The organism is Thermoanaerobacter kivui (genome assembly GCF_000763575.1).
GTDB classification, from domain to species: domain Bacteria; phylum Bacillota; class Thermoanaerobacteria; order Thermoanaerobacterales; family Thermoanaerobacteraceae; genus Thermoanaerobacter; species Thermoanaerobacter kivui.
On record NZ_CP009170.1, the window covers coordinates 1125367 to 1183037 of the forward strand.

Here is a 57671-nt window from a genome sequence, read left to right on the forward strand (position 1 = left end):
AAATAATACCATTGGGCGGTTTAAATGAGATCGGCAAAAACATGACTGTTTTTGAGTTCGGGAATGACATTATAGTGGTTGATTGCGGTCTCGCTTTTCCTGATGATGAGATGTTGGGAATAGACCTCGTCATTCCTGACATTACTTATTTGTTGAAAAATCGTGAAAAAGTGAGGGCTATTGTTCTCACTCATGGTCATGAAGACCACATTGGAGCTTTACCTTATGTTCTAAAACAGCTTAATGTTCCGGTGTACGGCACTCGCTTAACATTAGGTTTGGTAGAATATAAGTTGAAGGAGCACGGCATTTTAAAAGATAGTAAATTGATAACGGAAAGACCCAGGGAGATTGTGGAAATTGGCCAATTTAAAGTAGAGTTCATAAGGACTTCTCACAGCATAGCAGATTCGGCTGCTCTTGCAATCCACACTCCTGTCGGAACAGTGTTTCACTCAGGGGATTTTAAAATAGACTTTACTCCTATAGGAGGAGAAATTGCAGACTTACACCGTTTTGCACAGTTAGGGGAAAAAGGAGTACTTGTAATGCTGTGTGACAGCACGAACATTGAACGACCCGGTTATACCATGTCAGAAAGGACGGTTGGAGAAACTTTTGACAATCTTTTTAGAAAAGCAGAACAGCGCATTATAGTTGCGACCTTTGCTTCCAATATTCACAGAGTACAGCAAATTATAGACTCTGCCTACAAATATGGAAGAAGGGTTGCTATTTCTGGCAGAAGTATGTTAAATGTGGTCAATGTAGCAGTAGAATTAGGGTATTTGCTTATCCCTGATGGGCTTTTAGTAGATATTGATGAAGCTAATAAACTGCCCCATGACAGAGTTGTTATCATAACCACCGGAAGCCAAGGAGAACCTATGTCTGCTCTTACAAGAATGGCTTCTTCTGAGCATAAAAAAGTAGAGATTGTACCGGGAGATACAGTGATAATTTCTGCTTCTGCTATTCCGGGAAATGAAAAACTTATTTCTCGCGTCATCAACCAATTATTTAAAAAAGGTGCCAATGTAATTTATGAAGCATTGGCAGATATTCATGTATCGGGTCACGCTTGTCAAGAAGAGATTAAGCTACTTCATACATTAATAAAACCTAAATTTTTCATTCCTGTTCATGGAGAATACAGACATTTAGTTCAGCATGCTAAGCTTGCAGAGACTTTAGGAATGCCTCCCCAAAATATCTTTGTAGTAGATAATGGGACGGTATTAGAGTTTACGAAAAATTCTGGCAGAGTTGCAGGTACAGTCACAGCGGGTAAAGTATTAGTAGATGGTCTTGGGGTAGGAGATGTAGGAAATATCGTCTTAAGAGACAGAAAACATTTGGCACAAGATGGATTATTAGTAGTAGTAGTTACCATATCCAAAGAAACTGGCAGTCTCATTGCAGGCCCCGACATAATTTCAAGGGGATTTGTATATGTGAGAGAATCTGAAGATTTAATGGAGGAATCCAAAAATATCGTTAGAGAAGTGCTGGCAAAGTGCGAAAAAGAAGAGATTAATGAATGGTCTGCTATAAAATCAATGATAAAAGACAATTTAAGCAGTTTTCTGTATGAAAAGACCAAGCGGAATCCCATGATATTGCCAATTATAATGGAGATTTAAATGGGAGGAAGTGTTATATGAACGTTTATGACAAAGCATATGAACTTGCCAATGCCATAAAGCAATTGCCAGAGTACAAGGCTTTTAAAGAGGCGTATAAAAAGATAAATGAAAATGAGCAAAACAAAAAGATGTTAGAAGACTTCAGAAAGAAACAACTGGAGATACAGGCTAAAGAACTGACAGGAGAAAAAGTAGACCCTAAAGAAAAAGAGGTATTACAAAAGTTGTGGGATATATTAAACCTCAATCCAGAGATAAGTTCATACCTCTCTTTGGAGTACAATATTGCAAAGATAATGGATGATATAGTTAAAATAATCATGGAACCGATGGAGATGAAATAGAATGAAGAAATTGGATGCAAAATACATCGTAAAAGCTGGAGTGATTGCAGCAGTTTATTTTGTTGTCACTGTTGCTTTAGGTAGTGTCTCTTACGGACCTATTCAATTTCGATTATCTGAATCCTTAGTGGTATTACCTATGATAGAACCGGCAGCGGTGTGGGGAGTTTTTATAGGATGCTTGTTAGCGAATATAGGAAGTCCTTTTGGATTAATTGATATTTTAGGTGGAAGTTTAGTGACGTTATTAGCTGCGTACCTTACATCAAAGACCAAAACTTTTTATAAAGGTATATTGCCCCCTATAATATTAAATGCGCTCGTTGTATCTATATGGGTAAGCTACTTTACTAAGATGCCTTACTACCTTGTTGCTTTATATATAGCTTTGAGTGAGGCAATCGTCACAGGCATATTTGGCTATGTAGTGTTCATAGCTTACAAAAGGCTAAAAGATAAATATTCTCTGTAAAAACAGGTAAGCATTAGGCTTACTTGTTTTTATTTTTGTTTAATTATATAATTTATGTATAGCTATAAAGGGAGAGAAATCCATGAATAATGTCGAATACAAAAGAAAAAGTAAATTAGTACCTTTAACGATTGCTGTAATTTTTTTGATTTTCTCTGCTTTTGTCTATTATCAAAGCCTTTTTCAACCAGTGACAGCAAATACTGATGCACCTCAAAAGGTCATAAATATCCCAAAAGGATATTCGACTGTAAAGATAGGCAAAATTTTGAAGGAAAACAATTTGATAAAAAACGAATGGTTTTTTGTGTTAAGAGTTAAAGCGTTAAACGCTGATGGTAAATTACAGGCAGGTAAATACCTCTTAAGTTCTAACATGACTACAGACCAAATAATTAAAAAAATAGCTGCAGGTAAGGTACAAAACGATACAATAAAAGTGACGATTCCAGAGGGATTTACTGTTAAAGACATAGCTGAAAAGTTATCACAATTGGGCTTAGTAAATAAAAATAAGTTTCTAGAAGTTGCACAAAATGATACTTTTAACTACGATTTTTTAAAAGACATACCGAAAGACAGACCCAGTAGATTAGAAGGATACATTTTTCCTGATACTTATCAAATACCTGTAGATGCTAGTGAAAAAGAAATAATAAATAGCATGCTTAAAAGGTTTGAAGAAGTTTATAATACTACTATAAAGGATAATGCGAAAAATGTAGGAATGTCTCCTGACCAAATTGTCATAATAGCTTCTATGATAGAAAAAGAGGCTGTTGTTGACAAAGATAGACCTTTGATTGCAGGGGTAATATACAATCGTTTAAAGAAGCATATGAAACTTCAAATAGATGCTACTGTTCAGTATGCGTTGGGAAAACACAAAGACAAGCTTTTGTATAAGGATTTGGAGGTAGATTCGCCCTATAATACCTATCAACATTATGGCCTACCTATAGGTCCTATTTGCAATCCGGGGTTTAAATCTATTGAAGCGGCTCTTTTTCCCGCAAAACATGATTTTTATTATTATGTAGCAAAAGAAGGCGGGTCCCACATTTTTACAAAAACCTATGAAGAGCATTTAAAAGCGCAAAAGGCTATTTTAACAAATAGTAAATAATTTTGTGAAAGGGTTGAGTTATGGAAATAACCTCAAGAGATATTAAATTTATAAGAGAGATGACACCTAAGTTTGAATATCCATTAAATGAGATAGAAAAGTATGCTCGCAAGAATTATATTCCCATTGCGAAACCAGAAGTGGCTGCGTTTTTAAACTTTATAGTGAAAGTCAAAAAACCACAAAATATACTGGAAATAGGCACTGCTGTAGGTTATTCTACTATAATAATGGCGAAGGCTTATTCCAAAACTCATATAGTTACAATTGAAAGAGATATTAATTTAGCTGAAATGGCGAAAGAAAATTTTAAAAAAGCGGGTATAGAGGATAAAATTGAGATTATCTGTGGAGAAGCACAAGAGGTTTTACCTAATTTGAGCAAAAAGTACGATTTAATTTTTGTGGATGCTGCAAAAGGGCACTATAGAGAATTTTACGAGGAAAGTAAAAGGCTTTTAAGTAAAGGTGGTATATTCGTTTGGGATAATGTATTGTACAAAGGCTATGTAGTAGGAGAAAAGAATGTTAAACACAAAAGAAGAACCATTGTCTATAGGATGAGAGATTTTATAGATGTTTTGTACAAGGATAAAACGCTCTTTACTGTGATTTTGCCATTGGGGGATGGTTTGGCTGTAAGTGTTAAGGAGGAGGAAAGATGATAGAACTTTTGGCACCTGTTGGAGATTTGGAAAGGTTGAAAATTGCGATAAACTATGGAGCAGATGCTGTATACTTTGGAGGAAGACATTACAGTTTAAGGTCATCCGTCGGTTTAACTCTTGACGAAATAAAAGAAGCAGTAAAATATGTCAAAAAACACGGGAAAAAAGCTTATATCACCATAAATATATTCCCTCACAATGAGGATTTAGAGGGATTGCCTGAATATATAGAGGCTGTAAAAGATATTGGAATAGACGCTATTATTTTATCTGACCCGGGAATTTTTTCTATTGTAAAAGAAGTAGCGCCTAATATAGATATTCACATCAGCACTCAAGCAAATAATGTAAATTATAAGAGTGCTTTGTTTTGGCATAATTTAGGGGCAAAGAGAATTATATTGGCGAGAGAGCTTTCTTTGAAAGAAATAAAAGAAATAAGGGAAAAAACGCCAAAAACTTTGGAATTAGAAGCTTTTGTTCACGGTGCCATGTGCATTTCTTATTCGGGGAGGTGTCTTTTAAGCAATTATTTGACTGGCCGCGATTCTAATAAAGGAGAGTGTGCGCAACCCTGCCGATGGAAATATTATCTTGTAGAAGAAAAAAGGCCAGGAGAGTATATGCCCATTTTCGAAGATGAAAGGGGCACATATATTATGAATTCTAAAGACCTATGCATGATAGAGTACATTCCAGAACTTGTTGAGGCTGGAGTTACAAGTTTTAAAATTGAGGGAAGAAACAAAAGTGCCTACTATGTTGCTGTAGTGACACGGGCTTACAGAAAGGCGATTGACGATTACCTTGAAAAAGGAAAAGATTATGTTTTTGACAAAAAACTTCTTGAAGAGGTTTCTAAAGCAAGTCACAGAGGATTTACCACAGGGTTTTATTTTGGCAAACCAGGTCCTGATGCTCAAAATTATGAGTCTTCAAAATATATACGGACTCATGATTTTGTAGGAATTGTTAAAGATTATGACCCAAATACAGGAATTGCTGTTGTAGAGCAAAGAAATAGGATGTTTGTGGGAGATAAAATTGAGATTATGGGTCCTAAAGTAGAGTTTGAGCAGCAAATTGAAAAAATGTGGGATGAAGAAGGAAATGAGATTGAAGTAGCTCCCCATCCTCAAATGATAGTGAAAATTCCTGTAAAGTATCCTGTAGAAGAATTTTTTATACTGCGTCGAGAAATTAAAAATTAGGTTAAAACTTGCTCCTTTTGGGAATACTTTTTCCTGAAAGGAGCAAAGTTTTATGGAAAATAGAAATTATAGGATTGTTTTTTTGAGGGTAGTTTTGTCAATTTTAACGTTAACATTGATTTTTAGGCTTTTTTACATTCAGGTAATCAAAGGAGATTTTTATTCTCAAAAAGCAGTGGAACAAAAAATTAGAAGCTTTAAAATTTTGGAGAGAAGAGGAGAAATATACGACAGGAATATGACTCCTTTTACTGATAGAGAATATAAAGAATATATATTTGCGATACCTAAAATGTTAACTGACAAAGAAAAAGCCGCTAAGGTTATAAGTGAAATTGCCGCAGTAAACTGTGAGGATGTGTTAAAATCCTTAAAAAGTGCAAAAGATTATGTGAAATATGAAGTTAAATTTAACTCAAACAACAAATTACCTATAGGCATTTTTAAGTTAGCTTTGCCTCAAAGGTATTCGCAAAATTCTTTAGCAAGACATGTAATAGGGTATGTAGGAGAGAAAAAGATGGGTTTAGAAGATACTTTTAATGAAATTTTAAATAGCAAAAGGGAAGATAGCATTGCAGTGTTTACTGATGGGAATAATACTGATTATATAAAAGGGTTAGGAGTAAGGTTAAAAACTTCTGGAAAAGAAGTTTTGGGGGTAAAAACTACTCTTGATTATCACATACAAAAGGCAGTAGAAGATGCTCTTGACAAGAATATGGTAGATGGAGCAGCAGTGGTATTAGATATAAAAACAGGTGATATACTTGCAATGGCAAGTAGGCCTAATTTTGACCAAAATAATATTCAAGCTTATTTAAATAGCTCTAACGAAGAATTTATAAACAAAGCTGTCTCAATGTATCCACCTGGCTCTATTTTTAAAATTGTAATAGCTGCTGCAGCGTTAGAATATAATAAAGTGAATTTACAGGATACTTTTTATTGCAGTGGTAGTTATGATATAAATGGAATAGTATTTCACGATTACAAAGGAGAAAGTCATGGAGTAATAAACATGGTAAAAGGTTTTGCAGTTTCCTGCAATACTACTTTTATAAAGATTGGGCAAATAACAGGGGCCAAAAATATTTTGGAGATGGCGAGAAAATTTGGAATAGAAAGTGATGATGGTCTGCCAATACCTGAGCAAATAGGGAGATTGCCTAAATTGTCTGATACTTATGGAGCAGGTATTGGGAATTTGTCAATAGGGCAAGGAGATGTGCTGATGACGCCTCTTCAAGCAGCTGATATCGCAGCGACAATAGCTAATAACGGTGTTAGGAATGTTCCACGTTTAGTGACTGCAATAGTTGATGAAGAAGGGAAAGAAATTGAAAAATTGTCTCAGAAAAAGTCTTACAGGGTGATAAGCGAAAAAACAGCCAAAATTTTAAAAGGAATGATGAGAGAAGTGGTTATTGACCAAGAAGGAACAGGAAAAAGGGCTGAGACTACCTATGGCAGTGCTGGTAAAACAGGTTCTGCTGAAGTTAGCAAGGAGCTAAATATATATCATGCTTGGTTTACAGGTTTTGTTCCTTTTGATAAGCCTAAATATGCAATTTCGATTTTTGTAAAAAATGGAGATACTGGAGGAACTAAAGCTGCCCCTCTTTTTAAAGAAATAGCGGAGGAAATAATGAAATATTGATGTACGTGCACCATTTTGTATAAACCTCATATAATAGATGTGTAATGTTGAAAAAAGGGGTGGCGGCAATGTGGGAAGTTGTTGTTGCAATTTTGGCTTCAATTGTAAAGGAAATCTTAAATCTTGGTTACTTGACAAACACCAACTCTTTTCCCAATCCACTTACTCCAGAAGAAGAAAAGAAATATTTAGAAGCTTATAAAAACGGTGATGAGGAAGCGAGGAATATTTTAATAGAAAGAAACTTAAGGTTGGTAGCTCATGTTGTTAAAAAGTACAGTGGCACAGGTAAAGATATAGATGATTTAATATCTATTGGGACAATAGGGCTTATAAAAGCAATTTCCACCTTTGATTCTTCTAAAGGAACACATCTTGCCACATATGCAGCCAGATGTATAGAAAACGAAATACTTATGTCTATACGAACGGAAAAAAAGATGAAAGGAGAGGTTTTTTTACAGGATCCTATTGGAGTAGATAAAGAAGGCAATGAGATATCTTTGATGGATGTACTTGGCACAGAGGAAGATGAAATATCAGAGCAAGTGGAGAAAAAACTTCAAATTAAAAAGTTGTACAGTAAAATGAACAGCGTTTTAAAAAATAGAGAACGGTTAATTATAGAAATGAGGTATGGTCTGTACAATGGGAAAGTGAGGACTCAAAGAGAAATAGCAAAGATGCTTGGTATATCTCGTTCCTATGTCTCAAGGATTGAAAAGAAGGCTTTAAATAAGCTTTTTAAAGAGCTTTCCATGTAAAACTGTTTGTATTGACAGTTTATTTTTTTTTATTATATAATTTTAACAAAATGAGGTGAACATATGTATGAAAAGTTGATTCCTGATATGATAGTGGAAAGCGTATATGAAATAGATTTGAATATGCTAAAGAAAAGAGGCATAAATAATCTTGTTATTGATATAGACAATACTTTAGTGCCGTACAAATGCAAGCTTCCTGATAAAAAAACAATAGAATGGTTTGAAAGGCTTAAGCAAAATGGCTTTAAAATTTGTCTTATTTCAAACAACACTGAAAGGCGAGTAAACGAATTTAGAGAAAAAATTGGCGTACCGGGTATAGCCTGGGCTATCAAACCAAGAAAAGGAGCCTTTAAAAAAGCTCTTAAGATTTTAAACGCAAAACCCAATGAAACTGCTTTAATAGGAGATCAGATATTTACTGATATTTTGGGAGGGAAAAGAGCAGGTTTATACACCATTTTGGTAAAGCCTTTGTCTAAAGAGGAATTTGGCTGGACGAGGCTTATGAGAAGAGCAGAAAGACATTTTCTTAAAAGGATTGAGGAATATGGAGATCAATTCTAAGACAAAAATATATGGTCTTATAGGACATCCTGTAGAACATAGTTTGTCTCCTTTAATACATAATTTTGCTTTTAGGTCCTTGGATTTAAACTGCATTTACACGGTTTTTGATGTTTTGACAGATAATCTTGAAGATGCGGTAAAGGGTGTAAAAGTTCTTAATATAAAAGGATTTAATGTAACTGTTCCACACAAAGAGCGGATAATGAAATATTTAGATGTCATTTCAGAAGAAGCTTTAAAAATCGGGGCAGTCAACACTGTGGTTAATGAAGAAGGAATACTAAAAGGTTATAACACTGATGCAAAAGGTTTTATAGATTCTTTAATAGAGGCGAAAGAGACGATTAGTGGGCGAAAAGCCGTTATTTTAGGAGCAGGCGGGGCTTCTAAAGCGGTGTGTGTATCCCTTGCATTAAACGGCATAAATTCAATGGTAATTGCTAATAGAAATGTAGATAAGGCTAAAGATTTGGCAGAGTACATTAAAAAAGAATTTAAGATTGATTGTAATTATTGCAGTATCAATGAGGTGGAGGAAATGTCAGAAATAGATATGCTTGTTAATGCTACAAGTGTAGGCATGTATCCCAATGTTGAGGATTCACCAGTCAGTGAAAAGGTAGTTTCAAAGGCTAAATTTGTTTACGACCTTATATATAATCCCTTTGAAACTGCTTTTTTGAAATACGCCAAAAGAAATGGAATAAAATATTCGAATGGGTTTTCTATGTTAATAAATCAGGCTAATCATTCTTTTAAGCTGTGGACGGGAAATTTTTTTGAAAAAGATTTAGTATACATGCATTTAAAAGAAGGAATTACGCATAATTTGTAGAATATTTTATAAAGAAGTAGATGAAGTGGGGCTATATATGGGCACTTTACGCCTCATGGATACAGTGGTGCAACCGGCTTTATTGTTTTTGGGAGGTATATTTATGGCTAAAAAAAAGCTGGGTGAGCTTTTGGTTGAAGTGGGTCTCATCACTGAAGAACAGTTAAAACATGCCATGGAAATACAAAGCAAGACAGGAGAAAAGTTAGGAAAAGTTCTCATAAAACAAGGTTATGTTACAGAAGAGCAAATACTGGAAGCCCTTGAATTTCAGTTAGGTATCCCTCATGTGGATTTGCAAAAATATTACATTGACCCAGATGTGGCGAAATTAATTCCTGAAGCTGTCGCCAAAAGGTACATTATCATCCCGATTAAAAAAGATGAAGATGGTATATTAGTGGCAATGGCAGACCCTCTAAATATTTTTGCCATTGACGATGTGAAAATTATTACAAAGCAAAACGTAAAGCCTTTGATTGCTTCTGAAAGCAGCATTTTAAAAGCTATAGATAGGATTTATGGAAGAGAACAGGCAGAGAAAGCAGTTCAAGATTTTAAAAAGGAATTTCAAAGTGAAACGGCAAGTGAGCTGCCAAACGAAATTCTTGAAGAGGTGCAAAATGCTCCCGCTGTAAGGCTTGTGAATTCTATAATTGAGCAAGCTATAAAAAGCAGGGCTTCTGATATTCACATTGAACCTACAGAAAAGGACCTACGCATTCGATTTAGGATAGATGGGCAATTGACAGAAGCTATGAGGACTATAAAAAGTACCCACGGTCCGGTGGTAACAAGAGTAAAAATTATGGCAAACATGAATATTGCAGAGAGAAGACTTCCACAGGATGGAAGATTTGAATTTGTGTCAGGGGGAAGAAACATAGATGTAAGGGTTTCTTCTTTGCCTACAGTTTTCGGCGAAAAATTGGTGTTAAGGCTTTTGGATAAGGAAAATTTCATCATGACAAAAGAACAGCTGGGTTTTGAAGAAGAGGACTTGATGTTGTTTGATAAATTGATAAAAAGACCTAATGGCATTGTGCTTTTGACTGGTCCAACAGGTAGTGGGAAAACTACGACTTTGTATGCTATGTTAAAAGAGCTTAACAAGCCTAATATCAATATAATAACTGTTGAAGACCCTGTTGAGTATTCAATAGAAGGAATAAATCAAGTGCAAGTCAATGAAAAGGCGGGTCTTACTTTTGCCACTGCTTTGAGGTCTATTTTGAGGCAGGACCCCGATGTCATAATGATTGGAGAAATCAGGGACACAGAGACTGCAGAAATAGCCATTCGCTCTGCTATAACAGGGCACCTGGTTCTGTCAACTTTGCACACAAATGACGCGGCAGGAGCTATAACAAGGCTTATAGACATGGGGATAGAGCCGTATCTTGTGTCTTCGGCTGTGGTGGGAGTTATAGCTCAAAGATTAGCAAGAAGAATATGTGACAATTGTAAAACTTCCTATAAAGCTTCTGATAGAGAAAAACAACTTGTTGGCATTGAAGAAGACAAAGACTTTACCCTATATAAAGGAAGAGGTTGTGCTGTTTGCAATAAAACGGGATATAGGGGAAGAATTCCTATATATGAAATAATGACAGTTACTTCTGATATAAAGGAGCTCATAAACAAAAAGGCTTCTTCAGATGTGATTGGCATACAAGCAGTAAAAAATGGAATGAAAACTTTAAGGGAAAGTGCCAAAAGACTTGTCTTAGAAGGCAAAACTACAATTGATGAAATGCTAAGACTAACGTACGAGGACTGATGCCTATGAACACAAAAGAACTTTTAAAGCTTGTAGTAGAGAGAAAAGCTTCAGATTTGCACATAACTGTTGGAGTACCTCCAGTGCTTAGAATTAATGGTTATTTAGAAAAATTAGAGGGAGAACCTTTTACTTCTCAACAGACAGAAGAGATAGTAAAAGACTTGCTTACAAGTGAACAATTACATAGGTTAGAGCAAAATGGCGATATAGACTTATCCTACTCTGTGACAGGGCTTGGAAGATTTAGAATAAATGTTTACAAGCAAAGAGGAAGTTATAGCCTTGCGATAAGGTCGGTAGCGTTGAGAATTCCTTCTATAGAAGAGCTGGGACTTCCTCCAATAGTTAAAGACCTAGCCATGAAGGCGAGAGGGCTTATATTGGTAACAGGACCTACTGGCAGTGGTAAATCTACTACATTGGCTTCTATGGTAGACCTTATAAATTCTAAAAGGACTTGTCACATTTTGACTCTTGAAGACCCTATAGAATATTTACATAAACACAACAAAAGCATAGTAAATCAAAGAGAGATTGGGCATGATGCGGCATCTTACGCTTCAGCTTTGAGGGCTGCTTTGAGGGAAGACCCCGATGTGATATTAGTTGGAGAGATGAGAGACTTAGAGACGATTCAGATTGCTATAACTGCTGCTGAGACGGGTCATCTTGTTTTGTCGACTCTTCACACAATAGGAGCTGTAAAGACGATCGATAGGATTATTGATGTTTTTCCTCCCCATCAACAGCAGCAGATAAAAATACAACTTTCCAACGTGCTTGAGGGGATTATTTCTCAACAGCTCATACCAAAAAAAGACAATAGCGGTAGAGTAGTTGCAACAGAAATTATGATTGCCACTCCTGCGATAAGAAATCTCATAAGAGAAGGAAAAACTTTCCAGATACAATCTGCTGTACAAACAGGTAGCAAGTTTGGAATGATGACAATGGATATGTCTATTTTACATCTGTTAAAAAGAGGAGTTATTTCTTTGGAGGATGCATTGACCTATTGTGTGGACCAAGAGAATTTTTCTCGCATGATATAGAGGTGATTATATGCCGTTGTATGCATATAGGGCAAGGGATATGGGAGGAAATCTCGTTACAGGGACTTTGGAAGTTGATTCAAAGGCTCAGTGCATTGATGTTTTAAAGCAAAAAAATTATTATATAATTGACATCAAAGAAGAAGTTGTAAAACAGGACATATTGGATTTTGCTTCTTTTAAAAAGGTTAAAATAAAAGATATTGCTGTTTTTTGCAGGCAGTTTGCAACTTTAATAAATGCAGGTATACCTATTGTAACTTCTTTAGCCACTATGAAGGAACAGGTGGAAAACAAAAGGTTAAAAAAAGCTTTAAGTGAAGTGTATGAAGAAGTTCAAAAAGGAAGAACTTTGTCTGATGCGATGAAAAAACATGAGGATGTTTTCCCTATGCTTTTGTACAATATGATAGAAGTGGGGGAAGTAAGCGGTACTCTTGACAAAGTAATGAATGAAATGGCAGACCACTTTGAAAAGGAAAATGAATTAGATCAAAAAGTAAAGTCTGCTTTGACATATCCTGTCATCGTTTCTATAGTAGCTGTATTAGTTGTTATTTTTCTTTTGACAAATGTTCTTCCCGTTTTTGTAAGTATGTTTAAAAATGCTGGAGTTGAGTTACCTCTTCCTACACGCATACTTCTTGCTGTAAGCAGTTCTATATCTCAATATTGGTATTTGTACATAGGTGGGATTGTATTATTTTCCTTTTCTCTTTCGAGGTTTTTAAGGACAAAAGAGGGAGGGCGAATTTATGACACAATGCTTATAAACATGCCAATTTTTGGGCCATTAAACAGAAAAGTTTTGATATCAAGGTTTACAAGGACTTTAGGTACCTTAATAAGTGCAGGTATACCTCTTATTAAAGCGATGGAAGTGGTTGAAAGGGTTGTGGGGAATACTGTAGTTGCAGAAGGGTTAAGGGCAGCACAGGAAGATGTAAAAAAAGGCATACCTCTTTCTGAGCCACTAAAAAGAATTGGTATTTTTCCGCCGATGGTCATCCAGATGATCAGCGTTGGAGAAAGTTCGGGCTCTCTGGACAGCATATTAAATAAGACTGCGGATTTTTATGACGGAGAAGTGGACACAGCTGTATCACAGATGACAACTTTATTAGAACCGTTGATAATTGTAATGTTAGCGACAGTGGTGGGATTTATAGTTGTCTCAATTATTATGCCACTCTTTGAATTGTACAATTTCATAGGACAATGAGATGGGAAAGGGGGTGAAAAAGGATGGAATGGTTTGTAAAGGCACTCAATAAGGATGAAAGAGGTTTTACACTGATTGAATTGATTGTTGTTATTGCAATTTTAGGGATACTGGCAGCAATTGCTGTGCCAAGAGTGACAACTTCATTGTCAAAAGCGAAAGAGAATGCTGATATAGCAAATGCTCAAATTATAGGTCAAGCAGCTGAAAGGTATATGATAGAAAAGGGAGTTGACACAGTTTCTGGTGGTTTAGATGAATTAGTAAAGACAGGTTATTTAAATAAAATTCCTAAAACATCGTCTGGTGGAGAGTTTACACTTGAGACATCTAATGGAAAAGCCACTGTAAAAATTGGCGATAAAGAGTATTATCCTACTTATCCTACTCAATCTCAATAAATACTTATTTAATAAACTAAAAAACTTTGAGTCGGGCACATTTTTGTGCCCTCCTTAATATTTTTTTAGGAGGTCATTATGGAGATACTACTTTACATACTGATATTTTTATTCGGCACAATTATAGGAAGTTTTGTAAATGTGGTGATACATAGAATACCTAGAAAAGAATCAATAGTCTATCCTCCTTCTCACTGTCCTAAATGTGGGCATGAATTAAAAACTATTGATTTAATACCCATATTGAGTTATATTTTACTTAAAGGAAGATGTAGGTATTGTGGAGAAAAAATTTCAGTAAGGTATCCTATTGTAGAAGTATTGGCTGGAATTGTGTTTTTGATAATTTATTATAAATTTGGTTTAGATTTTAAGGCTTTTTCTTACATGTTTCTGTCTTCTATTTTGATAGCTGTAAGTTTTATTGATATAGAACACAAAATTATACCAAATAAAATTATTTTAGTCGGTTTTATAGGTGGAATATTTTTTAGAATTTTGATGTCCAATTATGGCTTTATGGATTACATAATAGGATTAATTTTAGGTGGAGGTATTCTCCTTCTCATCTCCTTAATTTCAGGAGGAGAGATGGGAGGAGGAGACATAAAACTTATGGCCTTAATTGGATTTTTTATAGGGTGGAAGCTTACAATTTTAGTACTTTTTCTTTCTGTAATCATTGGAGCATTGGGTGGCATTATATTAGTAGCTTTGAAAATTAAAGGAAGAAAAGATTACATACCTTTTGCACCCTACATTTCCATTGCATGGCTCATCTCGATTTTGTATGGCTATGAGATGTTAAATTATTATATAAAATTTATAAGAGGCTAAGCTTATGAAAAAGGAAGAAGGATTAACTTTAATAGAGCTTATAACAGTTTTGGCTATCTTGTCCATTATAGTTCTTATAGTTATTCCTTCGACTGACTTTTTTGATACGACAAGGTCAAATATAAGGCTTACTCTTATTGCTCATGAGGTTGTAAATGACTTAAGGTACATACAGCAAAAAAGTATTTTTGAGGGAGAAATATTGCTCTTTGAAAGCGATGACACTAAGACGAGGTATTACATAAAGAGAAAAGATGACAATGAAAATATTAAGATAAAAAATTTACCTGAGGGAATTAAAATAAGTAAAAAAGATGGCGGAAAAGTAGAAATATACTTTAATCAGATGGGAACTCCTATTGGAGCTTGTACAATAACTTTAAAAAATGATAAAGGAAGCGAAATTTACATAAGTGTGGCAGTGGTAACAGGGCGCATTATGATAAGTGGGAAGAACTATTAGGAGTGATTTTATGAAGATTTTAAAAGATAATAGAGGCATGACTTTAATAGAGGTTCTTGTCTCAATAGCTATGTTTGCAGTAGTGGCAATACCTCTTTTAGGCATTTTTAGTCAATCTGTTATTACTTCTGCTGATTCTAAGATAAAGACAAAAGAAGCCACTATTGCGCAGACAATTGCAGAAAACATAAAAGCGGGAAATGTTTCAAACCTTGATGAAATAATAACTAAGTATAAAGAAGAAGGTTTTATAGCCTATGTCGAACAGCAAACTTCTACAGGAGAGCTCTCTCAATATCAGGTTAAAGTAGAAAAAATTGGTTCAAATACTCCTATGTACACCCTTTATGTTATTGCGCCTAAAACAGAGATGACTTCTTCTGCTCCAGGAGTAATGCCTTCTGAGGAAGACCAAAGTGGAGGCGGAAGCAGTAGTAATGATGTAATAAAGCATGTAGTGAACCTGATAACAATAGTGATAATTGCTACCTGGACTGCTTTATTTTTAGGTTTTGTGGTAGTTACATTGGGTTGGAATGAGATTACTAAGGCCAAAATTTTGACTATAGCAGATACTATTGTTAACATGATAAAGAACGGAATTACTAGTTTAAAAGCAATTGGGACAAAAGCTTCAGAAATTGCCGGCGTTAAGGTTCCATGGTGGTTAAAATGGTGGTAAGAAAAGAAGAGGGTATTACCCTCATTGAACTTATTGTGACATTGGCAATATTGGGGATTGTGATAGGGGTTTATTCATCTTTATATTATTCGGGGTACAAGTCATTTTCAAGTACACAAAATAGCGTAGACGTGGAACAAAATGTTAGGTTTGCTATGAATTATATTGTATCTTTATTAGAAAAAGGGCCTTCTGAAGTCGAAATTATTGATAATGGCTGTGGTCTATCGATAAAAAAAGTATTAACAGATAGAGGGTATCGTGATTATACAATAACGCTAGAAAATCTTATTCTTTATACCCATATCAAAGAATCTGACACGGACAGTAGAGGTAGTAAGCTTCAATTAGCTGTCAATATTTATGATTTTAAGGTGACTAAAAAACCTAACAGCAACATGATAAATATCCAAATAATTGGACAAAGCGATGATAAGGGGTCAAACAGGTTTTCTCTTTCTACAGATGTTTTTTTAAGGAAGAGTGGTATAAATGTTCAATGACAGAGGTTCTGCCTTAATTTTTACTTTAATGGTAATTTTGATTCTCACAGTTTTAGCTGTAGCGATTTTAGAAGTAACTATTACCAATTACAAAATTTCTCATGCTTATGCAAATTCTATATCAGCCACTTATGCAGCAGAAGCTGGCCTTGAACGAGTAAAAAATGAATTTACTATAGCTTTATCAGATGCTTATCAGGGGAAAGGTAAAGGAAAAGGGAAAGGTGAATTTTGGATAAATGTAGTTGAAAATAAAAATACAACTAAAATTCAGTATAAACAAAATGCAAAAAATTTATTAAGTGAGTCATTTGGACTTGACATTCCATTAGGGGAGTGGATTTCACTGGGTGATGCAGGACAAGAGTATAAAATTGACAGTATAGAAATAGATCCTCCTTCAAGTGAAGCTTTTGAAAATGAAGGAGAGCAAGTTTTGACCTATAAAGTACGTGCATGGACGGAAGGTAGGATGAACAAAATCGTACGTTACGGTTATGCGGAGATTACATTTAATATTAATGTAAATATTACGAAGATGGGTGATGATAAGAGTGCCAATTCTAAGGTGATTCTTAGTGGTAATACATCACAGTCTCCACCTATAGTAGATAAATGGACAATTGATTCAATTCCACAAACACAATAAAAATAAGGAGAGGATTTTATGCATCTTAAAAATTACATGGAAGATGCTGTTGACCAAATGATGGATGAGGTTTTGAAAGATTTAGACGTTTGTAAATGCGACAGATGTAGAATGGACATAAAAGCTTTAGCACTTAACAATTTACCTCCAAAATATGTTGTATCAGAAGAAGGAGAACTATATGTAAAGACAAATGAGTTAGTCAGGCAATTTGAGGTAGACATAATAAAAGCTATAACAATGGCTGCTATTAAAGTGAATAACAATAAGCGCCATTAGGAGGTAAAAAATGCTTGGAATTGAAATAGGAAATTTTAATACAAAATTAGTGGTAGGGGACAAAAAGAATAAATTTTTTGGCAAAAAGCTGATGGTAAAGACTCCTTCCAATGTAGTAATAAATGGCAAAATAATAGATGTAAACACCTTATCAGAAGTAATTAGAGAAACTTTAAAAAAGAATGACATCAAAGAAAAAAAGGTTTGTTTTGCTATCTCCAGTCCCAGTAACATAATAAGAGACTTGAAATTTCCACAGATGAAGGAGGAAGAAGTAAAGAATGCTTTATCTTATGAAATAGAGCAATACATCCCTGACCCTGAAAATTATGTTGTGGATTATAAGTATTTGGGAAATGCTTTAGAGGATGATAAAAGCATTAGGGTTATGATTGCAGCATCTCCAAAAGAAATTACAGAAAAATACGTTAAATTAGCTGATATCTTAAAGCTGAGATTAGAAGCCATTGATATTTACAGCAATTGCATTTATAAAGCTTACAAAAGAACTAATTTGGACGCTGGAATAGTTGCAATTGTAGATATAGGCTCTAACCTTACGGATGTGACTATAATTGACAACGGAATTTACATTTTTAGCAGGACTATGGAGTTTGGAGGAAATGAAATTACACAAACTATTGCAAATGCCTTTAATGTGGACTTTGAGATGGCAGAAGAATATAAAAGGACAAAAAATTTGATTGGGGAAGAAAGCTATAAAGAGGCGGAAGAGAATATCGTTTTGTTTTTATCAGACATGTTTCAACAGATAGGGAGAATATTTGATTTTTATTATGCCACTTATCACAAAAGTATACAAAAGATTCTAATGATTGGCGGCACTTCAAGGCTTTTAGGGCTTAAAGAGTACGTGGAAAGCCATTTTAGAATCCCTGTTTTAGTCCCAGAGGAAGAGGACTATATATATTTTTTGCCTGCTTATGGATGCCTTTTAAGGGGTGAATAGAGTTTGAAAGACATAAACCTTATACCTGAAGAACTAAAAGAGCAAAAGTTGAAAAAGAAAAGGCAGATGACAAATATTTTTTTTGCTTTTGTTTTGATAAGTGCAATTTTTACGATAATGGTTTTGCCATTGGCGTACATAAACAAATTGTATGAAGATTTAAAATCGACAAACAGCGACTTATACAAATTTAAAAATATTTCTCAATTAGAGCAAAACGTAAAAAATATGTCTCTTTATGCCGAAAAAAAGAAAGCATTAATAAAAAAGTTGGAAAGTCAAAGACTGGATGCGGTAACTATATTGGAAGATTTATCTTTGAATATTCCCGATAGAGCATCAATTGCTTCTTTGAAATATCAAAAAAATACATTAGAAATTGACGGGGAGGCTTTCACGGAAGCTGATATAGCGGTTTTTATGCTTAATCTGCGAAGCATTGATTATGTTGAGGATGTTAAAATTTTGTCTGTAGAGTCTACAGATAAAGGTCTTTTAAAATACATTTTGCAAGTAAAACTCAAGGTGGTATCGTAGATGAAGCTTACAAAGAGAGAAAGGTTTTTGATTTACTTAGCCTTAATAATAGGATTTTTTGCTATTTATTATCAGTACTATTTGACTCCAAAAATTTTGGAGATGCAAAAATTGTCAAGCGAAATAGCAGACAAAAAGAGACTATTAAATGAAATAAACAGTCTAAACAGCAAAAGCCTTGAAGAAAAGTTAGGAAATTTAGATAATCAGTTAAAAGAATTAAATTTAAGGATTCCAGACAATAAAGATATAGAAATTTTTCTCTTCAATCTGGAAAATATGATTTATACCACAGGAGTTAAAGTCAAAACTTTGTCTTTTGAAGATTTAAATCAGCAGCAGCCTCAACAGTCTCAGCAACTGAAAGAAAAAGAAGAATTTGTAACAATTCCTATAAATATTAGTGTTTCAGGTAAGTATAATCAAATCCTCTCTTTTATAGAAGAGATACAAAAATCTAAAAGGTTGTGTAACATTCAAGCTTTTGACATTGTGAGAGGTCAAAATCCGGAGGAACTTTTTCTAAATATGCAGATTTCCATTTATTCAATGAAAGATAGTGGCAGCAGTAAAATGGAAACAACTTTTTCAAAAGGAAAAAGTGACCCTTTTAAGCCTTTATTTGAAATGTCAAATAATATGCAACAATCCTCTTCAAAGGAGGTACCTCAAAACCTTCAAGGAATCGATTTAAATAAAATAATAAGTGATACAATAGAAAAGTTTTTGAAAGAATCAAAGACGCCATCATCGCCTTAGGGAGGAAAAGATTCATGAAAAACATCGTTTTAACAGGTTTTATGGCTACCGGGAAAACTACTGTTGGCAAAAAAGTGGCTACAACAATGAGCTTTGGTTTTATAGATACTGACAGGTTAATTGAAAAAATGGCTAATATGACGGTTTCACAAATTTTTGAAAGGCATGGAGAAGAATTTTTTAGGAGGCTAGAAAGGGCGGCTGTTAAAAAAGTAGCTCGCTTAAAAAATTTTGTCATAGCTACTGGCGGGGGAGTTGTATTAAACCCTTCAAATATTGTACAATTAAGAAAAAATGGTGTAGTCATTTGCTTTGTAGCCAGACCAGAAATTATATTGAGAAATATAGGAGAGAATAAAGACAGGCCTCTTCTTTTATCGGATAATCCAGAAGAGAGGATAAAGCAGTTGCTAAAAAAAAGAGAGCCTTTTTATAAATTCGCCGATTCTACAATTGATGTTTCAGATATGACAATAGATGAAGTAGCAGTGGAAGTTATAAAGGCTTACATTAGACTTAAGAAAGGATGAGGGGATTGACGATAAAATTTGGACCTTCTGGGAATTCCGACAGTTTTTACAAAGAAGGGCATAAGTCTTCTCTAGAAATGCCTGAATGGCTTTATAACATGGGGCTTGATGCGTATGAATATTCTTTTTCAAAAGGAGTAAAAATTAGTGAAAAAATGGCTAAAGAGTTGGGTGAAAATGCTCAAAAATTCAATATAACTATTACTATTCACGCTCCTTATTACATTAATTTAGCCACTACCGATAAAACTAAGATGGAAAATTCAAAGAGATATTTGATAGAAAGTTTAATTGCAGGAAAATGGATGGGGGCAAAAAGGGTAACTTTTCATCCTGGCTCTGCGACTGAAGGGACGAGAAAAGAGGCGTTGGAACGAGCAAAAAGGCTTTTAAAAGAAATTTTAAAAGAGATGGAAGACAAAGGTCTTACTGATATAACTATATGTCCTGAGACAATGGGAAAGAAAAATCAATTAGGTTCTTTGGAAGAGGTGATGGAACTTTGTAATGTAGATGAAAGGATTATCCCAACTATAGATTTCGCTCATTTACATGCGAGAGACAACGGAAGATTTAAGACTATAGAGGATTATGCGGAAGTTTTAGATGTTATTGAAAAATCTTTGGGAAAAGAAAGAGCAAAAAAAATACACGTGCATTTTAGCAGGATTGAATACACAGAACAAGGAGAAAAAAGGCACTGGACATTAAAAGATATCAAATATGGTCCTGAATTTGAACCTTTAGCACAGCTTTTTTATGAAAGAAATATGGAACCCATAGTTATATGTGAGTCAAGGAGCACTATGGCAGAGGACGCCTTAAAATTAAAAGAAATATATTTGAATATTGCAAAAAGGATGACGAAACTATGAGGATTGTAGTAAAAGTTGGAACAAGTACTTTGACTTATGAAAATGGCAAATTAAACTTAGAAATAATGGAAAAACTGGTAAGGCAAATTGCTAATTTGTTAAATAGAGGAGAACAAGTAATACTTGTAACTTCTGGTGCTATTGGTGCTGGAATGGGAAAATTAAATTTAAAAGAGAAGCCTAAGACCATCCCAGAGAAGCAGTCTTTAGCAGCGATAGGACAAGGGCTTTTGATTGAGATTTACGAAAAATTTTTTAATGAATATGGCAAAATTACTGCGCAAGTTCTTTTGACTAAGGAAGATTTTAGCGATAGAAGGCGTTACCTCAATATAAGTTATACTTTGTCAAATTTACTTAAATGGGGTGTTATACCAATAATCAATGAAAACGACACCGTGACAGTTGATGAAATTAAAATTGGAGACAATGACACCTTAGCAGCTCTTGTTGCCAGTTTGGTAGAAGCAGAACTATTAATAATATTGACTGATACTGATGGGCTGTATGACAAAGATCCAAATGTACACAAAGACGCCCAAATCATAGAAGTGGTGACGGAGTTTTCGGATGAATTATTTAAAATTGCGGGAGGTGCTGGAACAAAAAGGGGAACAGGAGGAATGTACACAAAAATTCAGGCAGCGAAGATATGCTGGAATTCAGGAGTTAAGATGATTATTGCAAATGGTAAATTGGACAATGTCTTAAATAGAATAGTAAACGGCGAAAAAATAGGTACTACTTTTTTACCTATGAAAAATCCTATCAACAGCCGTAAAATTTGGATTGCTTTCAATGCAAAAGTCAGTGGTTTTCTTTTCATTGATGAAGGGGCAGCAAACGCCATAGTAAAAAACGGAAAAAGTCTTCTTCCAAGTGGAATAGTAAAGACAGAAGGAGATTACGATTTAGGAGATTGTGTTGCTGTGATTGACCCTCAAGGGAAAGAGATTGCAAGAGGACTTATCAATTATCCATCAGAGGATGTGGAAAAAATAAAGGGCTGTAAAACAAAAGATATAGAAAAGATATTGGGTTATAAATATTACGACGAAGTGATTCATAGAGACAATCTAGTAATACTTGATAGGGGTGAAAAGTATGGAAGTTGAAGTAAAAGCTGCTCGTGCAAAAGCTGCAGCTAGGAAGATGGCTATTTTGGATGAGGATGTTAAAAATTTAGCTTTAAGTTATATGTCAGATGCTCTCATAAAAGAAATGCCAAAGATACTTGAGGCAAATAAAAAAGATGTTTTGGAAGCTGAAAAAAAGAACATAAAAGCTTCGCTTATAGATAGATTAAGGCTTGACGAAAAGAGAATTGAAGCTATGGCAAAAGGTTTAAGAGAAATATCTGCCCTTCCTGATCCAGTTGGAAATATAGAGGAGATGTGGAAAAGGCCCAATGGCCTTCAAATTGGCAAAATGAGAGTTCCTATTGGTGTAATAGGAATAATTTACGAGTCTCGTCCTAATGTCACTGCTGATGCGGCAGGTCTTTGCTTAAAGTCAGGCAATGCCGTAATTTTAAGAGGGGGAAGTGATGCTATAAACTCTAATATAGCGATTTCTTCTGTACTTGCCAAAGCTGCTTATGAAGCTGGAATTCCTGAGGGAGCTATACAACTTATTGAAAATACTGATAGAGAAGAAGTAAATCGAATGATGAAATTAAACGGCTTAATCGACCTTATAATACCGCGAGGCGGTGCCACCCTCATAAAAAGTGTAATTGAAAATTCTACAGTTCCTGTCATAGAAACAGGGGTTGGTAATTGTCATATTTTTGTAGATGAAACTGCCAAGTTAGACATGGCTAAGGATATTATTGTGAACGCTAAAGTGCAAAGGCCTGGAGTTTGCAACGCTGTGGAGACAGTTTTGATTCACAAAGCCATTGCAAAAGGTTTTCTTCCTACATTAGTAGAGACTCTTACATCTTTAGGAGTGGAAGTAAGAGGCTGCAAGACTACCAAACAAATATGTCCAGCGGTAAAAGAAGCTACAGAAGAGGATTGGGCGACAGAATATTTAGACCTTATACTTGCTGTAAAAGTGGTAGAGGACATAAATGAAGCATTAGACCACATTGAAAAGTATTCCACAGGTCATTCTGAAAGCATCATTACAGAAGATTATGAAAACGCCATGACATTTTTAAAGGCAGTAGATTCTGCTGCTGTTTATGTAAATGCGTCTACAAGGTTTACTGACGGTGGTGAATTTGGCTTTGGAGCGGAAATAGGTATAAGCACGCAAAAAATACATGCAAGAGGGCCAATGGGACTGAAAGAGCTTACCACCTACAAATATGTAATTTTGGGTAGTGGACAAATAAGGAAATAAGGTGTAATATAGTAAAGTGAGGTGAGATTATGAAAAGAGTTTTGATAATTCACGGACCAAACATAAATTTGACAGGTAAGCGAGAAAAAGAGGTTTACGGAGAAGTAAATTACGAAGAGATAAACAACATGATAAAGAGAGAAGCTTCAAAGCTGGATATAGCAGTGAAAATACAGCAGTCTAACAGCGAAGGAGAGATAATTAATTTTATACACTCTGCTGAAAATAACTTTGATGCGATAATCATAAATCCTGCTGCTTACACTCACTATAGTTTGGCTATTATGGATGCTATTGCTGCTGTGTCAATTCCTGTAATAGAAGTTCACATTTCAAATATTTTTGGAAGGGAGGAGTTTAGAAAAACTTCTGTTACTGCTTCCAAATGTAAAGGAATGATAACTGGCTTTGGACCTTATAGCTATGTCCTCGCCCTTAACGCAGTAAAGCTTTTGGAAGATTCTATCGGGGGGTAAAAATTGTGAATAAAAGATTACAAAACTTGAGAAATTTAATGAAAGAAAAAGACATAGAAGCTTTTGTTATTTACAAATTTGTAAATGTTACATATATAACGGGATTTACAGGAGATGACAGTGCAGCTTTTATAACCCATGATAAAGCTATTTTTATAACAGATGCGAGGTATACAGAACAGGCGCAAAAGGAAGTTAAAGACTTTGAAGTGATAGAACATAAAAATGGTATAAAAGAAGTTATAAAAGAATATATAGAGAAATTGAGAATAAAAAAACTCGCTTTTGAAGAAAACATTTCTTTTAGGCAGTATAAAGAATTGAAAGATTTTTTAGGCATTAAACTTGTACCTCAAGCAAATCTTGTAGAGACTTTGAGAATGGTAAAAGATGATACGGAAATAGAAAACATAAAAAAGGCGCAAAATATTACTGATATGGCTTTTAACCATATACTGAATTTTATTAAAGTTGGGATGACTGAAAGAGAAGTGGCTTTGGAATTGGAATATTTTATGAAAAAACAGGGGGCACAGGACCTATCTTTTGAGGCAATTGTGGCTTCCGGGAAAAGGTCTTCACTTCCTCATGGAAAAGCTTCGGAAAAAGTAATTGAAAAAGGAGACTTTGTCACATTGGATTTTGGATGCAAAGTAAACGGTTATTGTTCAGATATGACAAGGACAATAGTCATGGGAAAAGCTGATGACAGGCAAAAAGAGATATACAATATAGTTTTAGAAGCACAGCAAAGAGCAATAGACAATTTAAAAGCAGGAATTACTTCAAAAGAGGCAGATTCTCTGGCAAGGTCTGTTATTGAAGAGAAAGGTTATGGGAAGTACTTTGGGCATTCTTTGGGACATGGTGTAGGACTTGAAGTTCATGAAGCGCCCAGCCTGTCTTTCAAAAATGAAGAAATTTTAAAAGAAGGAGCAATAGTTACTGTAGAACCGGGTATATATATTCCCGATTTTGGTGGCGTAAGAATCGAAGATATGGTATTATTAAAAGAAGATGGTGTTACAAATTTGACTAATTCACCTAAATATTTAATTGAACTAAACTAAAGTGATGGAGGGATTTTTTTGATAGCAGCAGGTGATTTCAGAAAAGGAGTAACTATTGAGGTTGACGGACAGGTTTTTACAGTTGTGGATTTTATGCATGTTAAGCCAGGAAAAGGTGCAGCTTTCGTGAGGACAAAACTTAAAAATGTGATGACAGGGGCTGTAATAGAGAAAACTTTCAGCCCAACAGAAAAGTTTGAGGAAGCAGTTATAGAAAGAAGAGAAATGCAGTATTTGTACAATGATGGAGAACTTTATTATTTTATGGACACAGAAACTTATGAGCAAATTCCTTTAAATTATGATAAAGTTGAGGACGCAATTAAATACATAAAGGAAAATATGGTTGTTACAGTAAAGTTCTATAAAGGCGAAGCCTTTTCTGTTGAGCCCCCTACTTTTGTTGAGCTGGAAGTTGTAGAAACAGAGCCTGGATTTAGAGGAGATACTGCAACGGGTGGTTCCAAACCGGCAACTGTAGAAACTGGTGCTGTCATCCAAGTCCCATTGTTTATAAACGTTGGAGACAAAATAAGAATTGACACTCGAACCGGAGAATATTTAGAGAGGGTATAAACGCAGCAATTTGTCAAATACTATTTTGTAAAGGAGGGTATGTGGAATATGGAATACTTAAATGAAAGGGTTTCCTACTTAAGAGGGTTAGCAGACGGCTTAGGGATAGATGACAGCACAAAAGAAGGTAAAATAATTTTGGCAATTTTAGATACTTTAGAGGATTTTGCAGATGCTATAAATGAGCTGGAAGCTTCCCATTCCGAATTAGATGATTATGTGGGAGAGATTGATGAAGACCTTTCTGAAATAGAAAACCAGATATATGGCGATGAGGACTATGATGATGAAGATGACGACTATGACTATGATTATGACGATGATGATGAAGATGAGGATGAAGACGAAGATTATGAAGGGTATGTAGAAGTAGAATGTCCTAATTGCCATATGTTGATGAGTGTGGAAGAAGAGCTTTTAGAAGATGAAGATGCTGAGTTGGTATGTCCTCATTGCAATGAGACCATAAAAGTAAAAGATTTGAAAATTGTAGATGATGATGAAGACTAATTGTAAAAAAATGCCCACTAACGAAAAATTAGTGGGCATTTTTTTATTCATAAATATCTAGTCTTAGAAATATAATTTTACAAGAGGAGGGACAGGTATATGAACACGAGAAAAAATTTTGAAGAATTACTTGCAGCACTTCCTCCAATGGTTAGAGAACTGATAAAAAAAATACCGCCAAATTTGTTGGAGGAAGTAGAAGAAATAAGATTAAGGGCTTATAAACCTTTAATGGTGTATGTAGGGAATGAAGAAAAATTTGTATCAATGGAAGGAATAGTAACTTCTTCAGCTTCTACTGCCTATATAGTCACAAAGGAGGATTGTGAAAAAGCTTTTCAACTTATATCAAAATCTTCTGTCTATGCTTTTGAGGAAGAAATAAGAAATGGATATATTACTTTAAAAGGTGGATATAGAGTAGGGATAGTGGGCAAATGTGTATTGGAAAATGGCTATATAAAAACTCTCAAAAATCTTTCTGGGTATAACTATAGAATAACGAAAGAGATAAAAGGTGCGGCAGAGGACATCTTAAAATACATACTAAATTTTTCTGGTGATGTATACAATACTCTTATAATATCTCCACCACAATGCGGCAAAACAACTCTTTTAAGAGATATAGCGAGATTTATAAGTGATGGAATAGATTTTTTAGGATTTAAAGGGCAGAAAGTAGGGATTGTAGACGAAAGGTCAGAGATAGCTGCTTGTCACAACGGTATACCACAAAACGACGTAGGAATGAGGACAGACGTATTAGATGGATGTCCTAAAGCTTACGGCATGATAATGCTTATAAGGTCTATGTCCCCTAAAGTAGTAATAACTGATGAAATTGGGAAAAAAGAAGATGTAGAAGCGATTCACGAAGTTTTAAATGCAGGTGTAAAAGTGATAACAACAATCCATGGAAATGACATTGAAGACCTCATAAAAAAACCACATTTGAAGGATATAGTTTCTCTAAAGTATTTTGAAAGATATATAATTTTGAGCAATCGCCTGGGAGCAGGGACTGTAGAAAAAATAGTGGATGAAAACTTTGATATTTTGTTTAAAGGTCCATATAAGAGGGGAAAGACAAAAAAATGGTGAAATTAGTGGGAATGCTTTTAGTCCTTTTTTCCGCCAGCAGCTTAGGGTATTTATTTTCTCTAAAATATAAAATGAGGCGATGGATGCTTAAGTCTTTGATATCTTCTTTAAACCTTTTTAAAATTGAGGTAACCTATTCTAAGTCTCCTTTAAACGAAATACTTACGGCAATTTCTCAGTCAGCAGATAAGACCATAAAATTTATTTTTTCTAAAACTGCAGAAATGCTTTCACAAAATGAAGGATACACTGCTGGAGAAGCATGGGAAATTGCTTTAAATGAATGGAATAGCGATTATTTAAAAAAGGAAGACAAAGAAATTTTAAAGTCTTTCGGGTATGGACTTGGCAATTCTGACGTATACAATCAAGAAAAAAATTTTGATTTAGCCATTGAGCTTTTAAAAAGGCAACTTAGTAACGCAGAAGAAGAGAGTAAAAAGAACGAAAAGCTGTACAAAAATATTGGAGTTTTAACAGGACTGGCGATAATCATATTGTTTTTATAGAGGAGGATTATAATGAACATAGATATAATTTTTAAAATTGCAGCAATTGGTATTCTGGTAACAGTATTAAATCAAGTATTAATCCGTTCAGGACGAGAGGAACAAGCAATGATGGTGACACTGGCAGGAATAGTAGTGGTTTTGATGATGGTGATAAACATGATAAATAATTTGTTTAATGCTGTAAAAACAATATTTCAGCTTTATTAGGTGATACAATGGAAATATTTCAAATTGTTATTTTAGGAATAGTGGTTTTGATTATTTTGACAGTTCTAAGAGAAACAAATCCTGAAATAGCAATAATTTTAAGTTTGGTAGCCGGAGTCATTATCTTTATGATGATTCTTCCAAAACTCAGCGCAATTGTAGAAGTATTGAATACTCTTGCTAGAAAGAGTGGACTTGATAATATTTATTTTATGACAACTTTAAAAATCATTGGTATAGCTTACATAACAGAATTTGGTTCACAGTTGTGCATTGATGCAAATGAAAAAAATTTAGCATCAAAAATAGAAATAGCAGGAAAAATAATCATAATATTTCTCTCAATACCCATAATTATTGCACTTATGGAAACAATCCTTTCCATAATGCCGTGAGGTGTGAAGGATTTGAAAAAGGTGGTTTTTATATTTTTTTTGATTATAGCTCTTTTTAGTACAGCAAATGCTTATACCGGACAAGAGGAAATAGAAAATCAATTGAAGGGTATTGATACTTATCAGATTGACCAATTTGTAAAGAGTATCAATCAAAAAAATGGCAACATACTTCCTAATATTGATTTAAAGACTTACATAAAAAATGTTCTCTCAGGAAAACAAACTTTTAACATTAAAGATATACTAAACAGCTTACTTAGTCTTTTATTTAAAGAATTGTATTCCTCAATGAGATTTTTGGTACAGCTGGTAATTTTGGCGGTAATAGGCGGCATATTGATGAATTTACACAGTTCTTTTGAAGAAGAAAACATAAGCCAGATAGCTTTTTTAGCTGTGTACATGGTATTGGTTATTGTATCAGTGAAAAGCTTTATAGCGGCTTTAAACATAGGTAAAGAAGCAATTGACAATATGGTAGATTTTATGCAGTCTATGTTGCCTGTACTTATAACTTTGTTAATGTCAGTAGGAGCATTTACATCTGCTGCCTTTTTTCATCCTATTGTCATTGTCACAGTTGAGTTTATAGCACATTTAATGAGGGATTTCATTTTGCCAATAATTTTACTTATGACAGCAGTGAAAATCGTCGGAAATATTTCTGAAAAATTCAGTTTGAATAAAATGGGAGATTTTTTAAAAACCTTGTCTACTGCTTCAATGTCAATTTTATTAAGTATTTTTTTAGGGGTAATAACTATACAAGGGCTATCTTCCTCTATGGCCGATGGCGTAATATCGAGAACAGCGAAATATACAGTTGGCGCTTTTTTACCTGTAGTTGGAGGGCTTTTATCTGATAGCATTGATGCAGTTATAGGGGCCTCCCTTTTAATAAAAGGTGCTGTAGGGACATATGGCCTTATTGCAATTGTGTTAATTGTTGCGATGCCTTTAATAAAACTTTTATCTCTAATAATTATATACAGATTTGCTGCAGCGGTAGTTGAGCCCATCGCTGATAAAAGAATTGTAAATTGTATTTCCGATGTAGCGACTTCTGTAACGTATATTTTTGCGGTACTGGCTTGTGTTACCGTCATGATGTTTTTCACAATAGCAGCTATTATAGGAACAGCCAGTGTGACTATCATGATGAGGTAGGTGAAAAGATGGAATTTTTAAAAAACTGGATAACTCAAATAGTATATATTGCAATACTCTCTATAATCTTGGAACTATTAGTACCCTCTTCCAGCCTTAAAAAATACGCAAAAGTTGCAATAGGCCTTGTAATAATGATTACAATATTAAATCCCTTGATAAGTTTTTTAAAAGGCGGAGCAAATTTAGAAGCCCAAGTGTTTAAAAACAATTATTACTTGAAAAACATTGATATAGACCAAATTTCAAAAGAAGCTGAAAGACAAAGAAATAATTTAATTGTCAAAGAATACAAAAAAAGATTAGTTGAGCAGATAAAGGCTAAAATTTTGAATCTATACAACATAGACAATGTAGATGTCAGTGTTTCAATTGTAGAGGATATGGAAGATAAAGACTTTGGTAAAGTAAAAGAAGTTGTGCTGTCTTTTAAAAATGCTAAAATTGTTTCGCAAAAAACTGGAGAAGTTAAAAAAATAGAATTGGGTGAATCAAAACCTAATGAAAAATTTGACTATCAAGAAATTAAAAAAACCATAAGTGCATTCTATAATGCACCTTTAAAGAATATAACTATAGAAGAGAAATAGAGTGAAAGGAGGTACTTTGGTGGATTTTAATAAACTTAAGGATAAACTCATAAAGGACAACAAAAAGATGATCGAAAACTTGACAGTGATATTTTTAATAGGCTTGATATTGCTGATTGGTGCGAGCACTTTTTCAAAACCTCGCCCTTCGAATAATGATAGTGGCAAAGAATTAGTATTAGAACAAAAAAGAGAAGACAAAACTGAGGACTACGCTAAGCGACTAGAAATAGACCTTAAAAATATATTGTCAAAGATTGAAGGGGTGGGGAATGTCGATGTACTTATAACCCTTAATTCAGACGAAGAAGTAGTGGCAGCGATGGATGTTGTAGAGTCCAGTACTACCACAAATGAAAAAGACAGCAGCGGAGGAATACGAGAGACGACACAGACTGAATCAAACAACAGAATTGTAACTTCTCAAGATACCACCGGACAAAGTGTGCCTATAGTCCTAAAAAAAATAATGCCAGAAATACGAGGAGTGATTGTGGTAGCTGATGGAGCAAAAGACCCAAGGTTAAGATACGAACTTTCTTCGGCAGTACAAACTGCCCTTGGAATTCCAGCTTATAAAGTAAAGGTTATATCGTCAAAATAAAATTGGGGAGGAGTTGTTATGGTGTATATGAAAAAGAAACTTGTGGCAATAGTTTCTCTTATCTTGTTAATCGCTATCGCTTTTGTTTTAAACTATGGGTATACTAACAAAAAAGAACAGGTTACTAAAAATCAATATGGAAGCAATTTAGAGACTGTGACAACTACCAGCTCAACGACTGAAACAAAACTTACAGATAAAGACAAACTTTTTACAGGTATATTTACTACTTATAGAGAAGAAAGAGAGATAAATAGAAGCAGAAGTATTGATGCTTTAAAAGAAATAGTTGAAAATAAAAATACCAGTCAAGCTACCAGAGACCAAGCGCAAAGGCAGATAATCAAACTCACAGAGATAACAAACCAAGAGATGATAATTGAAAACCTCATTAAGGCTAAAGGATTTCAAGATGCTGTTGTTTTGATTGACAACGGTATAGTAAATGTAATAGTGCAAGCTGATAAATTATCAGAACAAGAAGTAGCGCAAATTCAAGACATTGTATCCAGACAGACGGGCGTTTCTTTAGACAATATAAAAATCATGACTAGATTGGAATAGAAAAATTTAATTGTTTTTATAAGTTGGATTATGGTATAATTTATTTGACAAATATTTATTTTCTCTAAAAATTTTTTACTTTTTAAAGGGGTGAAACTGTTATGGAAGAAAATATTAATTTGACAGAAAAACAAGAATTGGGAACTATAAAGATTTCTGAAGAAGTTGTAAGCGTAATTGCAGGATTGGCGGCAACTGAAGTACCAGGTGTTGCAGGCATGAGCGGGGGAGTTGTAAACGGCATTTCAGAGATGTTGGGAAGAAAAAATTTAGGTAAGGGTGTAAAAGTAGAGGTAGGGGAAAAAGAAGCAGTTGTGGATTTGTACTTAATAGTGGATTATGGTGTAAGAATACCTGAAGTAGCTTGGAACGTTCAGGAAAATGTAAAGAATTCTATAGAAAGCATGACAGGGTTAAAAGTTGTAGAAGTCAATATTCATGTTCAGGGTGTTAATATGGATAAGGAGGTCAAAGCGGAAGCAAAAAAACAAGAAAATTAACCATCAGATCAAACTAACCCTCTGAAAAACCAGAGGGTTAGTTTGGATTGGAGGAATTGAAAATGAAGTTGCTAAGCAGATTTTTATTGGCACTTTTTACTTTTATTGTTTTGGTTTTTTCTGTATTATTAATAGCTCTAAGTTTTGGTATAATAAATATGGATTCAATTACCACGGTTATAAAGAATTTGCACGGTAACTGGGTATATTCGATATTAGGGGTATTTCTTATAATTGCAAGTTTAATATTACTATTTGATGGAACAAGCAAGAGAAGTGCGATTGCCGGAGTGACTCTCACAAGTAAGTACGGAGATATAAATATTTCATATGATACAATAATAAGTTTGGCAGAAAAACAGGTGAGGAAAATAGATGGTGTAAAGAGCTTAAATATATATGCCTCTAAAAATCAAGATAAAGTACAATTGACTATGAATGTGACAATTGCTCCTGATGTCATAATTCCAGAAATAATACAAGTAGTGCAAAAGGAGATTAAAGAGTATATAGAAAGAAATACTTCTATATACATAGAAAATATCAAAGTAAATGTGGTCAATACAAATTCTACCGTAAAAATGAGGGTGGAATAGTTATGGACATCGACAAATTTTTTGAGGTATTTAAAGAAAATAAAGGTAAAATAATTGGTGTTATATTGGGTTTTATAGTTGCTTTGAGTATCTTGTTAATAGGTTTTTTTAAAACTATATTTATAGGAATTTGTATAATTGGAGGATATTATATTGGTAAAAAAATTGATGAAGGAGAAAACATAGCTAATTTGGTAGATAGTATTTTGCCACCCTGGAAGAGAAGGAGTTGATTTTGTGAACAGAACAGAAGCTCGAGAATGGGTTGTTAAAATGCTGTACCAATACGATGTGTCGCGATTGCCCGTATCTAAAATATTTGAAAATTTTTACAAAGATAATGACCCAGGTCAGCAAAAGGAATACATAGAGAGCACGGTAGTCGAAGTTATCAATCATTTACAAGAAATTGATAAAGAAATAGAAAAATACTCTGAAAGTTGGGCTATTAATAGAATGCCAAAGATAGATTTAGCGATTTTAAGGTGTAGTATTTATGAGATTTTGTACAGAGAGGATATACCAATAAGTGTTTCCATAAATGAGGCAGTTGAAATAGCTAAAAAGTATAGCACTGAAAATTCTCCTGCTTTTATAAACGGGTTGTTGGGGGCATTTGTAAGGGATAAAGGGTTAGAGGAAGGTGAAACAAATGATAATTGATGGCAAAGAGATTTCAAAAAGCAATATTTTAGGTAAGCCTGTGGCGAAACTTTTGTTGGACAAAAATTGCACAGTGACTGTATGCCATTCAAAGACGAAGGATTTGACAATGTACACAAAACAAGCAGATATTTTAGTACTGGCAGCGGGAAAGATTAACTTGATAAATGGCAATATGATTAAAGAGGGGGTTATACTTATAGATGCGTGTATAAACGTTTACCAAGGGAATATATACGGAGATGCGGATTTTGAGAGCGTAAAAGATTTGTGCCCTTATGTCACACCAGTTCCGGGAGGGGTGGGACCTGTCACCACAGCTATGATACTTAAAAATACTTTGGAGGCCTTTAAATATGCAGTTAAAGGCGCTTGAAGTTAGAGAGATTACAGAATACATCAAAAAAATGATGGACAATGACATAATCTTAAGAAACGTCCGTGTAAGAGGAGAAATATCCAATTTAAAGTATCACAGCACTGGAATATATTTTACATTGAAAGATGAAGTTTCTTCTCTAAAATGTGTGATGTTCAATGACTACAGAAAACTTTTAAATTTTACTTTGGAAGATGGAATGTCGGTAATGGTAACAGGCAAAATAACGGTTTATGAAAAAAATGGCACTTATCAGTTATATGCTCAAAGTGTACAATCAGACGGCGTAGGAGCATTGTACCTTGCTTTTAACAAGCTTAAAGAAAAACTTCAAAAGGAAGGGCTTTTTGATTCTGACAAAAAGAAACCCATCCCCAAAAATCCTAAAAAGATTGCTGTTGTGACTTCTCCTACAGGGGCTGTAATACGGGATATAATAACAATTTCAAAAAGGAGAAATCCTACGGTAGATATTTTAGTAGTTCCTGTTTTAGTTCAGGGTAGTTCAGCAGCCGATGAAATATGCCAAGCCCTTGAAATTTTAAACAAAAGAAGTGATGTGGATGTCATCATTTTAGCAAGGGGAGGGGGATCTTTAGAAGAGATTTGGCCTTTTAATGAGGAGAAAGTGGCAAGGTGCATTCATGCCTCTAAAATTCCAGTTGTGTCTGCAGTAGGGCATGAGACCGATTTTACTATTTCTGATTTTGTGTCTGATTTGAGAGCACCCACTCCTTCTGCAGCTGCAGAAATTGTAGTGCCAGATATAAAAGTTTATCAAAGAGAGATATTTTTATTAAAAACAAAACTCATAGCCTTAATGATTGGGGAGTTGAAGCGGAAAAGAAAAGATATTGAAGGGTTAAAAAAAGTTCTTTATCTCAACAGTCCTATTAAGAAGAGTGAAATTTTAAGGCATAAAATTGATAATTTAAAAACTTCTTTATACAAAGAAATGCTTTCTATATATAATCGTAAAAAAAATGAGTTTTACATTCTAATTGAAAAGTTAAATTCCTTAAGCCCTTTGAATGTGCTTACAAGGGGCTATACAATTGTTTTGGACTCCCAGGAAAGAGTTATATCTACTGTGAAGGCTATAAATCCTCAAGAAGAGATAAAAATTATGTTCAAAGATGGTGAAGCTAAAGCGGTCATAAGCGAGGTGAGCAGTTATGAATGAAGAATTGAGCTTTGAGGAGGAAATGACAAGATTAGAGGAAATTGTTACTACGTTGGAAAAAGGAAATTTATTACTAGAAGAATCTTTTAATCTATTTAAAGAAGGGATTGAAATATCAAAGAGATTGGAAAAGAGATTAAGAGAAGTGGAAGGAAAAATAACACTTCTTATTAACGAAAGCGAAGAAATTGATTTTCAAGAGGAGGAAAATGATGTTTGAAGAACAACTGAGAAAAAAACAACAGCTTGTTGAAGAGGAATTGCACAGGATATTGGATATAGATGAAAAACCAGAGATAATTTATGAAGCCATGAGATACAGTGTATTTGCAGGTGGAAAGAGGTTAAGACCTGTATTATGTCTTTCCTCTTGTGAGCTTTTAGGAGGAGATTTGAATAAAGCACTTCCTGTAGCCTGTGCCATAGAGCTTATACACACTTATTCGCTTATACACGATGACCTGCCGGCAATGGACAATGATGACTTGAGAAGGGGAAAGCCTACAAACCACAAAGTTTACGGAGAAGCTATTGCAATTCTTGCCGGAGATGGTCTTTTAAATTTAGGTTATGAAGTTTTAGTTAGATACGCGTTAGAAAATCCCCAGGATTATGAAAGAATTTTAAAGGCGACAAATGAGATTGCAAGAGCATCGGGATGCAAAGGAATTATAGGTGGGCAGGTAGTAGATATTTTGTCACAGAATACCAAAATTAGTTATGAAGAATTGAAGTTTATGCATGAACATAAGACAGGGGCATTGATAGAGGCATCTGTTTGTGCAGGTGCTTACATTGCTGGCGCTACAGAAGAGGATATTAAAGTATTGAGAGAGTATGCAAATTTGATAGGTTTTGCCTTTCAAATAAAAGACGACATATTAAATGTTATAGGAGAAGAAGAAAAACTAGGGAAGAAGGTAGGTAGCGATAAAGAAAAAGGCAAATCGACTTTTGTGAATATCTTTGGCTTAGAGAAATCTCAAGAGATGGTAAGGGAGCTTACCCAAAATGCTATAAGGATTTTAGATAGATTTGGCAAAAAAGCGCAGTTTCTGAAAGAATTGTCTAATTATTTAATAGAGAGAGTAAACTAAAGCATAGGTGAGTATTGACAATGCTTTTTGAAAGAAATGAGTTTTTTGACAGTTAAATGACTGTAGCAACCTTCTACAGACTTTGTAGAGGTTTGATATTGTCATTTTTATTATGTTATAATTAATATACCTTGAAAAGAAAGGCAAAGTGGTGCAGTATCCTAGTCAGAGGCGCTAATCCCGAAGACGGGCCTAAAAATCCGTCAAGGGCACATCGATGAAGTTCCTGGTGCTGGCTTTCAACGCCCAGTTGGGGGCTGGTGCTGGGAGTTAAGGAGGGGGGGCGATCCACAATGGCATGTGGGCGTTGACCCTTCCTCCGCGGAGACCTACTTGCGTGGCTTTTACAGGCTACGGGGTAGGATGAACCTGTCTCGCGGCCATAAAGCTGCGGACAGTGTAGCCTGCCTTGAGTGATTCGGGTGGATATCAGTTGTAAGCCATAATTCAAAGAGCTCTTGAATTACTGGCTATTGCTGATGAAACCCGAATTGCAAAAGAGGATAGGGGTTAGTCCCTCTGTTGAGGAAAACTCCTAGGCTGCGCCTTGCCGGGCGGCATATTGGGGATTACGGTGCGGACTAAGTGGTAGTCCAGTCTTACCTTTGGCGACAAGGTAAAAGCGGGCTTAAAGGGGAACCGCTGAACGGCGACGTTCAGTGCACGCTTGGGAAATCCTACTGGACCTAAGCCGCAAAGTTTACCCAATATGCTACCACTTTGCCTTTATACATGTAGGAGGTCTTTTTTTTATTATGAAAAATAAAAACATAAATACGAATTATAAGTGGATTTTACATATAACTATTATAACCTTTTTTCTTGCCACTATATTAAATTTTTTTTCTGATGTTGCATTAAAAGAGAGCAATCTCCTTGTAGCCTTTTGTATTCTTGGTTTTATAGTGTTAATTGGTATAATTTTTGATATAATAGGTACAGCAGTAATTTCAGGCAGAGAAGAACCTTTTCATGCAATGGCGGCTAAAAAAGTATTTGGAGCAAAGGAAGCCATAAAACTTCTTAGAAATGCTAATATTGTGGCTAATTTTTGCAATGACGTAGTAGGAGATATTTCTGGAATTGTTTCTGGTGCTGCTCTGATGGCAATAATTGTAAAATTAGCTTTTGAGGGACCCAAAGGTTCTATTTATACTGCGATTTTAGGAGGTTTATTATCTGCCATTACAATTGGAGGAAAAGCTATTGGTAAAAATATAGGTATAGCTAAAAGCCAGTCTATTGTTTATACAGTTGCTGTAATTTTTGCTTGGATAGAAAAAAACACGGGTATAAAGATTTTGCCCGATTATAAAAATAATAAAAGGAAAAAAAGAAAGTGAGGGTTTTAAATGTTAGAACAAATTAACAGCCCTTATGATTTAAAAAAAATTGACAAAAAGGACTTTCCACTGCTTTGTGAAGAAATACGCCAGTTTTTAATAGAAAAGGTGTCTAAAACAGGTGGGCATTTAGCTTCAAACCTTGGAATTGTTGAACTTACAGTTGCACTTCACTATGTTTTTAATTCACCTGTTGACAAAATAATTTGGGATGTTGGGCATCAATGTTATGTACATAAAATAATTACAGGTAGGAAAGACCAGTTTGATACTTTAAGGAAATTCAATGGCCTTTCTGGTTATACTAAAAGAACGGAAAGTGTGCATGATATATTTGGAGCAGGTCACAGTAGCACCTCTATATCTGCGGCATTGGGAATAGCAAGGGCTAGAGATTTAAACAATGAAAAATACTTTGTGGTGGCAGTAATTGGTGATGGAGCGTTAACAGGTGGTATGGCATTTGAAGCCTTAAATGATGCAGGTAGGTCTAAAACCGATTTGATTGTAGTTTTAAATCACAATGAGATGTCTATCTCCGAAAATGTCGGCAGTGTATCTTTATATTTGAGTAAACTCAGAACTGACCCGGGATATAATAAATTGAAGCAAGAAATTGACAATTTATTAAATATAATACCTCCAATTGGAAAGAACTTGCACAGGTATATTGAAAAAATTAAAGATTCTGTAAAACAATTGGTAGTGCCGGGAATGTTTTTTGAAGAAATGGGATTTACGTATTTGGGACCTATTGACGGACATGATACTGAAATGCTCATAGAAGTTTTAGAAAGAGCGAAGAAAATGAAAGGTCCTATTTTAGTGCATGTCATCACAAAAAAAGGCAAAGGTTATAAATTTGCAGAAAAAAAACCTGATAAGTTTCATTCGGCGGCTCCTTTTGATATAGAAACAGGCAAATTTGTCAGTGAAGGCCAAGCTACATATTCTGATGTATTCGGAAAGACGCTTACTGAAATGGCTTTAAGAGATAAAAAAATCGTCGCCATAACTGCTGCAATGCCAGAAGGAACAGGGCTTATTCATTTTGCAAAATTGATTCCTGAGAGATTTTTTGATGTGGGAATAGCCGAACAACATGCTACGACTTTTGCGGCAGGAATGGCAGTACAAGGATATAAGCCGTATTTTGCAGTATATTCTACGTTTTTGCAAAGAGCTTACGACCAGCTTATACACGATGTATGTATACAAAAATTACCTGTTGTTTTTGCAATTGACAGAGCGGGAATTGTAGGAGAAGACGGAGAAACTCACCAAGGAGTCTTTGATTTGTCTTTTTTGAGAGCTGTACCCAATATCTCAATTATGTCTCCTAAAGATGCAAATGAATTGGTTGAAATGGTTAAGCTCTCGCGAAATCTCGATTTTCCCGTTGCAATAAGGTATCCACGAGGAAAAGCGGGTAGCTTTGATGTAAATAGAGAGTGTAATATAGAGTTCGGAAAAGCCGAAGTGATAAACAGCGGAGAAGAAATTGCAATTTTTGCTTTAGGCAGAATGGTAGCAAAAGCTGTAGAAACGCGAAAGATTCTTGCTGATTTTAATTTGAATCCATTTATTGTTAATTTGAGATTTGTAAAACCTTTGGATGAAGAATTGATTTTGGACATTTCAAGTAAAGTCAAATTAGTTGTCACAATAGAAGACAATGTAGTAGCTGGTGGCGTTGGAAGCGCTATCTTGGAACTTTTAAACTCTAAAGGAATATATAAACCTGTTTTGCGTTTAGGCTTTCCTGATAAATTTATAGAGCACGGAGATGTAGAGAACCTATTTAAAAAATACGGTTTAGACGCCAATTCAGTTGCCAATACTATATTACAAAAGTATAAGGAAATGATGTGAAAATGGCTGCACAAAAAGAAAGACTCGACGTTTTGCTTGTTCAAAAAGGTTTCTTCGCTTCAAGAGAAAAAGCGAAAGCTTCTATTATGGCAGGAGAAGTGTATGTTGAAGGCAAAAGGGTTGAAAAAGCCGGAGAATTTGTTAAAATAGATTCGCAAATTGAAATAAGAGGGAAAGCTTTACCTTATGTAAGTAGAGGTGGATTAAAACTCCAAAAGGCAATAGAAACTTTTAAGATTGATGTAAAAGGAAAAGTTGCTTTAGATATTGGTGCTTCTACAGGCGGTTTTACTGATTGCCTTTTAAAAAATGGAGCTTCAAAGGTATATGCTGTAGATGTGGGATATGGACAGCTGGACTGGGCACTTAGAAATGATTCAAGAGTTGTAAACATGGAAAAGACGAACATAAGGTATTTAGAGACTTTGCCTGAAATGGTGGATATAATCACCATAGATGTTTCTTTTATTTCTCTTGAATTGGTAATACCTTCTGCGGATAGGTTTTTAAAACCCAAAGGAGATTTAATAGCTCTTATAAAACCCCAATTTGAAGCAGGAAGAGAAAAGGTTGGCAAAAAAGGTGTTGTAAAAGACCAAAACGTTCATAAAGAGGTAATTGAAAAGATTATTTTTGTGCTAAAAAACCATTCCTACTCTATAATGGGGCTTACTTATTCTCCCATTAAAGGTGCTGAAGGAAATATAGAGTATTTAATTCTTGGAATAAAAGAAGTCGATGACAGTAAAGACATCGACATTGCAAAAATTGTGGAAGAAGCTTTTGAAAGTTTGAATAAATAAAATATTTAGCAGGAAAATTTACTTTTTTGTAGAATATCATAAATGTGGTGATATAATAATGAAAAAAGTCGGAGTGATCCCAAATATAAACAAAGACAAAGATTTAGAGACAACAAAATCGGTAGTGGAATGGCTTCTTGACCATGATACCGAACCATACCTTAATGAGATTATTGCTTCCAAAATAGGATATAATGAATATGGCAGAATATCTACAGACATATACAGCAAATGCGATTTTATAATCGTTTTAGGTGGGGATGGCACTATTTTAAATGTAGCAAGGCTTTGTGCTCCATTTGGAACCCCTATTTTTGCTGTCAATTTAGGACATCTCGGGTTTCTTACAGAAGTAGATATTAATGATATCTTTCCTTCATTAGAAAAATTATACAGAGGAGAATATACTGTAGAAAAAAGGATGATGTTAGAAGCAAATGTTGTCAAAAACGATATGGAAATAATCAATTTTAGGGCCTTAAACGACATCGTGGTGACCAGGGGAGCTTTTTCGCGAATGGCTCGTTTAAAGGCTTATGTCAACGACAATTATGTAGATACTTATTTGTCAGATGGAGTGATCGTCGCAAGCCCTACTGGCTCAACTGCTTATTCTCTTTCCGCAGGAGGGCCTATTGTATACCCTACAGTAGAACTTTTGATAATAACACCTATTTGTCCTCACACCCTTTATTCGAGGTCTATTATTGTATCAGCGAAAGATATTGTAAAATTGGAAATAGATGAGGAAAATCAAGGCTTGATGATAACTACTGACGGACAACAAGGATATAAGCTAAACTATAGAGATGTCATCTATATTAAAAAAAGCAATGAATACACTAACCTTATAAAAGTTAAAAATACTAATTTTTTTGATTTGCTGCGAGACAAGCTAACAGAAAGATAAAAAGTTTTTGAAGAGGTGAATTTATACATGATGAAAATAGCGAGACATGCTAAAATTCTCGAAATAATTTCTGAAAAGGAGATCGAAACGCAGGAAGAACTAGCTGCAGAACTTCAAAAACAGGGTATTGATGTGACACAGGCAACCGTTTCAAGAGACATAAAAGAATTGCGATTAATTAAAGTTTTAACAGAGGATGGAAAAAGATACAAGTACGCCCCTATGGGAAAAGTAGATAGCCATATCTCTGACAGGCTTATGACTTTGTTGTCAGAATCTATAGTAAACGTGGATTATGCTGGAAATATCATAGCTATAAAAACGTTATCAGGCACAGCTCCCGCAGCAGCAGAGGCGATTGATACATTAAATTGGAAAGATATTGTAGGTACTTTGGCAGGAGATAATACTATCTTTGTTTTAGTGCGAAGTGAACAAGCTGTTGGGGAATTAGTAGAGAAGTTTAAGAAATTGATTAAATAACTTTGGAGGGTTTATCCTATGATCCTTGCACTTAGCATTCAAAACGTCGCACTTATTGACAAAGCAGAGATACAATTTGAAGAAGGGCTCAATGTATTAACAGGAGAAACAGGTGCAGGAAAGTCTATTGTGATTGATTCTGTCATGTTGCTTTTAGGTAGCAGAGCCAGCAAAGAAATAATAAGAACTGGCGAAGAAAAGGCTATTGTAGAAGGGATATTTTTTGTGGATTCCAACAAAGATAAAATTGTAGAAATTTTAGAAGAAGCAGGTTTGAGTTTAGAAGAGGATGATACTCTGATTATAAATAGAGAAATAACCACCAGCGGAAGGAACTATTGTAGAATAAATGGGAGAATCGTGCCTCTTTCTTTTTTAGCGAAAATCGGTTCTTTTTTGGTGGATATTTTGGGTCAGCATGAGCATCAATACCTTTTGGATAACAGCAAGCATTTATCTCTTTTAGACAGTTTTGGAGATGAGGAGTTTATAAATATAAAGGCAAAAATAAAAGAGCTATTAGAACAATACAGAGAAATACAAAGAGAACTGACTAAATTTTTTACAGATGAAAAAGAAAAAGCTTCTGCTATTGAACTTTTAAAGTACCAAATTGATGAGATTGAAAAAGGAAATTTAAGTGTAGAAGAGGAAAAAAAACTTTTAGAAAGAAGAAATTTATTAATAAACTTTGAAAAACTATTTAATTCCTTAAATTCCAGTTACAAGATTTTATATGAGAGTAGTGGAGGTTTTGCTGTTTTAGATAATTTGCATGTTGTTTTAAAAAATCTTGAAACTGCTGCTTCTATTGACGAAAAATTAAAAGGCTTAAAAGAAAAAATTGAAAACATAACATATGAGTTAGAAGATTGTGCTTTGCAAGTACGAGATTACTTAAGTGAACTAGATTTTAGCCAGCAAAGTTTAGATGAAGTAGAAAGAAGATTGGATCAAATAAATACTCTCAAAAGAAAATACGGTCCTACTATACAGCACATTTTAGAATTTAAAGAGGGAAAAATAAAAGAATTAGAAGACATATTGAATTCTGAAGAAAGGCAACAAAAACTTAAATTACAACAACAAAAACTATGGGATGAAATGATAAATTTAAGTGGGATATTGCATTTAAAAAGAAGAAAAATAGCAGAACACATTGAAAAAAATATAAACAACATATTAGCTGAACTAAATATGCCAAATGCCTTTTTTAAAGTTGAAATACAAAAATCAAAAGAACCAACAGAAACAGGTTTTGACAATGTAGAGTTTTTAATTTCCACTAATATAGGAGAACCTTTAAAGCCTTTATCTAAAATTGCTTCTGGTGGAGAACTTTCGAGAATCATGTTAGCTTTAAAGACCATATTAGCTGATGCGGATGGAATACCTACTTTAATTTTTGATGAAGTTGACACAGGAATAAGTGGAAAAACAGCCCAGTTGGTGGCAGAAAAGATGGCATATCTTTCTAAAAAACACCAAATAATTTGTGTCACCCATTTGCCTCAAATTGCGGCTATGGCAGATGCACATCATAAAATTTCCAAAATAACCCATAAGAACAGAACTTATATACATATAGAAAAACTTGACTATCAAGGAAAAATAAATGAATTATCAAGAATCATGAGTGGTTCAAATGTAACACAAACCACAATAGAACACTCCAAGGAATTATTGGAAATTGCAGATAAATTTAAAAGCAAAATTTAATATTTTAGCTTAAGCTCACTTCCTTTTACTGTTGGATAATATATTGACAGTATATAAAGCTTTCAAAAAGGTTAATTTAATTTTAGATTAAAATTTAGACGCAAAAAAGGAAGTGAGACAATGGTACAAAAGAAACTAAAATTACTACTTTTTATATTGCTTAGCTTTTTTTTAGTATTTGCAAATTACTTTACTTCTATACGTAATATATCGCAAACCCCGTCAAATTTTAAATTTTTTGAAGGAGAAAAGGCAAGCTATAATTTTAACTTACCAGTAAAAGTAAGCTTTAATACTGATAAAAAAGGAATTTTAAAGATTAATGAAACTGACGATCAAACTGTTTTAAATTTGAAAGAGCCTATAACAATTGAAGCTGTAAATACAGGGACAGTTAATGTAGATTTTAAATTATTTGGCATATTTCCAATAAAGCATGTCAGTATTGACATTGTACCAGCAATAAAAGTTATACCCGGAGGTCAAGCCATAGGAGTAAAATTAAATACTAAAGGTGCGTTAGTTGTAGGATATTCTGAAATAATTGGGGAGGACGGAAAAGTTTATAACCCCTATCGAGAAGGTAAAATACAAATTGGGGACATCATATTAGAAGTGAATGGGGTAGAAATTAAGCAAGCAGAAGATATAACAAAAATTGCCAATGAGCAGAAGAGAAAAGCTTTAAACTTAAAAATAAATAGGAAAAACAATATTTTTTACACAACAATTCATCCTGTTAAATCCAAAGAAGATAAGCAATACAGAATAGGTCTTTGGGTTAGAGACCATACAGCAGGAATTGGGACATTGACTTTTTATTATCCCCGAAGCAAAATGTATGGCGCCTTAGGTCATGCCATAACCGATGTGGATACAGGTCATGTGCTTTCTGTAGAAAATGGTGAAATTATGAATTCAAGAATCACTTCGATCGACCAAGGAAGAAGGAGCAAGCCAGGAGAGTTAAAAGGGATTTTTTTAGAGGAAGTCGATACCATTGGAAATATATTAAAAAATACAGAGTTTGGCATTTATGGAAATATGTACAAAGATTACAAGAACGAGTTATATGATGAAATACCCATAGCGTATCAAAGTCAGATAAGGGAAGGACCAGCAAAAATATTGGCAACAGTTGACAATAACGGGATACAGCAATTTGATGTTCAAATTGTCAAAAAGGCATATCAAGAGACTCCAAGTCAAAAGAGCATGATAATTAAAATTGTGGATAAAGATTTGCTTAAAAAAACAGGTGGAATAATTCAAGGGATGAGTGGAAGTCCTATTATACAGGATGGTAAATTAGTAGGTGCAGTAACTCATGTTTTTGTTAATGACCCTACAAAAGGTTATGCTGTTTATGCAGAGTGGATGATTAATGAAATGAACAATTTACTAAACAACAAGCAGGTTTTTAGAAACAAATAAAAAATTTTTAGGGAAAAAGAAGGAAATTCAAATATTATGTAGAATAAATATTATATACTAATATTAGCAATGGGAGGTTAAATAATTGTTTAAGAAAATTAAAGTAGGAATAGCGGATGATAACAAAGAATTTACTACTATTTTAGCAGAGTACCTTTCCGCTCAGGAGAATATTGAAGTGGTGGGTACTGCAAGCGATGGCAATCAAGCTTTGGAATTAATTAAAAATCACTCGCCAGATTTGTTGATTTTAGATATTATAATGCCATATTTAGATGGTATAGGAGTTTTGGAAAAGATAAATGAAGAGCAACTAAAAAAGCCCAAAATATTGATTTTATCAGCTGTAGGACAGGAAAAAATAACACAAAGGGCGATTGCATTAGGAGCAGATTACTACATTTTAAAACCCTTTGATTTAGAAATGCTCTCTAAAAGAATATCAGAACTGATGGAACCAGAGTTAGACGTCGTTTCAAAGACTGTATTACCAGTCATCAAGTCAAAGAAGAACTATGACCTTGAAGCGATGATAACAGAAATAATTCACGATGTAGGTGTTCCTGCTCACATAAAAGGATATATGTATCTAAGAGATGCGATATCTCTTGTAATAAGCAATATGGAGTATTTAAACTCTGTCACTAAAATGTTGTATCCAAAAATTGCCGAGAAATACAATACTACTCCAAGTAGAGTAGAAAGAGCGATAAGACATGCGATAGAAGTAGCTTGGAGTAGAGGAAAGACAGAGGTTTTAAATGACTTGTTTGGATACACCATTAACGATGAAAAAGGTAAACCGACAAATTCAGAGTTCATTGCGTTGATTGCCGATAAATTGAGGTTGGGAATGAAAGCCGGGTAAACGAGGTGGAAACCACGCCGTTTCATAGTGTAAAATTATCGTAGGATTTTTAGAAAATAAAAAACAAGAGACAACCCCTGTAATAAAATAGAATTTGGAAACAAGATATCACAGAAAGGGGTGTCTCTTTTATTTTAACATCTTATATAAGTCATATATTTTCAGACAGATTAAGCAGAAATCCATTAGGGTGGAGTAGAAAAGGATTAAAGCTAATGGCAAAATTAAGGGTGTTTAGCAAAAATGGAGGCAAATTAAGGGAAATAAAGTGGTATAAAAACAATAACAACAACAAAGGTTATAAATTAACCAAGAAGGAAATAAAATAAATCGTCTACAAATGAAAAAATAAATAACATCACGGTCTTGAACATAGGTAAAGTAACACCAATGTATAGAATTTTGAAGGCAATAAAATATGAAAATATGATATAAAAAACTAATAGAAACAAGTACACGGTGAAAACCTTAAGTTAAGATATTTCAGGGGTTGTTTCTAAAAATTATTCTACAGTATCTTGACACTATCAGTGTTTTTTTTTATTTTATACAAAAAATTTTTGTGCTATAATAATAAACAATGGAATGATAGTTTGTGGGGGCAAATATTATGCAAATAACAGGAATAATAAAAATTGATAAGAGAACAAAAAACTTAGTAAAACGAATAAACCCTGGAGAAATAGCTGTGATACATCACAGAGATATAGATGAAGTAGCTGCTGAATCTTTGGTTGAAAAAAAGGTTTTAGCTGTCATAAATGCTGATAAATCCATAAGTGGCAGATATCCCAACACGGGACCTTCTATTTTGTGTGATGCAGGAATCCCAATTATCGATGATGTAGGAGAAGATATTTTTGAGTTGCTCAAAGAAAACGACAAAATAACCATAATAGACAACGAAATATACAAAGATGGGGTATTTATAAAGAAAGGCAAACTTCTCACTAGAGATGTAATAAACTACAAGTTAAAAGAAAGTCGTGAAAATATAAGCATAGAATTAGATAAATTCATAGAGAACACATTAGAATATGCTAAAAAAGAAAAATATTTTATTTTAGGGAACGTAGAGTTGCCAAATGTCAAAACGCCATTTAAAAATAGACATGCTCTTGTAGTAGTGAGAGGGAAAGACTACAAAGAAGATTTATTTACAATAAAACAGTATATAGACGATGTAAAGCCAGTTTTAATAGGTGTAGATGGTGGAGCAGATGCTCTTTTAGAGTTTGGACTTATTCCTGACATAGTTATTGGAGATATGGACAGTGTCAGTGATGAGGCTTTAAAAAAGACAAAGGAGATTGTTGTTCATGCATACCCTGATGGAAGAGCACCGGGTTTAGAGAGAATAAAAACTTTAGGACTTAAAGCTTCAATTTTTAAAGCTCCTGGTACCAGTGAAGACATAGCTATGCTTTTAGCTTTTGAAAAAGGTGCTGACCTCATTGTTGCCGTTGGAACTCATTCCAGCATGATTGACTTTCTGGAAAAAGGGCGCAAAGGTATGTCCAGCACTTTTTTAGTGCGCTTAAAAGTGGGAGAAAAATTAATCGATGCCAAAGGAGTAAACAAGCTGTATAGAGAGACCTTTAAGATATCATATATATTTAGCATTATATTAGCTGCTCTAATACCTCTGGGAGTGATAGCTTATTTTTCTCCTCCTATGCAGCAGCTTCTTAAGTTATTGCAACTGAGGATTCGTCTTTTAATAGGCTTTTAAGGAGGTAGGTAACAGTTGAAGATAGTCATGCAAAGTGGTATAATTTTAATTGGGTGATAACAAATGTTACTAAGCATGCAAAAAGTAAAGGAAATGTACTCAATTAGTCGAAGAACACTTATAAACTGGGAAAAGGAAGGATTAATAACACCTGTGAGAACTCCAAAAGGCATTAGAAGGTATAAAAAAGAAGATATAGAGAAGTTATTAGGCATGCTGGAAGAAAAACCAAAACCTAAAGTGAGTGTCCACAAAGAAACAAGAAGAATATCTTAAGAATCAAATTAGAAGGCTTGAAGAATACGCTAATTCCAAAGGATGGCAGTATGAAGTCATACATGAGATAGCAAGTGGGGTAAATGAAATAAAGAGCTAGCAGAAGACTTAATAGCAATAGTAACATCTTTCGCAGCAAGAATTTACGGGCAAAGGGGCAAAAAACATGATAGTGATACAGGCTAAACTTATTTTTCTAAATCAACAAGCCAAACAAATAGTATTAGACTTAATGAGAAGATGGTCATCCTGCATGAGATTTGCATATAACAGACTTTTAGAAGGAGAAAAAAGAGCAGATTTAAAAAGAAAGTTACCCCAGGTATTCAATTTAAACTCAAGATATGTAGATGATGCAATAATGAAAGCAAGGAGTACACTGGAATCTGCGAAAGAACTAGGTAAAAGTCCAAGAAAAGTCATTTTTGGCGGGAAAAAACTGTTTAGAAAACTTCAAAAACATCATTTAAATGGTAAAGCATATAAAAAATTAAAAATTAGGTGGCAGGAGAAAAGAAAAGGAAATCTCTATTCAAGAGGGGATAAAAGCAAAAAAGGAAATCTCAACACAAGAATAGAAGTAAGAAAAAACGGCACTTTCTTAAGGATAAATGTAGGGGAAAGAAAATATGTATACGCCAAAATAGAAGCAGGCTACAAAAAGAATAAAAAAAGAAAAGAACTCCTGCAGGAAATTGCCAATCAAACATACCATACTCTGTAGAACTAAAACTCAAAAATGGCAGCATATGCGCCTATTTTGCCATTGAAGAACAATATCCAGAAATAAAAATAACAAAAGAAAAAGGAATCATAGGAATAGATGTGAACGCATATCCGGACAACATATCATGGGCAGAGGTAGATGAAAAAGGAAATCTAATAAGCTATAGCAGTATACCGATGCCGGAACTTGCAAGCGGCAATTCAGATAAAAGAGAGTATTTCAGATGGCAGTATGTTCATGAGATAGTAAAGATAGCAAAAGAAAAAAGAAAAGCAATAGTAATTGAAAAATTAGACATAAAAAACAAAGGAGAAAAAGGAGACTTTTCAGGCAAAAAGTCAAGGAGAATAAGACATAACTTTAGCTACAAATCCCTTTTAAAAAAGATAAAAATTTTAGCAAAAAAGGAAGGGATAGAAGTAATAGAAGTCAATCCTTCTTACACCTCAATAATAGGCATGTTAAAATATGCGCCGCAGTACATGATAACAAAAGACATAGCAGCAGCTTACGTAATAGCAAGAAGAGGATTAGGCAGAGAAGAAAAGATACCAGACAATTATATAAAGTTTCTTAACGCACTAACTATAGATGAATTAGAAGAATTAAAAAAGCATGTAAAGAAAACAGTCAGGAACAAGCAGTTGAAGAAAAAACACTTAAAAGAGATAAATAAAGCAATAGAAATTTTACAAAGCCTTGAGAGTGAGCCAGGAAAGGTGCTAAAACTTCTGGATGGAACAAGTTTTAGTGCCCATGATTTCTGGCAAGTTCTCAAGGCAGCGGTGGTAACTCCACTCTCCCCTGAGAAGGTGCCAAGAGACTTCTCTGCCCTAAAAAAGCTGTTAATTCAGGGCAAGTGGGGAGACCCATAAAGGCGCGAGTTCCTGCTTCTTGGGGCAGGGGCTATGGCTTTCCCAAATACCGCCTGCTGGGGCTGGGAAAGCCTGAAGGGCGGACTACAAATACCCCAGCTGCCCAAACTGCACAGTTTTGCACAGTTTGGGTAACCAGGATTTTTTATGAATATAAATATTAAATACTACGTTTTGACAATAGCTTCTATTTTTATTGCTTTAGGAATTGGAATATTTATTGGCTTCATGTTAGATGGGCAGAAAATTTTTTCTGAACAGCAAACAGCTATTATAAACGAATTGGAGCAAAAGTTTAAAGATTTGCAAGCAGAAAATGCTAATTTGAAAAATACTGTGCAAGAATTGAATCAACAAATAGGATATTATAATCAATATCATCAAATTATTTTTCCTGAATTGGTAGCTAATAAGTTAAACGGCGTTAAAGTTTCAATCATTGAAACCACAAACGAATTCATATATTCAGGGATGAGAAATGCGCTTTTGAAAGCAGGCGTTACAATTGAGTCTATTACTGTCATAAAAGAAGGGTTTGACAAGGTAAATGAGTTAGAAACTCAAAATTTAGTCAATTTTCTTTCTTCAAAATACGGTGTTACAGTGGATGCAAAACATTTAAATGAATTTGTAGCAGCTAAATTAGCTCATGCAATTGTAACAGGGCAAGATACCGACTTAATAAATTATCTCAAAGAAAATGGGTATATAGATTTTACAGGAATTGCAGGAAATACAGATTTTGTAATTATAGCAGGAGGCAGTAACAATAAAGACAATAATGTGAGTTCTATTGATATACCAATTATAAAACAGGTTAAGGTGCTTAATGTGCCTATTATAGGAGTAGAGCAGACTGATGCCAAATACTCATATATCGATGCTTATAAAAAACAACATATATCTACAATAGACAATGTAGATAATATAATAGGGCAAACTTCTCTTATAATGGTGATGGAAGGGAAGGAAGGCAATTACGGAATTAAACAAAGTGCAATAAATTTAATGCCAGATTCTTTTGTTAGTCATACAAATTCTATGACTAAAAAGTGAGGTTAGATAAATGACTAAAAAAGTTAGTATTTTAATACCTGCATATAATGAAGAAAAGAGAATATTAGATACTATTAAGGGTTTAGAAGGCATAGAAGAGATCGATGAAATTATTGTGGTAAACGACGGTTCAACGGATAATACTGTAGAAAAAGCTAAAAAAGCAGGTGCAAAGATAGTCAACATGAAGAGAAATGTAGGAAAAGGGACAGCATTAAAAGAAGGATTAAAGTATGTAAAAAACGATATTGTCGTCTTTTTAGATGCAGATGTGGGCCTTTCCTCCCGGGAAGTAAAGAAATTGATACTTCCTGTAATACAAGATGAGGCAGATGTTACAATCGCCAAATTTCCCAAGACAAATGTAAAAACAGGTTTTGGATTTGTAAGAACTTTAGCTAAAAAAGGAGTAAAATATTTTACAGGATATGAAATTGAGTCTTCACTTTCTGGTCAAAGAGCTTTTAAAAAAAAAGTTTTGGATGATTTAAAAACTTTTTACAAAGGATATGGAATAGAAGTAGGAATGACGATTGACATATTGAAAAAGGGATACAGGATAAAAGAGATAGAAGTAGAAATGACCCATTCTGTTACTGGAAGAGACTTAAAAGGTTTTATTCACAGGGGAAAACAGTTTTGGGACATATTAAAAGTATTGTTGTATAAATTAATAAAGAATAGCAGGTGAGATGGTGTTTTGGTTCTTACTCTTTATCATTCCTTTGTTAGTTAGCATTTTGACTAAAAACTTTCTGATGAAAATCATTGATAAACCGGTATGTCTGAAAGAAAATTATAAAAAGAATATGATACCTGTTTGTGGCGGTATCATATTTGCACCTGCTTTATTTGTTTCAGTTATAATTTTTAATATTTTAGGTTATAACATAAGGTACCAATCAATAATTTTACCAGCTTTAACAATGATTTCTTTTGTTGGGTTTATTGATGATGTATTGGGAGATAGAAATGTCAGAGGACTAAAAGGGCATATAACTATGCTTTTTCGAAGTAAACCTACGACAGGAAGTTTAAAAGCCTTATCAGGGTTTTTGATAGCTTTTTTTATAAGTTTTAATCTTGCAAGAAATAATATAATGGAATTAGCATTCGATACATTGATAATAGCTTTATTTACAAATTTTTTAAATCTTATGGACTTGAGGCCTGGAAGGTGTTGTAAGGCTTTTATCGCTATTTCATTATTTTTTTTAGGGATAGCAAAAGGAAAACTCGCTTTTTTAGTTATGTTACTTATTATTTTGATTGCGTATTTCCCTGATGATTTACAGGCAAAAGTTATGATGGGAGATACAGGTTCAAACGTTTTGGGAATGTCTTTAGGGATAGCAAGTGTAGTAATTTTCGGGTTTTATGGAAAAGTCATAACTCTTATTTTGTTAATTTTGATACATCTTTTGACAGAAAAGTATTCTTTGACTGCCTTAATAGAAAAGAATAGGCTTCTAAATTACATTGATATGTTAGGAAGAAAAGGAGAAAAATAAATGATTAGTATTTATTTAGGTTCTGTTACTGAGATTATTTCACAAAGAAAAGGAATAACTGTTGTAGAAGTTACTACAGGAGAAGAAAAAGCTTTAGCATTAAATTATGATGATATAACTGGAAAAATAGATGTTGGAGATACGGTTTACCTAAACCGCACTGCTCGCTTCCTTAATTTAGGTACAGGAGGATATGATTTTGTAATTGCAAACACAAAATATACGAAATTAGATGCAATTGGTGATGGTCATATAATGAAATTGAGATATACCCCTTTTCAGATAAATGTTTTGGTTATGGAGGAGCAATCAAGTCCTTACCACTCTCTTTTTAATGGGTTTAAAAGTTTAGATGGATTACCTGTAATAATAGGGGAGCTTCACAGCATGGTGGCTCCGGTTTCTTTGGTGCTAAAAAAAATAAAACCGAATTTAAAGGTAACATATGTAATGACAGACTCTGGATGCTTGCCTATTAAGTTTAGCAATACCGTTAACGAACTTAAGCGAAAAAATATCATTGATGCTACAATAACTATTGGACATGCTTTTGGCGGCGATTTTGAGGCTGTCAACATATATACAGCCTTGATAGGGGCAAAAGAAGTCATAAAAAGTGATGTAGTGATAGTGGCGATGGGACCAGGGATAGTTGGTACAGGGACAAAATATGGATTTTCAGGAGTAGAACAAGCCCATATCATAGACGCTGTAAACAAACTAAAAGGTATCCCTGTATTAATTCCAAGGCTAGGTTTCAACGACAAAAGAGAAAGGCACCGCGGAATTAGTCATCACACAATAACAGTTTTGGAATTGTGCAATACTTCTTGTATTTTGACATTTCCTTTAATGGATAAGGAAAAAACCGATATAATAAAAAATCAAATTGCATCAAATGTGATTTTTTCAAACTTTAACATAGAATTTATTGATGCTTCTATTACAAAAGAGTGTATAAAGGAATTGGGAGTAAATATTACTACAATGGGAAGAAATTACAATAGTGAACCAGACTTTTTTAACGCTTGTGGAGCAGCTGCTCTCTATACTTGTAATAAATTAATTTAATTTAATTAGATTTTCCAAAGTTTTATATTTTCTACTGAGTTCGTTTAATAAAAGCAACAAAGTCGAAAATTTACCACTATAATAAACAGTATTTCCAATTATAATCATTTTTACCACCTCATATTTATAGTATGTATGGGCAAATAAAAATATACATAGAAAGGAAGATGTTCTTTGGAACAAAAAGAAGAAACTTTAAGTACCCGCAGAATTTTTGAAGGAAAGATAATAAACTTGAGAGTAGAGGAGGTAAAACTGCCAGATGGAAGGACAGCTACTAGAGAAATAGTGGAACATCCTGGGGGTGTGTCTATTGTTGCAGTAAAGGACAATGGAAATATTCTGCTGGTAAAACAATATAGAAAGCCAGCAGAAGAGGCTTTGTTAGAGATACCTGCAGGGAAATTAGAGTATGGGGAAGACCCGGAGGTTTGTGCTAAGAGAGAGTTGTTGGAAGAGACAGGATATGAAGCAGGTTATATAAAGCATTTGATGACTTTTTTTACCACGCCAGGTTTTTCAAACGAAAAGATGTATTTGTATTTTGCTAAAAATCTTGTAAAACATACTGCTCACCCAGATGAGGATGAATTTTTAGAAGTATATGAATATACACCTGAGAATTTGTTGGAGATGATTTTGCAAAACCAAATAAAAGATTCTAAAACAATAATTGGAATTCTTTACTATCTTAAAATGAGGAATAGCTTATGAAATGTCATGTAGATTTACACGTCCACCTAGGAAGAAGTGCAACAGGTGTTCCTATAAAAATAGCTGCTTCAAAAAATTTAACTGTTTTAAATATTCTCGAAAGGTGTATGATAAAAGGGATAGATGTAGTGGGCATTGTAGATGGGGCTTCTCCCCCAATCTTAGAAGAATTGAAAAAATACGTTGAAGAAGGAATATTGTCTTTGATTGATGGGGGAGGATTGAGGTATAAAGATAAAGTCACTTTGATTTTGGGCAGCGAAATAGAAATAGCGAAAGAAGGAAGAGGTTCTCCCCATTTGATATGCTATTTCAAAAATTTAGAAAAGATTTCTAAGTTTTCTCATGAAATCTCTAAATATGTAAAAAACATAAATTTGAGTTCTCAAAGATGCAGTCTTAAAAGTGCTGAAGTTTTTGAAATCGCCAATAGATTTGAAGGAATTGTAATACCTGCTCACGTTTTTACTCCTTTTAAGAGTTATTATGGAAGTACCACAGATAGATTGAGTTATGTTTTTAAAGATTATTATCAATATATTCATGCGCTAGAATTAGGTCTTAGTGCAGATTCCGATATGGCAGATCAAATTGAGGAATTAGCTGATAAGACTTTTTTGAGCAACTCGGATGCGCATTCATTAGAAAAAATAGGTAGAGAATTTAATGTTTTTGATATTGAGGAAGCTAATTTTGAAGAGATTTTATTAGCATTAAAAAGACAAGGTGGAAGAAAGATCGCAAAAAATTACGGATTAAATCCCAAATTAGGCAAATATCACAGGACTTTCTGTTTAGATTGTGGTTATATTGCTACTGAAGATCCACCTATAAAAAAGTGTTTAAGGTGTGGTAGCAATAATGTAGTTTTGGGAGTAAAGGATAGGATTATGGAAATTAGAGATTATGAGACAAGACACCCTCATTTTAGGCCAGATTACGTGTATCAAATACCTTTGGAATTTGTTCCGAACATTGGGAAGAAAACAATTGAAAAGTTGCTGAATCATTTCGGCAATGAATTATATGCGCTTCATTATGCATCTTATGAAGAGCTGGAAAAAGTAATAGGACCTTTGAATGCATCAAATATCTTAAAAGCGAGGAATGGTGAGATTGAAATTTCTTCCGGAGGGGGAGGAATATACGGCAAAGTGACTATAGATAAATGAATATTGTCCCCTATTATATCATAAATTTAGAATAGCTGTTAAAACGAAATTGGTAGGGGGCAATAGTCTTGAAATTTTTAAAAGGAAAATTTTATTTGCATATTAGGCATAATTCTCTTCTATATGTACTTGTGATAATCTCGTTAATGATAGGGATAGCAGCAGGTTCTTTTACTGTAAACAACATAACTGAGGTGCAAAAAGAGCAAATAATAAATTACATCTCTAAGTTTTATCAAGTGGCAAAAGCCACAAATTTAAGTTCTGTGCAAATCTTCAAGCAGTCTCTGTTAAACAATTTTGTGACGGTTTTTGTGCTTTGGATTTTGGGAGCAACTATTATAGGTATTCCATTTATATTTTTAGTAATAGGTATAAGAGGATTTATGTTGGGATTTTCTATAGGAATTTTAATCGGGGAATTCAAGTTGAAAGGGATATTACTTGTTTTAGTGGGTATTGTACCTCAAAATGTTTTTATATTGTTGGGTTTATTGTTTATATCTGTAACCTGTATTAATTTTTCTATTTACCTTTTAAAAAATCGCAAATTCAGCATTGAAGAATTGTTTTCACAATTTATATCCTACACTTTTATGGTATACGCGGGATTTATAGTGATTTTGGTAGGAAGCTTAATAGAGTCTTATATTTCGCCATATATATTACTTTTACCGCCTTTTTCACAGTAAAAAAAGAAGGAAAATGACATTTTATGTTGAATATTTATAATTAACAAATTAAATTATAAAAATTGTGGGATTGTAGGGTAAAGAATATGTTAAATGATATCGTTGGGGAGTTTTTAGATTTTTTAAAAAAACAAAAAAGATTGTCCAAGAATACCCTTGAATCTTATAGCAGGGACATAAACCAATTTTTCAAATATCTAAATAATTCTCATATTAATTACCTTCATGTAAAAAAGTCAATAATATTAAATTATCTGTATTATTTAAAGAAAAATGGGAAATCTCAAGCAACTATCTCCAGAAGTCTTTCTTCGCTTAAGGCTTTTTATCATTATCTGTTTATGAAGAAACTGATAGAAGAAGACCCGACGTATATGATAGATACTCCAAAAGTAGAAAAAAGAGTCCCTGCCACATTGACAGTAGAACAAGTAGATATGTTGTTATCTTTAGATTTTGGCAATGATGAAAAGGGACTTAGAGATAAGGCTTTAATTGAATTACTTTATGCGACCGGACTTAAAGTTTCAGAAGTGATCTCTCTTAAGTTGGAGGATGTAAATCTTTCTTATGGTTACATAGTGACTCGTTCAGGTAAAGAAAGAGTAATTCCTATAGGGTCTCATGCTATTGCTGCTTTGAAAGATTATATTGAAAAAGGACGCAAAGGAAATCCTGAAGAAAAAACGCTTTTTTTGAATTTAAGAGGTAAAAAACTTACAAGACAAGGTTGTTGGAAAATAATAAGAGAATATACCGACAAAATAAATCCTGGTTTTCCTGTTACTCCTAATACTTTGCGCCAATCTTTTGCACAGCATATGTTAGAAAACGGTGCAGATGTGCGTGCTGTTCAAGAAATGTTAGGATATCAAACAGATTTCAATGCAAATTTAATTTCTTTGATGTCTAAGTCAAAAATAAAAGAAGTATATAATAAATTTCATCCAAGAGCGTAAAAAAGAATAATATTCACCCTCTGTGACAAAATAAATAGTGAACAAGGAGGGTGAATTAAATGTTTAAAAGGGCGTTAATTGTAGTACTTACCTTGATAATAATGAGTTCTTTTGTTTTTAATAACAGCGTTTATGCTGATAACTTAAATTTAAAATCTAAGTCTGCTATTTTAATAGATGCTAATACAGGACAAATTTTGTATGAAAAAGATAGCCACAAAATTTTGCCTCCTGCCAGTGTGACAAAAGTAATGACTCTTTTGTTGGCCATTGAAGCAATAGATTCCGGAAAAATCAAAATAACTGACAAGGTTGTAACAAGCAAGCACGCTTATGACATGGGAGGCACTCAAATATACTTAGAAATAGGAGAAGAGATGACAGTAGATGATTTGATGAAAGCGATAGCTATGAATTCTGCCAATGATGCATCAGTTGCATTAGCAGAGTATATCGCAGGTACAGAGGAAAACTTTGTGGAGATGATGAATAAAAGGGCAAAAGAGCTGGGAGCTAAAAACACAAACTTTAAAAATGCTTCAGGACTACCCGAGGAAGGTCATGTAACGACTGTTTATGATATGGCCATGATTTCCAGAGAGTTAGTAAAACACCAAAGTATTTTTAAATATTTGACCAATAAATTGGATTCTTTAAGAGGAGGAAAATTTAGCCTTATAAATACAAATAAATTGTTGTGGCGCTATAAAGGAGCTGATGGCATTAAAACAGGTTCTACTTCAGAAGCTTTGTATTGTCTCACAGCAACGGCAAAACGCGGAGATACGCGGTTAATAGCTGTGGTTTTTGGCGCACCTGATTCTGAGACAAGATTTAACGAAACAGCAAAACTATTAGATTACGGATTTGCAAATTATGAAACTTTAAAAGTAGCTTCTAAAGGACAGGTATTTGGGAATGTCAGAGTGTTAAAAGGCAAACAAGATACTATTGCTGCTATATCACAGCAAGAAGAATATGTGCTGATTAGAAAAGGAGAAAGCAAAAACATAAAGACTGAGATAAATTTGAATAAATTTATACAAGCTCCTGTAAACAAAGATAAAAAAATTGGAACAGTGAAAGTGTTACAAGACGGAAAAGTGATAAAAACCTTTGATTTATATCCTCAACAAGAAGTGTTAAGGTCTAATCTTTTGGAAAATTGTAAAAAAATATTTAAAGAGTGGCTAAAAAAATAGTTTCTCTAAAGGAGTACTAAAACCTGGATAGGTTTTTAGTACTTTTTTATTTTTTATAGAAAAATATTACACAAAAGGAGGATTTTTAAAAATTTTATCGAATATAATAAAGTGAGGGGTGATAAAATGGGTATAAAATTTTCTAAAAAAGAGGATTCGTTAATAGCAAAAATTGAAGGTGAATTAGACCACCATGTATCTGAAAATATAAAAAATGCTATCAATGAGGAATATGTAAAAAAATCCTGTAGAAATTTGATTTTTGATTTAAAAAATGTAAATTTTATGGATAGTTCCGGCATTGGTGTTATAATAGGAAGGTATAAAAAAGTTAAAGAAAACAATGGGAAAGTTGCTATTGTCAATGCTAATAAACAGTTACATAAGTTAATAGAGGTTTCAGGATTATTAAGAATAGTTAAGTGCTATAATGACATTGAGGAAGCTTTAAAGGATATGTAGAGGGGGATTATCATGGAATATACAAATATGATGGAATTAAAGTTTTTAAGCAAGTCGCAAAATGAATCTTTTGCAAGAACAGTAGTAGCGGCTTTTGCAGCACAATTAGATCCTACTATTGAGGAAATTGCGGATATAAAGACAGCTGTTTCAGAAGCAGTGACAAACTGTATAATTCATGGATATGAAAATAAAATTGGTATTATCACGTTAAAAGCTTTTATTTCTGACCACAAAATAATAATTGAAGTTATAGATGAGGGTAAAGGTATTGAGGATGTTGAAAAAGCTATGCAGCCTCTTTTTACCTCCAAATTGGAGGAAGAACGGGCAGGAATGGGCTTTACTGTAATGCAAACCTTTATGGATGAGTTAGAAGTTGAGTCAACTCCCGGAAAAGGGACTAT

The 57671-nt window shown here is 34.0% G+C and carries 66 protein-coding genes, 4 pseudogenes and 1 riboswitch (2 of these 71 only partly in view); all 70 genes and pseudogenes read left to right on the forward strand.

Going from position 1 to position 57671, the window contains the following annotated elements:
- A protein-coding gene (locus TKV_RS05625) for a ribonuclease J (protein ID WP_084574329.1) crosses the window boundary here: on the forward strand, positions 1 to 1643 show its 3' portion. Its footprint begins 22 nt before the window's first position; 1643 of the gene's 1665 nt are visible here — the last part of the coding sequence; its start codon lies off the left edge, out of view; the stop codon is at positions 1641 to 1643.
- Between the two features lie 17 nt (positions 1644 to 1660).
- Positions 1661 to 1990 carry a YlbF family regulator gene (locus tag TKV_RS05630; protein WP_049685110.1) on the forward strand — a complete coding sequence of 110 codons (330 nt, stop codon included), beginning with the start codon at positions 1661 to 1663 and terminating at the stop codon, positions 1988 to 1990.
- A 1-nt stretch (position 1991) separates the two neighbouring features.
- Positions 1992 to 2462: a QueT transporter family protein gene (locus tag TKV_RS05635; RefSeq protein ID WP_049685111.1), complete on the forward strand. Its 471-nt coding sequence runs from the start codon at positions 1992 to 1994 to the stop codon at positions 2460 to 2462.
- A gap of 82 nt (positions 2463 to 2544) precedes the next feature.
- Positions 2545 to 3588 carry an endolytic transglycosylase MltG gene (gene mltG / locus TKV_RS05640; protein WP_049685112.1) on the forward strand — a complete coding sequence of 348 codons (1044 nt, stop codon included), beginning with the start codon at positions 2545 to 2547 and terminating at the stop codon, positions 3586 to 3588.
- Positions 3589 to 3608: 20 nt separating this feature from the next.
- A complete protein-coding gene (locus tag TKV_RS05645) occupies positions 3609 to 4253 on the forward strand; it encodes an O-methyltransferase (protein ID WP_049685113.1) in 645 nt (214 codons plus the stop codon).
- Positions 4250 to 5467 (forward strand): peptidase U32 family protein, encoded by a 1218-nt coding sequence (locus TKV_RS05650; protein ID WP_049685114.1) that lies wholly within the window; start codon positions 4250 to 4252, stop codon positions 5465 to 5467. The genes TKV_RS05645 and TKV_RS05650 overlap by 4 nt, the downstream gene beginning before the upstream one ends.
- Positions 5468 to 5519: 52 nt before the next feature.
- Entirely contained in the window at positions 5520 to 7127 is a 1608-nt protein-coding gene (locus tag TKV_RS05655) for a peptidoglycan D,D-transpeptidase FtsI family protein (protein WP_049685115.1), read from the forward strand.
- Positions 7128 to 7195: 68 nt separating this feature from the next.
- On the forward strand, positions 7196 to 7891 hold the full coding sequence (gene sigK, locus TKV_RS05660; RefSeq protein ID WP_049685116.1) for an RNA polymerase sporulation sigma factor SigK: 696 nt from the start codon (positions 7196 to 7198) through the stop codon (positions 7889 to 7891).
- Positions 7892 to 7954: 63 nt separating this feature from the next.
- Entirely contained in the window at positions 7955 to 8461 is a 507-nt protein-coding gene (locus TKV_RS05665; RefSeq protein ID WP_049685117.1) for a YqeG family HAD IIIA-type phosphatase, read from the forward strand.
- Complete coding sequence (gene aroE / locus TKV_RS05670) at positions 8445 to 9299, forward strand: shikimate dehydrogenase (protein WP_049685118.1); 855 nt, start codon at positions 8445 to 8447, stop codon at positions 9297 to 9299. Before TKV_RS05665 ends, aroE begins: the two co-directional genes overlap by 17 nt.
- A gap of 3 nt (positions 9300 to 9302) precedes the next feature.
- A riboswitch (cyclic di-GMP riboswitch) is annotated at positions 9303 to 9387 on the forward strand.
- A 15-nt stretch (positions 9388 to 9402) separates the two neighbouring features.
- On the forward strand, positions 9403 to 11079 hold the full coding sequence (gspE, locus tag TKV_RS05675; RefSeq protein ID WP_049686222.1) for a type II secretion system ATPase GspE: 1677 nt from the start codon (positions 9403 to 9405) through the stop codon (positions 11077 to 11079).
- Positions 11080 to 11084: 5 nt separating this feature from the next.
- A complete protein-coding gene (locus tag TKV_RS05680; RefSeq protein ID WP_049686223.1) occupies positions 11085 to 12134 on the forward strand; it encodes a type IV pilus twitching motility protein PilT in 1050 nt (349 codons plus the stop codon).
- A gap of 10 nt (positions 12135 to 12144) precedes the next feature.
- Positions 12145 to 13356: a type II secretion system F family protein gene (locus tag TKV_RS05685; protein ID WP_049685119.1), complete on the forward strand. Its 1212-nt coding sequence runs from the start codon at positions 12145 to 12147 to the stop codon at positions 13354 to 13356.
- 23 nt (positions 13357 to 13379) lie between these two features.
- Entirely contained in the window at positions 13380 to 13757 is a 378-nt protein-coding gene (locus TKV_RS05690) for a competence type IV pilus major pilin ComGC (protein WP_049685120.1), read from the forward strand.
- Between the two features lie 78 nt (positions 13758 to 13835).
- On the forward strand, positions 13836 to 14594 hold the full coding sequence (locus TKV_RS05695; RefSeq protein WP_049685121.1) for a prepilin peptidase: 759 nt from the start codon (positions 13836 to 13838) through the stop codon (positions 14592 to 14594).
- Between the two features lie 4 nt (positions 14595 to 14598).
- A complete protein-coding gene (locus tag TKV_RS05700; RefSeq protein WP_049685122.1) occupies positions 14599 to 15057 on the forward strand; it encodes a prepilin-type N-terminal cleavage/methylation domain-containing protein in 459 nt (152 codons plus the stop codon).
- Between the two features lie 10 nt (positions 15058 to 15067).
- Positions 15068 to 15739, forward strand: a complete 672-nt coding sequence (locus TKV_RS05705) for a type IV pilus modification PilV family protein (protein WP_049685123.1) — start codon at positions 15068 to 15070, stop codon at positions 15737 to 15739.
- A complete protein-coding gene (locus tag TKV_RS05710) occupies positions 15730 to 16242 on the forward strand; it encodes a PilW family protein (RefSeq protein ID WP_049685124.1) in 513 nt (170 codons plus the stop codon). The genes TKV_RS05705 and TKV_RS05710 overlap by 10 nt, the downstream gene beginning before the upstream one ends.
- Positions 16232 to 16891, forward strand: coding sequence for a pilus assembly PilX N-terminal domain-containing protein (locus tag TKV_RS05715; RefSeq protein WP_049685125.1), 660 nt, complete (start codon positions 16232 to 16234; stop codon positions 16889 to 16891). The genes TKV_RS05710 and TKV_RS05715 overlap by 11 nt, the downstream gene beginning before the upstream one ends.
- Before the next feature lie 18 nt (positions 16892 to 16909).
- The gene (locus tag TKV_RS05720; RefSeq protein WP_049685126.1) at positions 16910 to 17170 is read left to right on the forward strand and encodes a late competence development ComFB family protein; all 261 of its coding nucleotides are present in this window, start codon (positions 16910 to 16912) and stop codon (positions 17168 to 17170) included.
- Positions 17171 to 17180: 10 nt separating this feature from the next.
- The gene (gene pilM / locus TKV_RS05725; protein ID WP_049685127.1) at positions 17181 to 18140 is read left to right on the forward strand and encodes a type IV pilus assembly protein PilM; all 960 of its coding nucleotides are present in this window, start codon (positions 17181 to 17183) and stop codon (positions 18138 to 18140) included.
- 3 nt (positions 18141 to 18143) lie between these two features.
- Positions 18144 to 18677, forward strand: a complete 534-nt coding sequence (locus TKV_RS05730; protein ID WP_049685128.1) for a PilN domain-containing protein — start codon at positions 18144 to 18146, stop codon at positions 18675 to 18677.
- Positions 18678 to 19436: a type IV pilus inner membrane component PilO gene (locus TKV_RS05735; RefSeq protein ID WP_049685129.1), complete on the forward strand. Its 759-nt coding sequence runs from the start codon at positions 18678 to 18680 to the stop codon at positions 19434 to 19436.
- A gap of 14 nt (positions 19437 to 19450) precedes the next feature.
- Positions 19451 to 19966 carry a shikimate kinase gene (locus TKV_RS05740; protein WP_049685130.1) on the forward strand — a complete coding sequence of 172 codons (516 nt, stop codon included), beginning with the start codon at positions 19451 to 19453 and terminating at the stop codon, positions 19964 to 19966.
- Entirely contained in the window at positions 19963 to 20841 is an 879-nt protein-coding gene (locus tag TKV_RS05745; RefSeq protein ID WP_049685131.1) for a TIM barrel protein, read from the forward strand. Before TKV_RS05740 ends, TKV_RS05745 begins: the two co-directional genes overlap by 4 nt.
- Positions 20838 to 21956, forward strand: coding sequence for a glutamate 5-kinase (gene proB / locus TKV_RS05750; RefSeq protein ID WP_049685132.1), 1119 nt, complete (start codon positions 20838 to 20840; stop codon positions 21954 to 21956). Before TKV_RS05745 ends, proB begins: the two co-directional genes overlap by 4 nt.
- A complete protein-coding gene (locus TKV_RS05755) occupies positions 21946 to 23190 on the forward strand; it encodes a glutamate-5-semialdehyde dehydrogenase (RefSeq protein WP_049685133.1) in 1245 nt (414 codons plus the stop codon). The genes proB and TKV_RS05755 overlap by 11 nt, the downstream gene beginning before the upstream one ends.
- 29 nt (positions 23191 to 23219) lie before the next feature.
- The gene (gene aroQ / locus TKV_RS05760) at positions 23220 to 23666 is read left to right on the forward strand and encodes a type II 3-dehydroquinate dehydratase (protein ID WP_049685134.1); all 447 of its coding nucleotides are present in this window, start codon (positions 23220 to 23222) and stop codon (positions 23664 to 23666) included.
- 5 nt (positions 23667 to 23671) lie between these two features.
- A complete protein-coding gene (locus TKV_RS05765) occupies positions 23672 to 24736 on the forward strand; it encodes a M24 family metallopeptidase (RefSeq protein WP_049685135.1) in 1065 nt (354 codons plus the stop codon).
- Positions 24737 to 24754: 18 nt separating this feature from the next.
- Positions 24755 to 25312, forward strand: a complete 558-nt coding sequence (efp, locus tag TKV_RS05770) for an elongation factor P (RefSeq protein ID WP_009052330.1) — start codon at positions 24755 to 24757, stop codon at positions 25310 to 25312.
- A gap of 48 nt (positions 25313 to 25360) precedes the next feature.
- Complete coding sequence (locus tag TKV_RS05775) at positions 25361 to 25822, forward strand: CD1247 N-terminal domain-containing protein (RefSeq protein WP_049685136.1); 462 nt, start codon at positions 25361 to 25363, stop codon at positions 25820 to 25822.
- Positions 25823 to 25921: 99 nt separating this feature from the next.
- Positions 25922 to 26923: a stage III sporulation protein AA gene (spoIIIAA, locus tag TKV_RS05780; protein ID WP_049685137.1), complete on the forward strand. Its 1002-nt coding sequence runs from the start codon at positions 25922 to 25924 to the stop codon at positions 26921 to 26923.
- Complete coding sequence (spoIIIAB, locus tag TKV_RS05785; RefSeq protein ID WP_049686224.1) at positions 26920 to 27432, forward strand: stage III sporulation protein SpoIIIAB; 513 nt, start codon at positions 26920 to 26922, stop codon at positions 27430 to 27432. The genes spoIIIAA and spoIIIAB overlap by 4 nt, the downstream gene beginning before the upstream one ends.
- Before the next feature lie 12 nt (positions 27433 to 27444).
- Positions 27445 to 27642: a stage III sporulation protein AC gene (gene spoIIIAC, locus TKV_RS05790; protein ID WP_003868788.1), complete on the forward strand. Its 198-nt coding sequence runs from the start codon at positions 27445 to 27447 to the stop codon at positions 27640 to 27642.
- 8 nt (positions 27643 to 27650) lie between these two features.
- A complete protein-coding gene (gene spoIIIAD / locus TKV_RS05795) occupies positions 27651 to 28037 on the forward strand; it encodes a stage III sporulation protein AD (protein WP_049685138.1) in 387 nt (128 codons plus the stop codon).
- Between the two features lie 12 nt (positions 28038 to 28049).
- Complete coding sequence (gene spoIIIAE, locus TKV_RS05800) at positions 28050 to 29207, forward strand: stage III sporulation protein AE (protein ID WP_049685139.1); 1158 nt, start codon at positions 28050 to 28052, stop codon at positions 29205 to 29207.
- An 8-nt stretch (positions 29208 to 29215) separates the two neighbouring features.
- Positions 29216 to 29797: a stage III sporulation protein AF gene (spoIIIAF, locus tag TKV_RS05805; protein ID WP_049685140.1), complete on the forward strand. Its 582-nt coding sequence runs from the start codon at positions 29216 to 29218 to the stop codon at positions 29795 to 29797.
- Positions 29798 to 29816: 19 nt separating this feature from the next.
- Entirely contained in the window at positions 29817 to 30401 is a 585-nt protein-coding gene (gene spoIIIAG / locus TKV_RS05810; RefSeq protein ID WP_049685141.1) for a stage III sporulation protein AG, read from the forward strand.
- Positions 30402 to 30419: 18 nt separating this feature from the next.
- Positions 30420 to 30965 (forward strand): SpoIIIAH-like family protein, encoded by a 546-nt coding sequence (locus TKV_RS05815; RefSeq protein ID WP_049685142.1) that lies wholly within the window; start codon positions 30420 to 30422, stop codon positions 30963 to 30965.
- Between the two features lie 101 nt (positions 30966 to 31066).
- Complete coding sequence (locus tag TKV_RS05820) at positions 31067 to 31465, forward strand: Asp23/Gls24 family envelope stress response protein (protein ID WP_049685143.1); 399 nt, start codon at positions 31067 to 31069, stop codon at positions 31463 to 31465.
- 62 nt (positions 31466 to 31527) lie between these two features.
- Positions 31528 to 32061 carry an alkaline shock response membrane anchor protein AmaP gene (gene amaP / locus TKV_RS05825; RefSeq protein WP_049685144.1) on the forward strand — a complete coding sequence of 178 codons (534 nt, stop codon included), beginning with the start codon at positions 31528 to 31530 and terminating at the stop codon, positions 32059 to 32061.
- Between the two features lie 2 nt (positions 32062 to 32063).
- Complete coding sequence (locus tag TKV_RS05830) at positions 32064 to 32294, forward strand: DUF2273 domain-containing protein (RefSeq protein WP_049685145.1); 231 nt, start codon at positions 32064 to 32066, stop codon at positions 32292 to 32294.
- Positions 32295 to 32298: 4 nt separating this feature from the next.
- Entirely contained in the window at positions 32299 to 32724 is a 426-nt protein-coding gene (gene nusB, locus TKV_RS05835; RefSeq protein ID WP_049685146.1) for a transcription antitermination factor NusB, read from the forward strand.
- 10 nt (positions 32725 to 32734) lie between these two features.
- Positions 32735 to 33100, forward strand: a pseudogene (locus TKV_RS05840) (bifunctional methylenetetrahydrofolate dehydrogenase/methenyltetrahydrofolate cyclohydrolase); the annotation flags it as partial.
- Positions 33081 to 34286, forward strand: coding sequence for an exodeoxyribonuclease VII large subunit (gene xseA, locus TKV_RS05845; protein WP_049685147.1), 1206 nt, complete (start codon positions 33081 to 33083; stop codon positions 34284 to 34286). The pseudogene TKV_RS05840 and the gene xseA, both read left to right, overlap by 20 nt.
- Positions 34279 to 34506, forward strand: a complete 228-nt coding sequence (gene xseB, locus TKV_RS05850; protein ID WP_049685148.1) for an exodeoxyribonuclease VII small subunit — start codon at positions 34279 to 34281, stop codon at positions 34504 to 34506. The genes xseA and xseB overlap by 8 nt, the downstream gene beginning before the upstream one ends.
- A complete protein-coding gene (locus tag TKV_RS05855) occupies positions 34499 to 35383 on the forward strand; it encodes a polyprenyl synthetase family protein (RefSeq protein WP_049685149.1) in 885 nt (294 codons plus the stop codon). The genes xseB and TKV_RS05855 overlap by 8 nt, the downstream gene beginning before the upstream one ends.
- Before the next feature lie 755 nt (positions 35384 to 36138).
- Positions 36139 to 36726 carry a hypothetical protein gene (locus tag TKV_RS05860; RefSeq protein WP_004396358.1) on the forward strand — a complete coding sequence of 196 codons (588 nt, stop codon included), beginning with the start codon at positions 36139 to 36141 and terminating at the stop codon, positions 36724 to 36726.
- Positions 36727 to 36735: 9 nt separating this feature from the next.
- The gene (gene dxs, locus TKV_RS05865; protein WP_049685150.1) at positions 36736 to 38598 is read left to right on the forward strand and encodes a 1-deoxy-D-xylulose-5-phosphate synthase; all 1863 of its coding nucleotides are present in this window, start codon (positions 36736 to 36738) and stop codon (positions 38596 to 38598) included.
- Positions 38599 to 38600: 2 nt separating this feature from the next.
- A complete protein-coding gene (locus TKV_RS05870) occupies positions 38601 to 39401 on the forward strand; it encodes a TlyA family RNA methyltransferase (RefSeq protein ID WP_049685151.1) in 801 nt (266 codons plus the stop codon).
- A 58-nt stretch (positions 39402 to 39459) separates the two neighbouring features.
- Positions 39460 to 40311: an NAD(+)/NADH kinase gene (locus TKV_RS05875; RefSeq protein ID WP_049685152.1), complete on the forward strand. Its 852-nt coding sequence runs from the start codon at positions 39460 to 39462 to the stop codon at positions 40309 to 40311.
- A gap of 27 nt (positions 40312 to 40338) precedes the next feature.
- On the forward strand, positions 40339 to 40794 hold the full coding sequence (locus TKV_RS05880; RefSeq protein ID WP_049685153.1) for an arginine repressor: 456 nt from the start codon (positions 40339 to 40341) through the stop codon (positions 40792 to 40794).
- Positions 40795 to 40812: 18 nt separating this feature from the next.
- Complete coding sequence (gene recN, locus TKV_RS05885) at positions 40813 to 42513, forward strand: DNA repair protein RecN (RefSeq protein WP_049685154.1); 1701 nt, start codon at positions 40813 to 40815, stop codon at positions 42511 to 42513.
- 120 nt (positions 42514 to 42633) lie between these two features.
- Positions 42634 to 43947, forward strand: a complete 1314-nt coding sequence (spoIVB, locus tag TKV_RS05890) for a SpoIVB peptidase (protein WP_049685155.1) — start codon at positions 42634 to 42636, stop codon at positions 43945 to 43947.
- An 85-nt stretch (positions 43948 to 44032) separates the two neighbouring features.
- Entirely contained in the window at positions 44033 to 44815 is a 783-nt protein-coding gene (gene spo0A / locus TKV_RS05895) for a sporulation transcription factor Spo0A (RefSeq protein ID WP_049685156.1), read from the forward strand.
- A 143-nt stretch (positions 44816 to 44958) separates the two neighbouring features.
- Positions 44959 to 45250 (forward strand): annotated as a pseudogene (locus TKV_RS12825) (UPF0236 family transposase-like protein); the annotation flags it as partial.
- 175 nt (positions 45251 to 45425) lie between these two features.
- Positions 45426 to 46547, forward strand: coding sequence for a putative cytokinetic ring protein SteA (gene steA, locus TKV_RS05905; protein ID WP_049685157.1), 1122 nt, complete (start codon positions 45426 to 45428; stop codon positions 46545 to 46547).
- Between the two features lie 63 nt (positions 46548 to 46610).
- Positions 46611 to 47009 (forward strand): annotated as a pseudogene (locus tag TKV_RS12390) (MerR family DNA-binding transcriptional regulator).
- A pseudogene (locus tag TKV_RS05915) lies at positions 46990 to 48425 on the forward strand (IS200/IS605 family accessory protein TnpB-related protein). Before TKV_RS12390 ends, TKV_RS05915 begins: the two co-directional pseudogenes overlap by 20 nt.
- A 147-nt stretch (positions 48426 to 48572) precedes the next feature.
- Complete coding sequence (locus tag TKV_RS05925) at positions 48573 to 49481, forward strand: copper transporter (protein WP_049685160.1); 909 nt, start codon at positions 48573 to 48575, stop codon at positions 49479 to 49481.
- 10 nt (positions 49482 to 49491) lie between these two features.
- The gene (locus TKV_RS05930) at positions 49492 to 50172 is read left to right on the forward strand and encodes a glycosyltransferase family 2 protein (protein WP_049685161.1); all 681 of its coding nucleotides are present in this window, start codon (positions 49492 to 49494) and stop codon (positions 50170 to 50172) included.
- Positions 50173 to 50176: 4 nt separating this feature from the next.
- Entirely contained in the window at positions 50177 to 50992 is an 816-nt protein-coding gene (locus TKV_RS05935; protein ID WP_049686226.1) for an MraY family glycosyltransferase, read from the forward strand.
- Positions 50993 to 52063 carry a DUF3866 family protein gene (locus tag TKV_RS05940; RefSeq protein WP_049685162.1) on the forward strand — a complete coding sequence of 357 codons (1071 nt, stop codon included), beginning with the start codon at positions 50993 to 50995 and terminating at the stop codon, positions 52061 to 52063. It abuts the gene before it with no gap.
- A 174-nt stretch (positions 52064 to 52237) separates the two neighbouring features.
- Entirely contained in the window at positions 52238 to 52777 is a 540-nt protein-coding gene (locus TKV_RS05945) for an NUDIX hydrolase (protein ID WP_049685163.1), read from the forward strand.
- On the forward strand, positions 52774 to 53949 hold the full coding sequence (locus TKV_RS05950; RefSeq protein ID WP_049685164.1) for an endonuclease Q family protein: 1176 nt from the start codon (positions 52774 to 52776) through the stop codon (positions 53947 to 53949). The genes TKV_RS05945 and TKV_RS05950 overlap by 4 nt, the downstream gene beginning before the upstream one ends.
- A gap of 68 nt (positions 53950 to 54017) precedes the next feature.
- Positions 54018 to 54641 (forward strand): stage II sporulation protein M, encoded by a 624-nt coding sequence (spoIIM, locus tag TKV_RS05955; RefSeq protein WP_049685165.1) that lies wholly within the window; start codon positions 54018 to 54020, stop codon positions 54639 to 54641.
- 86 nt (positions 54642 to 54727) lie between these two features.
- A complete protein-coding gene (locus TKV_RS05960; protein ID WP_049685166.1) occupies positions 54728 to 55600 on the forward strand; it encodes a site-specific tyrosine recombinase in 873 nt (290 codons plus the stop codon).
- Positions 55601 to 55659: 59 nt separating this feature from the next.
- Complete coding sequence (locus TKV_RS05965; protein WP_049685167.1) at positions 55660 to 56802, forward strand: D-alanyl-D-alanine carboxypeptidase family protein; 1143 nt, start codon at positions 55660 to 55662, stop codon at positions 56800 to 56802.
- Positions 56803 to 56928: 126 nt separating this feature from the next.
- Positions 56929 to 57264, forward strand: a complete 336-nt coding sequence (spoIIAA, locus tag TKV_RS05970) for an anti-sigma F factor antagonist (RefSeq protein WP_049686227.1) — start codon at positions 56929 to 56931, stop codon at positions 57262 to 57264.
- A gap of 12 nt (positions 57265 to 57276) precedes the next feature.
- Positions 57277 to 57671, forward strand: partial view of an anti-sigma F factor gene (spoIIAB, locus tag TKV_RS05975; protein WP_049685168.1) — the 5' portion only. Its footprint extends 37 nt past the window's final position; 395 of the gene's 432 nt are visible here — the first part of the coding sequence; the start codon lies at positions 57277 to 57279; the stop codon falls past the right edge of the window.

What these genes read in the sequence shown, in the direction of transcription:
- TKV_RS05630 (WP_049685110.1), top strand. Translation starts at nt 1,661, where the DNA reads ATGAACGTTTATGACAAAGCATATGAACTTGCCAATGCCATAAAGCAA.
- TKV_RS05635 (WP_049685111.1), top strand. Translation starts at nt 1,992, where the DNA reads ATGAAGAAATTGGATGCAAAATACATCGTAAAAGCTGGAGTGATTGCA.
- mltG (WP_049685112.1), top strand. Translation starts at nt 2,545, where the DNA reads ATGAATAATGTCGAATACAAAAGAAAAAGTAAATTAGTACCTTTAACG.
- TKV_RS05645 (WP_049685113.1), top strand. Translation starts at nt 3,609, where the DNA reads ATGGAAATAACCTCAAGAGATATTAAATTTATAAGAGAGATGACACCT.
- TKV_RS05650 (WP_049685114.1), top strand. Translation starts at nt 4,250, where the DNA reads ATGATAGAACTTTTGGCACCTGTTGGAGATTTGGAAAGGTTGAAAATT.
- TKV_RS05655 (WP_049685115.1), top strand. Translation starts at nt 5,520, where the DNA reads ATGGAAAATAGAAATTATAGGATTGTTTTTTTGAGGGTAGTTTTGTCA.
- sigK (WP_049685116.1), top strand. Translation starts at nt 7,196, where the DNA reads ATGTGGGAAGTTGTTGTTGCAATTTTGGCTTCAATTGTAAAGGAAATC.
- TKV_RS05665 (WP_049685117.1), top strand. Translation starts at nt 7,955, where the DNA reads ATGTATGAAAAGTTGATTCCTGATATGATAGTGGAAAGCGTATATGAA.
- aroE (WP_049685118.1), top strand. Translation starts at nt 8,445, where the DNA reads ATGGAGATCAATTCTAAGACAAAAATATATGGTCTTATAGGACATCCT.
- gspE (WP_049686222.1), top strand. Translation starts at nt 9,403, where the DNA reads ATGGCTAAAAAAAAGCTGGGTGAGCTTTTGGTTGAAGTGGGTCTCATC.
- TKV_RS05680 (WP_049686223.1), top strand. Translation starts at nt 11,085, where the DNA reads ATGAACACAAAAGAACTTTTAAAGCTTGTAGTAGAGAGAAAAGCTTCA.
- TKV_RS05685 (WP_049685119.1), top strand. Translation starts at nt 12,145, where the DNA reads ATGCCGTTGTATGCATATAGGGCAAGGGATATGGGAGGAAATCTCGTT.
- TKV_RS05690 (WP_049685120.1), top strand. Translation starts at nt 13,380, where the DNA reads ATGGAATGGTTTGTAAAGGCACTCAATAAGGATGAAAGAGGTTTTACA.
- TKV_RS05695 (WP_049685121.1), top strand. Translation starts at nt 13,836, where the DNA reads ATGGAGATACTACTTTACATACTGATATTTTTATTCGGCACAATTATA.
- TKV_RS05700 (WP_049685122.1), top strand. Translation starts at nt 14,599, where the DNA reads ATGAAAAAGGAAGAAGGATTAACTTTAATAGAGCTTATAACAGTTTTG.
- TKV_RS05705 (WP_049685123.1), top strand. Translation starts at nt 15,068, where the DNA reads ATGAAGATTTTAAAAGATAATAGAGGCATGACTTTAATAGAGGTTCTT.
- TKV_RS05710 (WP_049685124.1), top strand. Translation starts at nt 15,730, where the DNA reads ATGGTGGTAAGAAAAGAAGAGGGTATTACCCTCATTGAACTTATTGTG.
- TKV_RS05715 (WP_049685125.1), top strand. Translation starts at nt 16,232, where the DNA reads ATGTTCAATGACAGAGGTTCTGCCTTAATTTTTACTTTAATGGTAATT.
- TKV_RS05720 (WP_049685126.1), top strand. Translation starts at nt 16,910, where the DNA reads ATGCATCTTAAAAATTACATGGAAGATGCTGTTGACCAAATGATGGAT.
- pilM (WP_049685127.1), top strand. Translation starts at nt 17,181, where the DNA reads ATGCTTGGAATTGAAATAGGAAATTTTAATACAAAATTAGTGGTAGGG.
- TKV_RS05735 (WP_049685129.1), top strand. Translation starts at nt 18,678, where the DNA reads ATGAAGCTTACAAAGAGAGAAAGGTTTTTGATTTACTTAGCCTTAATA.
- TKV_RS05740 (WP_049685130.1), top strand. Translation starts at nt 19,451, where the DNA reads ATGAAAAACATCGTTTTAACAGGTTTTATGGCTACCGGGAAAACTACT.
- TKV_RS05745 (WP_049685131.1), top strand. Translation starts at nt 19,963, where the DNA reads ATGAGGGGATTGACGATAAAATTTGGACCTTCTGGGAATTCCGACAGT.
- proB (WP_049685132.1), top strand. Translation starts at nt 20,838, where the DNA reads ATGAGGATTGTAGTAAAAGTTGGAACAAGTACTTTGACTTATGAAAAT.
- TKV_RS05755 (WP_049685133.1), top strand. Translation starts at nt 21,946, where the DNA reads ATGGAAGTTGAAGTAAAAGCTGCTCGTGCAAAAGCTGCAGCTAGGAAG.
- aroQ (WP_049685134.1), top strand. Translation starts at nt 23,220, where the DNA reads ATGAAAAGAGTTTTGATAATTCACGGACCAAACATAAATTTGACAGGT.
- TKV_RS05775 (WP_049685136.1), top strand. Translation starts at nt 25,361, where the DNA reads ATGGAATACTTAAATGAAAGGGTTTCCTACTTAAGAGGGTTAGCAGAC.
- spoIIIAA (WP_049685137.1), top strand. Translation starts at nt 25,922, where the DNA reads ATGAACACGAGAAAAAATTTTGAAGAATTACTTGCAGCACTTCCTCCA.
- spoIIIAC (WP_003868788.1), top strand. Translation starts at nt 27,445, where the DNA reads ATGAACATAGATATAATTTTTAAAATTGCAGCAATTGGTATTCTGGTA.
- spoIIIAD (WP_049685138.1), top strand. Translation starts at nt 27,651, where the DNA reads ATGGAAATATTTCAAATTGTTATTTTAGGAATAGTGGTTTTGATTATT.
- spoIIIAF (WP_049685140.1), top strand. Translation starts at nt 29,216, where the DNA reads ATGGAATTTTTAAAAAACTGGATAACTCAAATAGTATATATTGCAATA.
- TKV_RS05815 (WP_049685142.1), top strand. Translation starts at nt 30,420, where the DNA reads ATGGTGTATATGAAAAAGAAACTTGTGGCAATAGTTTCTCTTATCTTG.
- TKV_RS05820 (WP_049685143.1), top strand. Translation starts at nt 31,067, where the DNA reads ATGGAAGAAAATATTAATTTGACAGAAAAACAAGAATTGGGAACTATA.
- amaP (WP_049685144.1), top strand. Translation starts at nt 31,528, where the DNA reads ATGAAGTTGCTAAGCAGATTTTTATTGGCACTTTTTACTTTTATTGTT.
- TKV_RS05830 (WP_049685145.1), top strand. Translation starts at nt 32,064, where the DNA reads ATGGACATCGACAAATTTTTTGAGGTATTTAAAGAAAATAAAGGTAAA.
- xseA (WP_049685147.1), top strand. Translation starts at nt 33,081, where the DNA reads ATGCAGTTAAAGGCGCTTGAAGTTAGAGAGATTACAGAATACATCAAA.
- xseB (WP_049685148.1), top strand. Translation starts at nt 34,279, where the DNA reads ATGAATGAAGAATTGAGCTTTGAGGAGGAAATGACAAGATTAGAGGAA.
- TKV_RS05855 (WP_049685149.1), top strand. Translation starts at nt 34,499, where the DNA reads ATGTTTGAAGAACAACTGAGAAAAAAACAACAGCTTGTTGAAGAGGAA.
- TKV_RS05860 (WP_004396358.1), top strand. Translation starts at nt 36,139, where the DNA reads ATGAAAAATAAAAACATAAATACGAATTATAAGTGGATTTTACATATA.
- dxs (WP_049685150.1), top strand. Translation starts at nt 36,736, where the DNA reads ATGTTAGAACAAATTAACAGCCCTTATGATTTAAAAAAAATTGACAAA.
- TKV_RS05870 (WP_049685151.1), top strand. Translation starts at nt 38,601, where the DNA reads ATGGCTGCACAAAAAGAAAGACTCGACGTTTTGCTTGTTCAAAAAGGT.
- TKV_RS05875 (WP_049685152.1), top strand. Translation starts at nt 39,460, where the DNA reads ATGAAAAAAGTCGGAGTGATCCCAAATATAAACAAAGACAAAGATTTA.
- TKV_RS05880 (WP_049685153.1), top strand. Translation starts at nt 40,339, where the DNA reads ATGATGAAAATAGCGAGACATGCTAAAATTCTCGAAATAATTTCTGAA.
- recN (WP_049685154.1), top strand. Translation starts at nt 40,813, where the DNA reads ATGATCCTTGCACTTAGCATTCAAAACGTCGCACTTATTGACAAAGCA.
- spoIVB (WP_049685155.1), top strand. Translation starts at nt 42,634, where the DNA reads ATGGTACAAAAGAAACTAAAATTACTACTTTTTATATTGCTTAGCTTT.
- steA (WP_049685157.1), top strand. Translation starts at nt 45,426, where the DNA reads ATGCAAATAACAGGAATAATAAAAATTGATAAGAGAACAAAAAACTTA.
- TKV_RS05925 (WP_049685160.1), top strand. Translation starts at nt 48,573, where the DNA reads ATGAATATAAATATTAAATACTACGTTTTGACAATAGCTTCTATTTTT.
- TKV_RS05930 (WP_049685161.1), top strand. Translation starts at nt 49,492, where the DNA reads ATGACTAAAAAAGTTAGTATTTTAATACCTGCATATAATGAAGAAAAG.
- TKV_RS05940 (WP_049685162.1), top strand. Translation starts at nt 50,993, where the DNA reads ATGATTAGTATTTATTTAGGTTCTGTTACTGAGATTATTTCACAAAGA.
- TKV_RS05950 (WP_049685164.1), top strand. Translation starts at nt 52,774, where the DNA reads ATGAAATGTCATGTAGATTTACACGTCCACCTAGGAAGAAGTGCAACA.
- TKV_RS05960 (WP_049685166.1), top strand. Translation starts at nt 54,728, where the DNA reads ATGTTAAATGATATCGTTGGGGAGTTTTTAGATTTTTTAAAAAAACAA.
- TKV_RS05965 (WP_049685167.1), top strand. Translation starts at nt 55,660, where the DNA reads ATGTTTAAAAGGGCGTTAATTGTAGTACTTACCTTGATAATAATGAGT.
- spoIIAA (WP_049686227.1), top strand. Translation starts at nt 56,929, where the DNA reads ATGGGTATAAAATTTTCTAAAAAAGAGGATTCGTTAATAGCAAAAATT.